This window comes from Streptomyces sp. NPDC017095 (assembly GCF_044332325.1).
Classification (GTDB): domain Bacteria; phylum Actinomycetota; class Actinomycetes; order Streptomycetales; family Streptomycetaceae; genus Streptomyces.
Map to the genome: position 1 here is coordinate 77556 of NZ_JBIROU010000021.1, position 42056 is coordinate 119611.

General features: G+C 72.6%; 41 protein-coding genes, 1 tRNA gene and 1 pseudogene (2 of these 43 cut by a window edge). 39 read left to right on the forward strand and 4 right to left on the reverse strand.

Translation table 11 applies throughout. The features are described 5' to 3' along the window. Window positions 1–8: the 3' portion of an iron-containing alcohol dehydrogenase family protein gene (locus ACH4OA_RS31185; protein WP_397935556.1), read on the forward strand. 1054 nt of this gene lie to the left of the window's left edge; 8 of the gene's 1062 nt are visible here — the last part of the coding sequence; the start codon falls outside the window, past its left edge; the stop codon is at window positions 6–8. Beyond that, window positions 1–765: the 3' portion of a CDP-alcohol phosphatidyltransferase family protein gene (locus tag ACH4OA_RS31190; protein ID WP_365882837.1), read on the forward strand. 15 nt of this gene lie to the left of the window's left edge; only the last 765 of its 780 coding nucleotides appear in the window; the start codon falls outside the window, past its left edge; its stop codon occupies window positions 763–765. Before ACH4OA_RS31185 ends, ACH4OA_RS31190 begins: the two co-directional genes overlap by 23 nt. A gap of 8 nt (window positions 766–773) precedes the next feature. Further along, on the forward strand, window positions 774–1646 hold the full coding sequence (locus ACH4OA_RS31195) for a glycosyltransferase family 2 protein (RefSeq protein ID WP_397935555.1): 873 nt from the start codon (window positions 774–776) through the stop codon (window positions 1644–1646). 87 nt (window positions 1647–1733) lie between these two features. Beyond that, window positions 1734–2663 carry an ABC transporter permease gene (locus tag ACH4OA_RS31200; protein ID WP_365882839.1) on the forward strand — a complete coding sequence of 310 codons (930 nt, stop codon included), beginning with the start codon at window positions 1734–1736 and terminating at the stop codon, window positions 2661–2663. Then, the gene (locus tag ACH4OA_RS31205; RefSeq protein ID WP_397935554.1) at window positions 2656–3441 is read left to right on the forward strand and encodes an ABC transporter ATP-binding protein; all 786 of its coding nucleotides are present in this window, start codon (window positions 2656–2658) and stop codon (window positions 3439–3441) included. Before ACH4OA_RS31200 ends, ACH4OA_RS31205 begins: the two co-directional genes overlap by 8 nt. Window positions 3442–3797: 356 nt before the next feature. Then, complete coding sequence (gene hpnC, locus ACH4OA_RS31210) at window positions 3798–4694, forward strand: squalene synthase HpnC (protein ID WP_397972664.1); 897 nt, start codon at window positions 3798–3800, stop codon at window positions 4692–4694. Next, window positions 4691–5641: a presqualene diphosphate synthase HpnD gene (hpnD, locus tag ACH4OA_RS31215; RefSeq protein WP_397935550.1), complete on the forward strand. Its 951-nt coding sequence runs from the start codon at window positions 4691–4693 to the stop codon at window positions 5639–5641. The genes hpnC and hpnD overlap by 4 nt, the downstream gene beginning before the upstream one ends. Window positions 5642–5664: 23 nt before the next feature. Next, a complete protein-coding gene (locus tag ACH4OA_RS31220) occupies window positions 5665–5769 on the forward strand; it encodes a DUF6380 family protein (protein WP_365884016.1) in 105 nt (34 codons plus the stop codon). Then, window positions 5766–7196, forward strand: a complete 1431-nt coding sequence (gene hpnE / locus ACH4OA_RS31225; RefSeq protein WP_397935548.1) for a hydroxysqualene dehydroxylase HpnE — start codon at window positions 5766–5768, stop codon at window positions 7194–7196. The genes ACH4OA_RS31220 and hpnE overlap by 4 nt, the downstream gene beginning before the upstream one ends. A gap of 68 nt (window positions 7197–7264) precedes the next feature. Further along, complete coding sequence (locus ACH4OA_RS31230) at window positions 7265–8329, forward strand: polyprenyl synthetase family protein (protein WP_397935661.1); 1065 nt, start codon at window positions 7265–7267, stop codon at window positions 8327–8329. Window positions 8330–8446: 117 nt separating this feature from the next. Then, window positions 8447–10477 (forward strand): squalene--hopene cyclase, encoded by a 2031-nt coding sequence (shc, locus tag ACH4OA_RS31235; RefSeq protein ID WP_397972667.1) that lies wholly within the window; start codon window positions 8447–8449, stop codon window positions 10475–10477. 1 nt (window position 10478) lies between these two features. Next, window positions 10479–11162, forward strand: a complete 684-nt coding sequence (locus ACH4OA_RS31240) for a 1-hydroxy-2-methyl-2-butenyl 4-diphosphate reductase (protein ID WP_397935546.1) — start codon at window positions 10479–10481, stop codon at window positions 11160–11162. A gap of 5 nt (window positions 11163–11167) precedes the next feature. Continuing rightward, window positions 11168–12190: an adenosyl-hopene transferase HpnH gene (gene hpnH, locus ACH4OA_RS31245; RefSeq protein ID WP_365882277.1), complete on the forward strand. Its 1023-nt coding sequence runs from the start codon at window positions 11168–11170 to the stop codon at window positions 12188–12190. A gap of 4 nt (window positions 12191–12194) precedes the next feature. After that, a pseudogene (ispG, locus tag ACH4OA_RS31250) lies at window positions 12195–13010 on the forward strand (flavodoxin-dependent (E)-4-hydroxy-3-methylbut-2-enyl-diphosphate synthase); the annotation flags it as partial. A gap of 112 nt (window positions 13011–13122) precedes the next feature. Beyond that, window positions 13123–15021, forward strand: a complete 1899-nt coding sequence (dxs, locus tag ACH4OA_RS31255) for a 1-deoxy-D-xylulose-5-phosphate synthase (RefSeq protein ID WP_397935544.1) — start codon at window positions 13123–13125, stop codon at window positions 15019–15021. Beyond that, window positions 15018–16403: an aspartate aminotransferase family protein gene (locus ACH4OA_RS31260; RefSeq protein WP_397935542.1), complete on the forward strand. Its 1386-nt coding sequence runs from the start codon at window positions 15018–15020 to the stop codon at window positions 16401–16403. Before dxs ends, ACH4OA_RS31260 begins: the two co-directional genes overlap by 4 nt. Before the next feature lie 106 nt (window positions 16404–16509). Next, window positions 16510–17133, forward strand: coding sequence for a helix-turn-helix domain-containing protein (locus ACH4OA_RS31265; protein ID WP_397935541.1), 624 nt, complete (start codon window positions 16510–16512; stop codon window positions 17131–17133). Beyond that, the gene (locus tag ACH4OA_RS31270) at window positions 17130–17252 is read left to right on the forward strand and encodes a DUF6126 family protein (protein WP_397935540.1); all 123 of its coding nucleotides are present in this window, start codon (window positions 17130–17132) and stop codon (window positions 17250–17252) included. Before ACH4OA_RS31265 ends, ACH4OA_RS31270 begins: the two co-directional genes overlap by 4 nt. Window positions 17253–17277: 25 nt before the next feature. Here ACH4OA_RS31270 and ACH4OA_RS31275 read toward each other — a convergent pair whose 3' ends face one another. Then, on the reverse strand, window positions 17278–18075 hold the full coding sequence (locus ACH4OA_RS31275) for a tyrosine-protein phosphatase (RefSeq protein WP_397972670.1): 798 nt from the start codon (window positions 18073–18075) through the stop codon (window positions 17278–17280). A gap of 171 nt (window positions 18076–18246) precedes the next feature. On the opposite strand from ACH4OA_RS31275, the gene ACH4OA_RS31280 reads away from it, so the two are divergent. After that, window positions 18247–20328, forward strand: coding sequence for an alpha-galactosidase (locus tag ACH4OA_RS31280; protein WP_397972673.1), 2082 nt, complete (start codon window positions 18247–18249; stop codon window positions 20326–20328). Window positions 20329–20483: 155 nt separating this feature from the next. Continuing rightward, window positions 20484–21269, forward strand: coding sequence for an SGNH/GDSL hydrolase family protein (locus ACH4OA_RS31285; protein ID WP_365881095.1), 786 nt, complete (start codon window positions 20484–20486; stop codon window positions 21267–21269). A 222-nt stretch (window positions 21270–21491) separates the two neighbouring features. Here ACH4OA_RS31285 and ACH4OA_RS31290 read toward each other — a convergent pair whose 3' ends face one another. Continuing rightward, on the reverse strand, window positions 21492–22112 hold the full coding sequence (locus tag ACH4OA_RS31290) for a TetR family transcriptional regulator C-terminal domain-containing protein (RefSeq protein WP_397935537.1): 621 nt from the start codon (window positions 22110–22112) through the stop codon (window positions 21492–21494). 145 nt (window positions 22113–22257) lie between these two features. Here ACH4OA_RS31290 and ACH4OA_RS31295 point away from each other — a divergent pair, with 145 nt between their 5' ends. The 13 genes from ACH4OA_RS31295 to ACH4OA_RS31355 all read left to right on the forward strand — a co-directional run bounded on the left by ACH4OA_RS31295 (window position 22258) and on the right by ACH4OA_RS31355 (window position 34796). Further along, window positions 22258–23436 carry an MBL fold metallo-hydrolase gene (locus ACH4OA_RS31295; RefSeq protein ID WP_397972676.1) on the forward strand — a complete coding sequence of 393 codons (1179 nt, stop codon included), beginning with the start codon at window positions 22258–22260 and terminating at the stop codon, window positions 23434–23436. A 567-nt stretch (window positions 23437–24003) separates the two neighbouring features. Further along, window positions 24004–26367: a sensor histidine kinase gene (locus tag ACH4OA_RS31300; RefSeq protein ID WP_397972679.1), complete on the forward strand. Its 2364-nt coding sequence runs from the start codon at window positions 24004–24006 to the stop codon at window positions 26365–26367. A gap of 89 nt (window positions 26368–26456) precedes the next feature. Next, on the forward strand, window positions 26457–26891 hold the full coding sequence (locus ACH4OA_RS31305) for a roadblock/LC7 domain-containing protein (RefSeq protein WP_397935532.1): 435 nt from the start codon (window positions 26457–26459) through the stop codon (window positions 26889–26891). A 2-nt stretch (window positions 26892–26893) separates the two neighbouring features. Continuing rightward, window positions 26894–27265, forward strand: a complete 372-nt coding sequence (locus tag ACH4OA_RS31310; RefSeq protein ID WP_397935530.1) for a DUF742 domain-containing protein — start codon at window positions 26894–26896, stop codon at window positions 27263–27265. Then, window positions 27243–27842 carry a GTP-binding protein gene (locus ACH4OA_RS31315; RefSeq protein ID WP_397935529.1) on the forward strand — a complete coding sequence of 200 codons (600 nt, stop codon included), beginning with the start codon at window positions 27243–27245 and terminating at the stop codon, window positions 27840–27842. The genes ACH4OA_RS31310 and ACH4OA_RS31315 overlap by 23 nt, the downstream gene beginning before the upstream one ends. Before the next feature lie 61 nt (window positions 27843–27903). Further along, on the forward strand, window positions 27904–28482 hold the full coding sequence (locus ACH4OA_RS31320; protein ID WP_397972682.1) for a GAF domain-containing protein: 579 nt from the start codon (window positions 27904–27906) through the stop codon (window positions 28480–28482). A 179-nt stretch (window positions 28483–28661) separates the two neighbouring features. Next, window positions 28662–29690: an L-threonine 3-dehydrogenase gene (tdh, locus tag ACH4OA_RS31325; RefSeq protein WP_397935526.1), complete on the forward strand. Its 1029-nt coding sequence runs from the start codon at window positions 28662–28664 to the stop codon at window positions 29688–29690. A 39-nt stretch (window positions 29691–29729) separates the two neighbouring features. Further along, a complete protein-coding gene (locus tag ACH4OA_RS31330) occupies window positions 29730–30923 on the forward strand; it encodes a glycine C-acetyltransferase (protein WP_365882377.1) in 1194 nt (397 codons plus the stop codon). A gap of 31 nt (window positions 30924–30954) precedes the next feature. After that, on the forward strand, window positions 30955–31857 hold the full coding sequence (locus tag ACH4OA_RS31335) for a LysR family transcriptional regulator (protein ID WP_397972685.1): 903 nt from the start codon (window positions 30955–30957) through the stop codon (window positions 31855–31857). Window positions 31858–31912: 55 nt separating this feature from the next. Further along, the gene (locus ACH4OA_RS31340) at window positions 31913–32479 is read left to right on the forward strand and encodes a helix-turn-helix domain-containing protein (protein ID WP_397972688.1); all 567 of its coding nucleotides are present in this window, start codon (window positions 31913–31915) and stop codon (window positions 32477–32479) included. Window positions 32480–32481: 2 nt separating this feature from the next. Further along, entirely contained in the window at window positions 32482–32997 is a 516-nt protein-coding gene (locus ACH4OA_RS31345) for a GNAT family N-acetyltransferase (protein ID WP_397972704.1), read from the forward strand. A 30-nt stretch (window positions 32998–33027) separates the two neighbouring features. Beyond that, window positions 33028–33387, forward strand: a complete 360-nt coding sequence (locus ACH4OA_RS31350) for an MmcQ/YjbR family DNA-binding protein (RefSeq protein WP_365941969.1) — start codon at window positions 33028–33030, stop codon at window positions 33385–33387. A 101-nt stretch (window positions 33388–33488) separates the two neighbouring features. Then, complete coding sequence (locus tag ACH4OA_RS31355) at window positions 33489–34796, forward strand: MFS transporter (RefSeq protein WP_397972690.1); 1308 nt, start codon at window positions 33489–33491, stop codon at window positions 34794–34796. Between the two features lie 79 nt (window positions 34797–34875). Here the strand turns inward: ACH4OA_RS31355 and ACH4OA_RS31360 are convergent, their stop codons facing one another. After that, entirely contained in the window at window positions 34876–35799 is a 924-nt protein-coding gene (locus ACH4OA_RS31360; protein WP_397948147.1) for a transketolase family protein, read from the reverse strand. A gap of 35 nt (window positions 35800–35834) precedes the next feature. Next, complete coding sequence (locus ACH4OA_RS31365) at window positions 35835–36542, reverse strand: transketolase (RefSeq protein WP_397972692.1); 708 nt, start codon at window positions 36540–36542, stop codon at window positions 35835–35837. Window positions 36543–36677: 135 nt separating this feature from the next. Here ACH4OA_RS31365 and ACH4OA_RS31370 point away from each other — a divergent pair. The 6 genes from ACH4OA_RS31370 to ACH4OA_RS31395 all read left to right on the forward strand — a co-directional run bounded on the left by ACH4OA_RS31370 (window position 36678) and on the right by ACH4OA_RS31395 (window position 41949). Continuing rightward, window positions 36678–36751 (forward strand) — tRNA-Pro (locus ACH4OA_RS31370). 706 nt (window positions 36752–37457) lie between these two features. Further along, window positions 37458–39188: an ATP-binding protein gene (locus tag ACH4OA_RS31375; RefSeq protein ID WP_397935518.1), complete on the forward strand. Its 1731-nt coding sequence runs from the start codon at window positions 37458–37460 to the stop codon at window positions 39186–39188. Between the two features lie 128 nt (window positions 39189–39316). Further along, window positions 39317–39736 (forward strand): roadblock/LC7 domain-containing protein, encoded by a 420-nt coding sequence (locus ACH4OA_RS31380; RefSeq protein ID WP_397935517.1) that lies wholly within the window; start codon window positions 39317–39319, stop codon window positions 39734–39736. Then, a complete protein-coding gene (locus tag ACH4OA_RS31385) occupies window positions 39733–40089 on the forward strand; it encodes a DUF742 domain-containing protein (RefSeq protein ID WP_037630467.1) in 357 nt (118 codons plus the stop codon). The genes ACH4OA_RS31380 and ACH4OA_RS31385 overlap by 4 nt, the downstream gene beginning before the upstream one ends. After that, a complete protein-coding gene (locus ACH4OA_RS31390; protein ID WP_397935516.1) occupies window positions 40070–40687 on the forward strand; it encodes a GTP-binding protein in 618 nt (205 codons plus the stop codon). The genes ACH4OA_RS31385 and ACH4OA_RS31390 overlap by 20 nt, the downstream gene beginning before the upstream one ends. Beyond that, window positions 40684–41949: a cytochrome P450 gene (locus tag ACH4OA_RS31395; protein WP_397972694.1), complete on the forward strand. Its 1266-nt coding sequence runs from the start codon at window positions 40684–40686 to the stop codon at window positions 41947–41949. The genes ACH4OA_RS31390 and ACH4OA_RS31395 overlap by 4 nt, the downstream gene beginning before the upstream one ends. Window positions 41950–42056 lie beyond the last annotated feature (107 nt).

Here is a 42056-nt window from a genome sequence, read left to right on the forward strand (position 1 = left end):
GTAGCTGAACTCCGTCCGGTCGTCCACCCCGCGGGGGTGAAGGACCGGCGCAGCGGTGAGCACTGGGCGGGACGCCTCTACATGCGCGAGGTGTCCCTGCGCGTCGACCGCTACCTGGTCAACACCAGGGTCACGCCCAACCAGCTCACGTACCTGATGACCGTCTGCGGTGTGCTCGCGGCCCCGGCCCTGCTGGTGCCGGGGATCACGGGCGCCGTGCTCGGCGTGGTCGCCACCCAGCTCTACCTGCTGCTGGACTGCGTCGACGGCGAGATCGCCCGCTGGAAGCAGCAGTACTCGCTCGGCGGGGTCTACCTGGACCGCGTCGGCGCCTACCTCACCGACGCGGCCGTGCTGGTCGGTCTCGGCCTGCGCGCCGCCGACCTGTTCGGCACCGGCCGCATCGACTGGCTGTGGGCGTTCCTCGGCACGCTCGCCGCGCTCGGCGCCATCCTGATCAAGGCCGAGACCGACCTGGTCGGCGTCGCCCGGCACCAGACCGGCAAGCCCCCGGTGCAGGAGTCCGCCGCGGAGCCGCGCTCCTCCGGCATGGCGCTGGCCCGGCGGGCCGCCGCCGCCCTGAAGTTCCACCGGCTGATCCTCGGCATCGAGGCCGCGCTGCTCATCGTCGTCCTCGCGATCGTGGACCAGGTCCGCGGTGACCTGTTCTTCACCCGCCTCGGCACGGCCGTGCTCGCCGGCATCGCCCTGCTCCAGACGCTGCTGCACCTGGTGTCCATCCTCGCCTCCAGCAGGCTGAAGTGAGCGCGGGCATGAAGGTCGGCGCCGTCGTCATCACCATGGGCAACCGGCCCGAGGAGCTGCGGGCCCTGCTCGACTCCGTCGCCCGGCAGGACGGCGACCCGGTCGAGGTGGTCGTCGTCGGCAACGGCTCGCCCGTCCCGGACGTGCCCGAGGGCGTGCGCACCATAGAGCTGCCCGAGAACCTGGGCATCCCGGGCGGGCGCAACGTCGGCATAGAGGCGTTCGGACCCGGCGGCCGCGATGTCGACATATTGCTCTTCCTGGACGACGACGGCCTGCTCGCCCGCCAGGACACCGCCGAACTGTGCCGCCAGGCGTTCGCCGCGGACCCCCGGCTCGGCATCATCAGCTTCCGCATCGCCGACCCCGTCACCGGCGAGACCCAGCGCCGGCACGTGCCCCGGCTGCGCGCCTCGGACCCGATGCGCTCCTCCCGGGTCACCACCTTCCTCGGCGGCGCCAACGCCGTCCGCACCCGGGTCTTCGCGGAGGTCGGCGGGCTCCCGGACGCGTTCTTCTACGCGCACGAGGAGACCGACCTGGCCTGGCGGGCCCTCGACGCGGGCTGGATGATCGACTACCGGTCCGACATGGTGCTGTACCACCCGACGACCGCGCCCTCGCGGCACGCGGTCTACCACCGCATGGTCGCCCGCAACCGGGTCTGGCTCGCCCGCCGCAACCTCCCCGCCCTCCTGGTCCCGGTCTACCTCGGGGTCTGGCTGCTGCTCACGCTGGCGCGCCGCCCCTCGCGGCCGGCCCTGCGGGCCTGGTTCGGCGGCTTCCGGGAGGGCTGGACCACGCCGTGCGGTCCCCGCCGCCCCATGCGCTGGCGTACGGTGTGGCGGCTCACCCGGCTGGGCCGTCCGCCGGTCATCTGACAAGCTCGTCCCTGACGGACGCCGCCGCGCGCGGAGGCTCCCGACGACGAACCCGCACGCGAACCCGAAGACGAAAGTTTCCCCCCTGTGAGTGAGACCACGCACGACGGCACGGTCACGGTGACCGCGGCCCCGTCGCCCGACGCGGGACTGACGGCGGCCGAGCTGGCCGCCAAGTACGGGCTCTCCGTGAGCGGCGCCCGGCCCTCGCTCGTGGAGTACATCCGGCAGCTGTGGGGCCGGCGCCACTTCATCCTGGCCTTCTCCCAGGCCAAGCTGACCGCCCAGTACAGCCAGGCCAAGCTGGGCCAGCTCTGGCAGGTGGCCACGCCGCTGCTGAACGCGGCCGTGTACTTCTTCATCTTCGGGCTGATCCTGCACGCCAGCCGCGGCATGTCGCGGGACGTGTACATCCCGTTCCTGGTCACGGGCGTGTTTGTGTTCACCTTCACGCAGAGTTCGGTGATGTCGGGCGTCCGGGCCATCTCCGGCAACCTCGGCCTGGTGCGCGCCCTGCACTTCCCGCGCGCCTCGCTGCCGGTCTCCTTCTCGCTCCAGCAGCTCCAGCAGCTGCTGTTCTCGATGCTGGTGCTGTTCGTCGTGGCGATCGGTTTCGGCAGCTACCCGGGCCCGTCCTGGCTGCTGATCGTGCCGGTGCTGGTGCTGCAGTTCCTGTTCAACACCGGGCTCGCGCTGATCGTGGCCCGGATGGGCGCCAAGACGCCGGACCTCGCGCAGCTCATGCCGTTCCTGCTGCGGACCTGGATGTACACCTCCGGTGTCATGTTCTCCATCCACCAGATGCTGCAGGGCCGCTCGGAGTGGATCGTCCGGCTGCTCCAGGTCAACCCGGCCGCGGTCTACATGGACCTGATGCGCTTCGCGCTGATCGACGGCTACGGCGCCGAGAACCTGCCGCCGCACGTGTGGGCCATCGCCCTGTTCTGGGCCGTGGCGGTCTTCGCCGGCGGCTTCGTGTACTTCTGGAAGGCGGAGGAGCGGTACGGCCGTGGCTGAACAGCACACCCAGGACCCGCGTCCGACGGTCATCGCGGACGACCTGCACATCGTCTACCGGGTCAACGGCGCCAAGACCGGCAAGGGCAGCGCGACGGCGGCCCTGAGCCGGATCCTTAGGCGCGGCGGCGGCGAGGAACGGGGCGTGCGCAAGGTGCACGCCGTGCGCGGCGTGTCCTTCGTCGCCTACCGCGGCGAGGCCGTCGGCCTGATCGGCTCCAACGGCTCCGGCAAGTCCACCCTGCTGCGCGCGATCGCCGGCCTGCTGCCCGCGGAGAAGGGCAGGGTCTACACCGACGGCCAGCCGTCCCTGCTGGGCGTCAACGCGGCCCTGATGAACGACCTGACGGGTGAGCGGAACATCATTCTCGGCGGTCTCGCCATGGGCATGTCCCGGGAGGAGATCAAGGAGCGCTACCAGGACATCGTGGACTTCTCGGGTATCAACGAGAAGGGCGACTTCATCACGCTGCCGATGCGCACCTACTCCTCCGGTATGGCGGCCCGGCTGCGTTTCTCCATCGCCGCCGCCAAGGACCACGACGTCCTGATGATCGACGAGGCGCTGGCCACCGGTGACCGCAAGTTCCAGAAGCGCTCCGAGGAGCGCATCCGGGAACTGCGCAAAGAGGCCGGAACGGTCTTTCTGGTCAGTCACAACAACAAGTCGATCCGCGACACCTGCAACCGCGTGCTCTGGCTGGAGCGCGGTGAACTGCGGATGGACGGACCCACCGACGAGGTCCTGAAGGAGTACGAGAAGTTCACGGGCAAGTAACCCGTTTCGGCCAGGGCCCCGCCGGAATTCTTCCGGCGGGGTCCTGGCATCTGCAAAGGAAACGTCAACTCCGCACCGTGTTAGGAATCTTGGAGCCAATCGGTGTGTTGTTGTGATGTGCGGGAGACCCCGGCGGTCGGCGCGACGTTGTACAACGTAAGCTGTACCGGCGCCGGAAACCGGCAAGTGGGGCGATAATGCGCGCCTTCCTTCACGGGCCCCGTGCATTGCGGGGCGGCGTGTCCGAAATAGTGTGTTTTGGGTCGGCAGTGTAGAACGGGAGATGTGACGGCAATGGCTACGGAAACTCCCCGGCTCGGCGGAGCGTGTGCCGTCCTCGCCCCGGGCAGCGCCCGATGACGGCCGCCCCCACGGCGCCCGCCCCGGAACGCGCCACGCTGGACAAGGCCGCGCGCGAGAACTTCCCCGTGGCCCCCTTCTTCCTGCCGCGCGCCTGGCGCGAGGACCTCATGGCGGTCTACGGCTTCGCCCGCCTCGTGGACGACATCGGCGACGGCGACCTCGCCCCCGGCGGAGCCGACGCCCGCCTGCTCGGCGTGGCCCCCGCCGAGGCCGCGGACCGGCTGCTCCTCCTCGACGCCTTCGAGGCCGACCTGCGCCGCGTCTTCGACGGCACCCCGCGCCACCCGCTGCTGCGCCGCCTGCAGCCCACGGTCCGCCGCCGCGCCCTCACCCCCGAGCCGTTCCTCGGACTGATCGCCGCCAACCGCCAGGACCAGCTCGTCACCCGGTACGAGACCTACGACGACCTGCTCGCCTACTGCGAGCTGTCCGCCAACCCCGTCGGCCGCCTCGTCCTGGCCGTCACCGGCACCGCCACCCCCGAACGGATCCGGCTGTCCGACGCGGTCTGCACCGCCCTGCAGATCGTCGAGCACCTCCAGGACGTCGCCGAGGACCTCGGCCGCGACCGGATCTACCTCCCCGCCGAGGACATGCGCCGCTTCCACGTCCAGGAAGCCGATCTTGGCGTGAAAAGCGCGGGCGCATCGGTGCGCGCCCTGGTTGCATACGAAGCACAACGCGCCCGCGGCCTGCTGAATGAAGGCGCCCCCCTGGTGGGTAGCGTCCACGGCAGGCTCAAGCTGCTGCTCGCGGGGTTCGTGGCGGGGGGAAGGGCGGCGGTCGCAGCGATCGCCGCCGCCGAATACGACGTACTTCCCGGCCCGCCCCGACCCGGCAAGGTCCAGTTGCTGCGCGAGGCGGGCGTGATCCTGCGAGGAGAGGGGTGATCCGGACCGTGGAGTCCGCGCCGCACGTGTCCGCACCGGTACTCGCCGCCTACAGCTACTGCGAGGCCGTCACCGGGCAGCAGGCCCGTAACTTCGCGTACGGCATCCGGCTGCTGCCGGCGGCCAAGCGCCGCGCCATGTCGGCGCTGTACGCGTTCTCCCGGCGCGTGGACGACATCGGTGACGGCCAGCTCGCCGACGAGGTCAAGCTGATCCGGCTGGAGGACACCCGGGCCCTGCTCGCCCGGATCCGCGAGGGCGGGGTCGAGGAGGACGACACCGACCCGGTGGCCGTCGCCCTCAGCCATGCCGCCCGGGCCTTCCCGATCCCGCTCGGCGGCCTGGACGAGCTGATCGACGGCGTCCAGATGGACGTACGCGGCGAGACCTACGAGACCTGGGACGACCTCAAGGTCTACTGCCGGTGTGTCGCCGGTGCCATCGGACGCCTCTCGCTCGGCGTGTTCGGCACCGAACCGGGCGCGCGCGGCACCGAGCGCGCCGCCGAGTACGCCGACACCCTCGGCCTCGCCCTCCAGCTCACCAACATCCTGCGCGACGTCCGCGAGGACGCGGTGGGCGGCCGCACCTATCTGCCCGCCGACGACCTCGCCAAGTTCGGCTGCGGCGCCGGGTTCCAGGCCCCCACCCCGCCCGAGGGCTCCGACTTCGCCGGCCTCGTCCACTTCGAAGTACGGCGCGCCCGGGCCCTGTTCGCCGAGGGCTACCGGCTGCTGCCGCTGCTCGACCGGCGCAGCGGCGCCTGTGTGGCCGCGATGGCCGGCATCTACCGCCGGCTGCTGGACCGCATCGAGCGCGACCCGCAGGCCGTACTGCGCGGCCGCGTCTCGCTGCCCGGACACGAGAAGGCCTACGTCGCCGTGCGCGGCCTGTCCGGCCTCGACACCCGTCACGTCTCCCGGCGCTCCGTCAGGAGGCGCGCTTGATGGACCGCACGGCACCAGACGGCATGCGGCAGGCAACCCTCCACTGCGGCGTGGCGTCCCTGACTGCGACAGCCGGGCGTGCACCGTTCAACCAGCACGCCCGGCACGCATGGAAGGACGCACGATGAGCGACGGCTCACCACACTCCGCACCCGCGCACCCCGGCACCCCGCCGGCGGCGGGCCGCAGCGCCGTCGTGGTCGGCGGCGGGCTCGCCGGGACCACCGCCGCGCTCGCCCTCGCCGACGCCGGCGTGCACGTCACCCTGCTCGAAGGCAGGCCCCGGCTGGGCGGCCTCGCCTTCTCCTTCCAGCGGGGCGAACTGACCGTCGACAACGGCCAGCACGTCTACCTGCGCTGCTGCACCGCCTACCGCTGGTTCCTCGACCGGATCGAGGGCGCGGCGCTGGCACCGCTGCAGGACCGCCTGGACGTGCCCGTCGTGGACGCCGCCAAGCCCGAGGGGCGACGGCTCGGCAGGCTGCGCCGCGACCCGCTGCCCGTCCCCCTCCACCTGGGACGCGGCCTGGCCGCCTATCCGCACCTCTCGCTCGCCGAGCGCGCCGCCGTCGGGCGTGCCGCGCTCGCGCTGAAGGGGCTCGACCTCGCCGATCCGCGCCTGGACGCCCAGGACTTCGGCGGCTGGCTGGCGGCGCACGGCCAGTCGGCGCGCGCCGTCGAGGCCCTGTGGGACCTGGTCGGGGTCGCCACCCTCAACGCGGTCGCGGGCGACGCCTCGCTGGGGCTCGCCGCGATGGTGTTCAAGACCGGTCTGCTCTCCGCCCCGGGCGCGGCCGACATCGGCTGGGCCCGCGTCCCGCTGGGCGAACTGCACGACCGGCTGGCCCGCAAGGCGCTCGACTCCGCGGGCGTGCGCACCGAGGTCCGAACACGCGTCACCTCCGTCTCCCGCAACGAGAACGGAGCGTGGAGCGTGGAAGTTCCCGGCGAGACGCTCTCGGCGGACGCCGTCGTCCTCGCCGTACCCCAGCGCGAGGCGCACGGCCTGCTGCCGCCCGGCGCCCTCGACGCCCCCGGCCGGCTGCTGGAGATCGGCACCGCGCCGATCCTCAACGTCCACGTCGTCTACGACCGCAAGGTGCTCGCGCGGCCCTTCTTCGCGGCCCTCGGCACCCCGGTGCAGTGGGTCTTCGACCGCACCGAGGCCTCCGGGCTGCGCACGGGCCAGTACCTCGCGCTGTCCCAGTCGGCCGCTTGGGACGACATCGACACACCGGTGGCCGACCTGCGCGAGCGTTATCTGCCGGAGCTGGAGCGCCTGATCCCGGGGACGCGCACGGCCGAGGTGACGGACTTCTTCGTGACCCGGGAGCGCACGGCCACCTTCGCGCCCGCTCCCGGCGTCGGGCGTCTCAGGCCCGGCGCCCGGACCAAGGCCCCCGGCCTGTACCTGGCCGGAGCGTGGACCGCCACCGGGTGGCCCGCGACCATGGAGAGTGCGGTCCGCAGCGGAGTGAGCGCGGCCGACGCCGCGCTCGGCGCCCTGGGCCGGCCCCGCCCCCGCCACCTCTTCGAGTTCGAGGAGGCGGCCTGATGCCCGATCGGCGGGCGGCAGGCCCCCGCACCCCCGGAACCGCAACAAGAGGAGAGACTGTGCCCACTGTGCCCCCGGCCGCGACGCCCGTTCGGAGGCCCGCGGTGGACGTGACCGCGCTGCTGGAGCGCGGCAGGACCCTGGCCACACCGGTGCTGCGCGCGGCCGTCGACCGGCTGGCACCGCCCATGGACACCGTCGCCGCCTACCACTTCGGCTGGATCGACGCCGCCGGCAACCCCGCCGACGGGGACGGCGGCAAGGCGGTCCGCCCGGCGCTCGCCGTCCTGTCCGCCGAGGTCACCGGCGCCGCGCCCGAGACGGGCGTCCCGGGCGCGGTCGCCGTCGAACTCGTGCACAACTTCTCGCTGCTGCACGACGACCTGATGGACGGCGACGAGCAGCGCCGGCACCGCGACACCGTCTGGAAGGTGCACGGCCCCGCCCAGGCCATCCTGGTCGGCGACGCCCTGTTCGCCCTGGCCGGCGAGGTCCTGCTGGAGCTGGGCACGGCCGAGGCCGGCCGCGCCACCCGCCGGCTGACCACGGCCACCCGCGCCCTGATCGACGGCCAGGCCCAGGACATCTCCTACGAGCACCGCGACCGCGTCAGCGTCGAGGAGTGCCTGGAGATGGAGGGCAACAAGACCGGCGCCCTGCTCGCCTGCGCCTCCTCCATCGGCGCGGTCCTCGGCGGCGCCGACGACACCACCGCCGACGCGCTGGAGCGCTACGGCTACCACCTCGGCCTCGCCTTCCAGGCCGTGGACGACCTGCTCGGCATCTGGGGCGACCCGGACGCCACCGGCAAGCAGACCTGGAGCGACCTGCGCCAGCGCAAGAAGTCCCTGCCGGTCGTCGCCGCCCTCGCGGCCGGCGGCCCCGCCTCCGAGCGGCTCGGCGAGATCCTCGCCGCCGACGCCAAGAGCAGTGACTTCGCGAACTTCTCCGAGGAGGAGTTCGCGGCCCGAGCCGCCCTCATCGAGGAGGCCGGCGGCCGCGAGTGGACGGCCGGGGAAGCGCGCCGTCAGCACACCATCGCCATCGAAGCCCTCGACGCCGTCGACATGCCCGACCGGGTGCGGGACGCGTTCACGGCGCTCGCCGACTTCGTCGTCGTACGAAAGAGATGATCACCATTGGCCGGATAAGCCTCGCGTAGTCGCCGGCCGGTGTCGCAAGGGTTCAGGACACCGGCCGACGGCGGACCCACAGCAGCACGACTCGCACGACTGCACGAAGGGGAAGCCATGACAGCGACGACCGACGGAAGCACCGGGGCCATCTTGCCGTCCCGGGCTGCCGCGGCCAGCGACGCCACCCTCACCACCCCGGAGACGACCGGGGCAGAAGAAGCCGCCGCGCGCGCCGCCCGGCGCGCCACCGATTTCCTGCTCGCCAGGCAGGACGCCGAGGGATGGTGGAAAGGCGACCTGGAGACCAACGTCACCATGGACGCCGAGGACCTGCTGCTCCGCCAGTTCCTGGGCATTCTGGACGAGCGCACCACGCAGGCCGCCGCGCAGTTCATCCGCGGCGAGCAGCGCGAGGACGGCACCTGGGCCACCTTCTACGGCGGCCCAGGCGAACTGTCCACCACCATCGAGGCGTACGTCGCCCTGCGCCTGGCCGGCGACGCGCCCGGCGACCCGCACATGGCGCGGGCCTCGGCCTGGATCCGCGAGCGCGGCGGCATCGCCGCCGCCCGGGTCTTCACCCGGATCTGGCTCGCCCTGTTCGGCTGGTGGAAGTGGGAGGACCTGCCCGAACTCCCGCCGGAGCTGATCTACTTCCCCACCTGGTTCCCGCTCAACATCTACAGCTTCGGGTGCTGGGCCCGGCAGACCATCGTGCCGCTCACCATCGTGTCCGCCAAACGCCCGGTGCGCCCGGCGCCGTTCGCGCTGGACGAGCTGCACACCGACCCGGCCAACCCCAACCCGCCCCAGCCGCTCGCTCCGGTGGCGAGCTGGGACGGGGTCTTCCAGCGGCTCGACAAGGTGGTGCGCGGCTACCGCAAGGTCGCCGTGCGCAGGCTGCGCAAGGCCGCGCTGAACTCGGCGGCCCGCTGGATCATCGAGCGGCAGGAGAACGACGGCTGCTGGGGCGGCATCCAGCCCCCGGCCGTGTACTCGGTGATCGCCCTGCACCTGCTCGGCTACGACCTCGAACACCCCGTGCTGCGCGAGGGTCTGGCCTCGCTGGACCGGTTCGCCGTCTGGCGCGAGGACGGCGCCCGGATGATCGAGGCGTGCCAGTCCCCGGTGTGGGACACCTGCCTGGCCACCATCGCCCTGGTGGACGCCGGTCTGCCGGTGGACCACCCGCAACTGGTCAAGGCGGCCGACTGGATGCTCGGCGAGGAGATCGTCCGGCCCGGCGACTGGGCCGTACGCCGGCCCGAACTCCCGCCGGGCGGCTGGGCGTTCGAGTTCCACAACGACAACTACCCGGACATGGACGACACCGCCGAGGTCGCCCTCGCGCTGCGCCGGGTCCGCCACCACGACCCCGAGCGCGTGGACCGGGCGATCGGCCGGGCCGTCCGCTGGAACCTCGGCATGCAGTCGAAGAACGGCGCCTGGGGCGCCTTCGACGCCGACAACACCAGCCCGTTCCCGAACCGGCTGCCGTTCTGCGACTTCGGCGAGGTCATCGACCCGCCGTCCGCGGACGTCACCGCGCACGTCGTGGAGATGCTCGCCGCCGAGGGCCTGGCCGACGACCCGCGCACCCGGCGCGGCATCGACTGGCTGCTTTCCGAACAGGAGCCGGACGGCGGGTGGTTCGGCCGCTGGGGCGTCAACTACATCTACGGCACCGGCTCGGTCGTCCCCGCGCTCACCGCGGCCGGGCTGCCCGGCTCCCACCCGGCGATCCGGCGGGCCGTGAGCTGGCTGGAGAGCGTCCAGAACGACGACGGCGGCTGGGGCGAGGACCTGCGCTCCTACCGGGACGCCAAGGAGTGGGGCGGCCGCGGCGCCTCCACCGCCTCGCAGACCGCGTGGGCGCTGATGGCGCTGCTCGCGGCCGGCGAGAAGAACTCCGCGGCCGTCGAGCGCGGCATCCGGTGGCTGGCCGAGACCCAGCGGGAGGACGGCACCTGGGACGAGCCGTACTTCACCGGCACCGGCTTCCCGTGGGACTTCTCCATCAACTACCACCTGTACCGGCAGGTGTTCCCGCTCACCGCGCTCGGCCGGTACCTGCACGGCGACCCCTTCGAGCGGAAGCTGCTCGCCCGGCCCCGCAAGGCCTCCGCGCAGGCCGAGAGGGACTGATGTGAGCCACCAGCCCGCTCCGGCCCCGCTGCTGATCGCCTGCGCGCTCGGCATCGAGCACCTCGCCCTGCGCACCGGCGACCGCGGCGCGCGGCCGAGGGGCGGGCCGGTGGCGCGCAGCGGCCGGACGGGCACCGGCGGGCCGGTCACCTTCCTCCGCACGGGCATGGGGCCCCGCGCGGCGGAACGCTCCGTCACCCGGCTGCTGGCCGGTACGGCACGGGCCGGCACGGCCGTGCTGGCCACCGGTTTCTGTGCCGGTCTCGCCCCCGGCATGCACCCCGGCGACCTGGTCGTCGCCGAGGAGACCCGGGACCCGGGCGGCACCGTCCCCTGCGTGGGCACCGAACTCCTGGTCAAGGAGCTGGGGCGCCTGCTGCCCGGACGGACCGTCCACACCGGCCCGCTCACCGGCTCCGACCATGTCGTCCGGGGCTCCGAGCGGTCCGGCCTGCTCGCCACCGGCGCGATCGCCGTCGACATGGAGTCGGCGGCCACGCTGCTGGCCGCCGTCCGCACGGGCGAACGGCCGGTCGCCGCCGTCCGGGTGGTCGTGGACGCTCCCGAACACGAACTCGTCCGGATCGGCACGGTGCGCGGAGGGATATCAGCCTTCCGCGTCCTTCGTTCCATCCTTCCCGCATTTTTCGAATGGCACCGTTCTTTGCCGCTCCCCCGGAGGTGAGCCAGATGGCCATGCCGTTGCGCCAGTCCATCAAAGTCGCTACATACCTGGCCGAACAGAAGCTCCGCAAGCGGGACAAGTTCCCGCTCATTGTCGAGCTGGAACCGCTTTTCGCCTGCAATCTGAAATGTGAGGGCTGCGGCAAGATCCAGCACCCGGCCGGCGTGCTCAAGCAGCGCATGCCGGTGGCCCAGGCCGTGGGCGCGGTGCTGGAGTCCGGTGCGCCGATGGTGTCCATCGCCGGCGGCGAGCCGCTGATGCACCCGCAGATCGACGAGATCGTGCGTCAGCTGGTGGCGAAACGGAAGTACGTCTTCCTCTGCACCAACGCCATGCTGATGCGCAAGAAGATGGACAAGTTCACCCCCTCGCCCTACTTCGCCTTCGCCGTGCACATCGACGGGCTGCGCGAGCGGCACGACGAGTCCGTCGCGAAGGAAGGCGTGTTCGACGAGGCGGTGGAGGCCATCAAGGAGGCCAAGCGGCGCGGCTTCCGGGTGACCACGAACTCCACCTTCTTCAACACCGACACCCCGCAGACCATCATCGAGGTGCTCAACTTCCTCAACGACGACCTCAAGGTCGACGAGATGATGATCTCGCCCGCCTACGCCTACGAGAAGGCCCCGGACCAGGAGCACTTCCTCGGGGTGGAACAGACCCGCGAGCTGTTCAAGAAGGCATTCTCGGGCGGCAACCGCCAGAAGTGGCGGCTCAACCACTCCCCGCTCTTCCTGGACTTCCTGGAGGGCAAGGTCGACTTCCCGTGCACCGCGTGGGCGATCCCGAACTACTCGCTCTTCGGCTGGCAGCGCCCCTGCTACCTGATGAGCGACGGGTACGTGCCGACGTACCGCGAACTGATCGAGGAGACCGACTGGGACAAGTACGGCCGCGGCAAGGACCCGCGGTGCGCCAACTGCATGGCGCACTGCGGTTACGAGCCCACCGCCGTCCTCGCCACCATGGGCTCCCTGAAGGAATCCCTGCGGGCGATGCGCGAGACCGTCTCCGGGAACCGGGAGTGACACGGTGATCGCCGTCCCCCCGGGCGTCCCCGGGGTGCCGGCCCGCCCGGTGGCGCCGCGACGGGTGTCGCGGGGGATCCGGGTGGGGCCGGTGGCGGTCGGCGGCGGGGCCCCGGTGTCGGTGCAGTCGATGACGACGACCCGTACGTCCGACATCGGCGCCACCTTGCGGCAGATCGCGGAACTCAGCGTCTCCGGCTGCCAGATCGTCCGCGTCGCCTGCCCCACGCAGGACGACGCGGACGCCCTGGCGGTCATCGCCGCCAAGTCGCGGATCCCGGTGATCGCGGACATCCACTTCCAGCCGAAGTACGTGTTCGCGGCCATCGAGGCCGGCTGCGCCGCGGTGCGGGTGAACCCGGGCAACATCAAGCAGTTCGACGACCAGGTGAAGCAGATCGCGCGCGCCGCCAAGGACCACGGCACGCCGGTCCGCATCGGCGTCAACGCCGGCTCTCTGGACCGGCGGCTGCTGCAGAAGTACGGCAAGGCCACGCCCGAGGCGCTGGTGGAGTCCGCGCTCTGGGAGGCGTCACTCTTCGAGGAGCACGACTTCCGGGACATCAAGATCTCCGTCAAGCACAACGACCCGGTCGTCATGATCGAGGCGTACCGGCAGCTCGCCGGGCAGTGCGACTACCCGCTGCACCTCGGCGTGACCGAGGCCGGCCCGGCGTTCCAGGGCACCATCAAGTCGGCGGTCGCCTTCGGCGCGCTGCTGAGCCAGGGCATCGGCGACACCATCCGCGTCTCCCTCTCCGCCCCGCCGGCCGAGGAGGTCGAGGTCGGCATCCGCATCCTGGAGTCGCTCGGGCTGCGCCCGTCCGAGATCGCGGAGACTCTCACCGAGGAGGCCGGGAAGCCGGCCGGGCGGACGGACCCGGCGGACCACGAGGGTTGAGACAAGGCACGGACCGAGAGGGGGCCCGAGAGTGACCATGCTGGAGAGCATCCGGGGACCACGCGACCTGAAGGCGCTGGCCGAGACGGAACTCGGAGAACTGTCCGGAGAAATACGCGAGTTCCTGGTGCACGCGGTGTCGCGGACCGGCGGTCACCTGGGGCCCAACCTGGGCGTGGTGGAACTCACCATCGCGCTCCACCGGGTCTTCGAGTCACCGGCGGACCGCATCCTGTGGGACACCGGACACCAGAGCTACGTGCACAAACTGCTGACCGGCCGCCAGGACTTCTCCAAGCTGCGCGGCAAGGGCGGACTGTCCGGCTATCCCTCGCGCGAGGAGTCCGAGCACGACGTCATCGAGAACAGCCACGCCTCCACGGTGCTCGGCTGGGCCGACGGCCTCGCCAAGGCCCGCGAGGTGCGGGGGGAGCAGAGCCATGTGGTCGCCGTCATCGGCGACGGCGCGCTGACCGGCGGGATGGCCTGGGAGGCGCTGAACAACATCGCGGCGGCCAGGGACCGGCCGCTCATCATCGTCGTCAACGACAACGAGCGCTCCTACGCCCCCACCATCGGCGGCCTCGCCAACCACCTGGCCACCCTGCGCACCACCGACGGCTACGAGAAGGTCCTCGCCTGGGGCAAGGAAGTCCTCCAGCGGACCCCGGTCGTCGGCGGCACGCTGTATGAGTCCCTGCACGGCGCGAAGAAGGGCTTCAAGGACGCCTTCGCACCGCAGGGCATGTTCGAGGACCTGGGCCTGAAGTACCTCGGCCCGATCGACGGCCACGACATCAAGGCCGTCGAGTCGGCGCTGCGCCGCGCGAAACGCTTCCACGGACCCGTCCTGGTCCACTGCCTCACCGAGAAGGGCCGCGGCTACGAACCCGCCCTCGCGCACGAGGAGGACCACTTCCACAGCGTCGGCGTGATGGACCCGCTCACCTGTGCCCCGCTCGCCCCGCCCGGCGGACCGTCCTGGACCTCGGTGTTCGGCGAGGAGATCGTGCGGATCGGCGAGGAGCGCGAGGACGTCGTCGCGATCACGGCGGCCATGCTGCACCCGGTCGGCCTCGGCGCGTTCGCCGCACGCTTCCCGGACCGGGTGTGGGACGTGGGCATCGCCGAGCAGCACGCCGCCGTCTCCGCGGCCGGCCTCGCCACCGGCGGGCTGCACCCGGTCGTCGCCGTGTACGCCACCTTCCTCAACCGCGCCTTCGACCAGGTGCTGATGGACGTCGCGCTGCACCGCTGCGGGGTCACCTTCGTGCTGGACCGGGCCGGTGTCACCGGCACCGACGGCGCCTCCCACAACGGCATGTGGGACATGTCCGTCCTCCAGGTCGTCCCCGGCCTGCGGATCGCCGCGCCGCGCGACGCAGACCAGTTGCGCGCCCAGTTGCGCGAGGCCGTCGCCGTGGACGACGCGCCGACCCTGATCCGGTTCCCGAAGGAGACCGCCGGCCCGTGCGTCCCGGCCGTCGGCCGGGCGGGCGGCATGGACGTCCTGCACCGCGCCGAGCGCCCCGAGGTGCTGCTGGTGGCCGTCGGGGTGATGGCCACGGTGTGCCTGAAGGCCGCCGAACTGCTGGAAGCCCGCGGGATCGGCTGCACGGTGGTGGACCCGCGCTGGGTCAAGCCCGTCGACCCCGCACTGCCCCCGCTCGCCTCCGGTCACCGGCTGGTGGCCGTGGTGGAGGACAACAGCCGGGCCGGCGGCGTCGGTTCAGCCGTGGCGCTGGCCCTCGGCGACGCCGACGTGGACGTACCGGTACGGCGCTTCGGCATCCCGGAGCAGTTCCTCCCGCACGCCAAGCGCGGCGAGGTGCTGGCCGACATCGGTCTCACGCCCGTCGAGATCGCCGGGCGGATCAGCGCGAGTCTGGCCGTCAAGGACGCCGACGGCACAGTCAAGGAGAGTGAATGACCACCGAGTTCGACCTCGGCGCCCTGCTCGCCGAGCGCGGAGCCGAACGCTACGAGCTGCACGCCAAGCACCTCAACCCGCAGCTCCCGCGCATGCTGCACACCATCGGCTTCGACAAGGTCTACGAGCGCGCCGAGGGAGCGCACTTCTTCGACGCGGACGGCAACGACTACCTGGACATGCTCGCCGGGTTCGGTGTGATGGGCCTCGGCCGCCACCACCCGGTCGTCCGCAAGGCGCTGCACGACGTCCTGGACCTGGACCTCGCCGACCTGACCCGCTTCGACTGCCAGCCGCTGCCCGGACTGCTCGCCGAACGGCTCCTCGCGCACAGCCCGCACCTGGACCGGGTGTTCTTCGGCAACAGCGGCACCGAAGCGGTCGAGACGGCCCTGAAGTTCGCCCGCTACGCCACCGGCAGGCCCCGCGTCCTCTACTGCGACCACGCCTTCCACGGTCTGACCACCGGCTCGCTGTCGGTCAACGGCGAGAACGGCTTCCGCGACGGCTTCGCGCCGCTGCTGCCCGACACCGCCGTCCCGCTCGGTGATCTGGACGCGCTGGAGCGCGAGCTGCGCAAGGGCGACGTGGCCGCCCTGATCGTGGAACCCATCCAGGGCAAGGGCGTGCACGAGGCACCGCCCGGCTATCTGCGCGCCGCGCAGGAACTGCTGCACCGGCACAAGGCGCTGCTCATCGCCGACGAGGTGCAGACCGGCCTCGGCCGCACCGGCGACTTCTACGCCTACCAGCACGAGGACGGCGTCGAGCCGGACCTGGTGTGCGTGGCGAAGGCGCTGTCCGGCGGCTATGTGCCGGTCGGCGCCACCCTCGGCAAGGAGTGGATCTTCAAGAAGGTCTACTCGTCCATGGACCGCGTGCTGGTGCACTCGGCCAGCTTCGGCGCCAACGCGCAGGCGATGGCGTGCGGCCTCGCCGTGCTGTCGGTCATGGAGAACGACCAGATCGTCGCCCAGGTGCGCGCCACGGGGGAGCTGCTGAAGTCCCGGCTCACCGCGTTGATCGACACATACGAACTGCTCGCCGACGTGCGCGGCCGCGGTCTCATGATCGGCATCGAGTTCGGCCGGCCGTCCTCGCTGAAACTGCGCACCCGCTGGACCATGCTCCAGACGGCCCGCAAGGGACTGTTCGCGCAGATGGTCGTCGTACCGCTGCTCCAGAAGCACCGCATCCTCACCCAGGTCTCCGGCGACCACCTGGAAGTGATCAAGCTCATTCCGCCGCTGGTCGTCGACGAGGCCGACGTCGACCGGTTCGTGGACGCCTTCACGGCGGTGATGGACGACGCGCACAGCGGCGGTGGCCTGATGTGGGACTTCGGCAAGACCCTGATCAAGCAGGCGGTGGCCAACCGCTGACCGGGGCGCCGGGCGCGCGGACCGGCGGCGGGCGGCCGAGACCCCGGGTGTTTGCCTCTAAGGCAAGAAAATTGCCCGAGAGGCAAGCGTGGGGCTCAATGGAGGCATGAACGCCTCAGACGCCGCGCCGCCGCCGGCCGCCGACGGCGGCCTGTCCGCCGTCGCGCCGCAGCTGCGGTCCCTGCGCCGGCGGGCCGGGCTGACCCTGGAGGCGGCGGCCCGCGCCGCCGGCCTCTCCCCGGCCCATCTGTCCCGGCTGGAGACCGGGCACCGGCAGCCCTCGCTGCCGATGCTCCTCGCGCTCGCCCGTATCTACGGTACGACCGTCTCCGACCTGCTCGGTGAGACGGCCGCCGACCGGGACGCGATCGTGCGCGCCGCCGACATGGAACCGACCCGGGCCGGCGGCTGGACGTACGTCCAGGCCGGGGCGTCCGGCCGCGGCATGCAGGCCCTGCGGGTGCGGGTGCCGTACGGCTCACAGGGCGACATCGTGCGCGTCCACCCCGGCGAGGAGTGGCTCTACGTCCTGGGCGGCCGCCTGCGGCTGCGGCTCGGCGACACCACCCATCTGCTCGGCCCCGGTGACAGCGCGCACTTCGACTCGCTCACCCCGCACCGCCTCGCCGCCGAGGACCACGACGGCGTCGAGCTGCTGTTCGTCCACACCCTGCTGCAGAGCCCCACGGCCACGCTGTGCCTGGGGCCGTCGAGCGGAGAGCTGCCATGAGCGACCTCGAAGAGAAGTTCCCCCGGTCCCTGTGGATCCGGCTGATCATCTACATCGCCCTCGGACACGTCCTGGCGGCCTTCCTCTACCTACTGTTCGCGGTGGGTGCCAAGAGCTGACCGGCGGGGCCGCGGGCCGGCCGGGTCAGTCCAGCAGACGGTCGCGCAGCCGCTCGCGGACCGCGGGCGTGACGCCGAGACCCCGGTCCAGATAGCCGTCCACGTCGCCCCAGGTCTCCTCGATGCTCGCGAACGCCGCCTGTAGATACTCCGCGCGGGCGTCGAAGAGCGGGCTGAGCAGGTCCATTACCTCGGGCGTGTACGCCGTGTCCGCGCTGCCGCTGCGACGCACCCGGTAGCGCCGGTGCTTGGCGTTGGACTCCAGGTAGTCGGCGACGATCGCCTCGCGCTCGACGCCCAGGGCGAGGAGGGTGACGGCGATGGAGACGCCCGCGCGGTCCTTGCCGGCCGCGCAGTGCATCAGCGCGGGGACGCTGTCCTCGGCCAGCGCGCGCAGCACCCGGGAGTGCTCGGCGGTGCGCTCCTTGACGATCTGCCGGTAGGAGGTGGTCATCCGGGCCGCCCCCTTGCCGTCGTCGAGCAGCGCGCGCAACTGGTCCAGATCGCCGTCGCGGACCATCTTCCAGAACTCGGCGCCGTCCGCCGGGTCGCTCAGCGGCAGGTTCACGTTCCGCACGCCGGGCAGCTCGACGTCCGGGCCCTCCAGCTTCTGGTCGGCCGCGTTGCGGAAGTCGAAGATCGTGTGCAGCCGCAGGGAGGCGAGGAAGGCCGCGTCCTCCTCGGTCGCGTGCGCGAGATGGCCGCTGCGGAACAGCACTCCGTGGCGCACCCGCCGTCCGTCCACGGTCGGCAGCCCGCCCACATCACGGAAATTGCGCACTCCGGCCAGCTCAGGCTCGGTCGACGGGACCTGTTGCGTCACGGGGGCTCCTCCCGGTCGGTTCCCGCCGTCATGGCTCGTCGGCGGGGGCTGCGTCGACCATACGGCATCCATTTCCCCGCGAAACGAGTTGTCCACAGGCATTGCCAGGCCGGTGCCCGGCCTCGATGATGTCGGGATCTGCGCGAATCTGTTGACACCTGTGAGGTCTCGATGGTGGACATCGCCGAAGACGGCCGCACCTGGCTCCTGTCGGGCCCCGGCAGCAGCTACGCCCTGCACCTCACGGACGCCGACGAACTGGTCCACCTGCACTGGGGGCCGCGGATCGCGCTCGCCGACGCCGTGGCGCTCGCGGCGCGCCCGCTGCCCGGCCACCGCCCCTTCGAGTCCCCGCTCGACGGCCGCGAGGAGTATCCCGTCGAAGGCGGGCCCCGCTTCGTCCGCCCCGCCCTGTCCGTCCGCACCGAGGAGCGGCGCGGCACCGAGTGGCGCTTCGTGTCGTACGCCGCGGACGGCGGCGCGGACGACGGGCTGCGGCTGCGCTTCGACGACGACGGCGTGACCGTCACGCTGCACTACCGGATGCGCGGCGACGTGGTCGAACGCCGGGTGACCGTCCTGAACGGCGGCCACGCGCGCGTGGAGCTGCTGCGCGCCGACGCGGCCACCTGGACCCTGCCCGAGCGCGAGGGCTGGCGGCTGTCCCAGCTGCACGGCCGCTGGGCCGCCGAGTCCCGGCTCACCACCACCCCGCTCACCTACGGCGAGAAGGTCATCGGCAGCCGCCGCGGCCACACCGGCCATCAGCACCTGCCCTGGGTCGCCCTCGACACCGACGCCACCGAGGAGCACGGCGAGGTCTACGCCTGCGCGCTCGGCTGGTCCGGTTCCTGGCGCATCGCCGTGGCCCAGCTCCCGGACGCGCGCGTACAGATCACCGGCGGCGCCGGCCACGACGACTCGGGGCTGCGCCTCCTGGCACCCGGCGAGTCGTACACCACCCCGGTCTTCGCGGGCCTGTGGAGCGACGGCGGCCACGGCGGTGCCAGCCGCACCTGGCACGCCTACCAGCGCGCCCACGTCGTCCCGGACGCCGGACGGGACCGGCCGGTGCTGTTCAACTCCTGGGAGGCGACGCACTTCGACATCTCCGAGGAGCAGCAGGCCGCCCTCGCCCGCCGCGCCGCCGAGATCGGCGTCGAGCTGTTCGTGGTGGACGACGGCTGGTTCGGCGCCCGCACCAGCGACCGCGCCGGCCTCGGCGACTGGACGCCCAGCCCCGACCGCTTCCCGCACGGCCTGGGACCCCTCGCCGGCCTGGTGCACGGCCTCGGCATGCGCTTCGGCATCTGGGTGGAGCCCGAGATGGTCAACCCGGACAGCGAGCTGTACCGCGCGCACCCGGACTGGGTGCAGTACCAGCCGGGACGCACGCGCACGCGACAGCGCCACCAACTCGTGCTCAACCTCGCGCGCCAGGACGTCCAGGACCATCTGTGGGAGCGGCTGGACACCCTGCTGTCCAGCACCCCGATCGACTATGTGAAGTGGGACTTCAACCGCTGCTTCACCGACGCCGGCTGGCCCGGGGAGCCGTATCCGCAGCGCCTGTGGACGGACCACGTCCACGCCCTGTACGCCCTGCTGGACCGGCTGCGCGCCGCGCACCCGCAGGTCGCCTTCGAGTCCTGCTCGGGCGGCGGCGGCCGGATCGACCTCGGAGTGCTCGGCCGCACCGACCAGGTGTGGACCTCCGACAACACCGACCCGCTGGACCGGCTCGCCATCCAGCACGGCTTCACCCAGCTCCATCCCGCGCGCGTGATGGCCGCCTGGGTCACCGACAGCCCCAACACCCAGCTGAACGGGCGGGTCAGCTCGCTGCGATTCCGGTTCGTCAGCGCCATGGCGGGCGTGCTCGGGATCGGCGGCGACCTGACGCGGTGGAGCGCGCGGGAACGGGACGAAGCCCGGCGGTGGGTGGAGCTGTACAAGGAGATCCGCCCCCTGGTGCAGCACGGCGAGCTGTACCGGCTGCGGCCTCCCACGGGCGGCCTGAGCGCCGTGCAGTACGTCCGGGGCGGGCGGAGCGTCGTCCTCGCCTGGCTCCAGACACAGCGCTACGGCGAGCCGGTACCGGCGCTGCGGCTGCGCGGACTCGACCCGTCGGCGTCGTACGCGTGCCGCGAAACAGGCGAAGTGCACCGGGGGGCGGTGCTGCTGCACCACGGCCTGCGCACGGACCTCAAGGGCGACTTGGACGCGACGGTCATCCGGCTGCACCGTATCTGACCCGATCGGGAGAAGAACCTTATTCCTGCATTGCAAACTCTTTACGAGTGGCTCATCTCACCGCTCGTCAACCCCCGCCTACGGTCGCGTAAGTCACATCGGAAGGTGAATCATGGTCCGACGTGGCAGACGATTCGAAGAATGACAGCAGATCAGTGATCGGGTCGTACGTGGCGGTGGGGGACAGCTTCACCGAGGGCGTCGGCGACCCCGGGCCCGACGGGGCGTTCGTAGGCTGGGCCGACCGGTTCGCGGTACTGCTCGCCGACCGGCGTCCCGAGGGCGACTTCCGGTACACCAACCTCGCCGTGCGCGGGAAGCTGCTGGACCAGATCGTGGCCGACCAGCTCCCGCAGGCCGTCGCCCTCGCCCCGGACCTCGTGTCCTTCTGCGCGGGCGGCAACGACATCATCCGCCCGGGCACCGACCCCGACGAGGTGGCCGAGCGCTTCGAACGCGCCGTGGCCCGGCTGACCGCGGTCGCCGGCACGGTCATGGTGACCACCGGCTTCGACACCCGCGGCGTGCCCGTGCTCAAGCATCTGCGCGGCAAGATCGCCACCTACAACGGGCACGTCCGCGCCATCGCCGACCGGTACGGATGCCCCGTACTCGACCTGTGGTCCCTGAAGTCCGTGCAGGACCGCAGGGCCTGGGACAGCGACCGGCTGCACCTCTCGCCCGAGGGGCACACGCGCGTGGCGCTGCGCGCCGGACAGGTCCTCGGCCTGGACGTCCCGGCCGACCCCGAGCAGCCCTGGCCGCCGCTGCCGCCCCGCGGCACCCTGGAGGTCCGCCGCGACGACGTCCAGTGGGCGCGTGAGTTCCTCGTCCCCTGGATCGGGCGCCGGCTGCGCGGGGAGTCCTCCGGCGACCACGTGACAGCCAAGGGCACGCTCTCGCCGGACGACATCAAGCTGCGGATCTCCGCCGTGGCCTGATCCCCGTCCGTACGGTCGCGGTCTGCCGGCCGTGTCCCGCGCGGGTGGCTCGGTGCGGTGGGGTGCCCGCTCACCGCTGTGGGTCCGGCTCAAGGCCGGGCGGTTCAAGGCCGGGCGGCGCGGGGGCGGTTCGGAGGCGCGGGAGCGGTTCGAAGGCGCGGGCGTGCCTTGTCGTGCCTGGGGGTGGGTTCCCGTGCCCCGGCTTACTGCCGGGGGCCCGGCTCACCGTCGGCGGTCGGTCAACGCCGCGCGGTCGACGCCGAGTTCGCGGGCGAGGGCGTCGTCCGCCCACTCCCGGGCCCGGGACCGAGGCACCGCGCCCGGGTACGACGTGAGCTGCACGGCGAGCCCGTCCAGCAGCGCGGTCAGCCGCAGCGCCGTACCGGCCGGGTCCGCGCACGTGAACTCCCCGTCAGCCACGCCCTCTTCGATGACCTCCGTGATCGCCGCCTTCCACTGCCGGTCCAGGTCCCGGGTGACCTCCCGCAGCGCCGGCTCCCGCAGGGCCACCGCCCAGCCCTCGATCCACAGGCGCCAGCCCTTGGCCTGCCCGGTCGGCGCGTACCAGCGCACCGCCGCCCGCAGCCGGCGCAGCGCCGTCGTCCGCCGCCCCAGCAGCCCGCGCAGCCGGGCCAGATCGTCCGCCGCCGCGTACGCGAACGCGGCGGCGACCAGCCGCTCCTTCGTGGAGAAGTGGTACAGCACCAGCGCGTTGCTCACCCCGAGCGTCGCGGCCACGTCGGCGATCCTGACCGCCGCCACGCCCCGTGCCTCGATCTGCCCGATGGCGGCGCGCAGCAACTCCTCACGCCGCTCCGCCACACTCAACCGCACTCTGGCCACGCCGTCACCCTAGGGCCTGTCCGGCTTTTCCCGTCCGCCGCGTGCCCGTGACCCCGGGCACGCCCCGCCGCGACCGGGCCGCCGGAGGGGTTGTCGGAGGAGCCGACCATAATAGGGGGCCTCACCCACTTCACCGGGAGGTACCGTGACCGGCTTGCGTTCTCCGGGCTCCGGGCTGCGCGCGCTGCGGCCCGCCGCGTTCGGCGCGGACCCGGGCGGTGCCCGCCTGGCACGCATCCGCCGCTCGCCGCACTTCAAGGACGGCGTCTTCCAGAACCCCGGCGGCCCCGCCCGGACCCGCCCCAGCGGCTCCACGCTCGACCTGGCGAAGGTGTTCCTGGACAAGGACGCCCGGCCGCTGCGCGCCCCCCAGGGCACCGTCCCGGTGCACCCCACCACCTTCGCCGACCTGGCCGAGCCGCCCGCCACCGGACTGCGGCTGACCTGGATGGGCCACTCCAGCGTGCTCGCCGAGATCGACGGCCACCGGGTCCTGTTCGACCCGGTCTGGGGCGAGCGCTGCTCCCCGTTCCCGTTCGCCGGGCCCAAGCGCCTGCACCCGGTGCCGCTGCCGCTGGCCGCGCTCGGACCGGTCGACGTGGTGGTCATCTCCCACGACCACTACGACCACCTGGACCTGCCCACCATCAAGGCGCTGGCCGGCACGGACACCCTGTTCGCCGTGCCGCTCGGCGTCGGCGCCCACCTGGAGCACTGGGGCGTGGCCCCGGACCGGCTGCGGGAACCGGACTGGCACGAGTCCACCCGGGTCGGCGGCCTCACCCTCACCGCCACCCCGGCCCGCCACTTCTGCGGCCGGGGCCTGCGCAACACCCAGCACACCCTCTGGGCGTCCTGGGTCGTCGCCGGCGAGGAACACCGGATCTACCACAGCGGCGACACCGGCTACTTCGACGGTTTCAAGGACATCGGTGCCGGCCACGGCCCGTTCGACGCCACGATGATCCAGATCGGGGCCTACAGCGAGTTCTGGCCCGACATCCACATGACCCCCGAGGAGGGCCTGCGCGCCCACCTCGACCTCCAGGGCGACGCACCGCACGGCGTGCTCCTGCCGATCCACTGGGGCACCTTCAACCTCGCGCCGCACCCCTGGGCCGAGCCGGGGGAGTGGACGAAGGACGCCGCCGAGGAGGTCGGCCAGGCGGTGGCCCTGCCGCGCCCGGGCGAGCCCTTCGAACCCGCCGGCAAGCTGCCGGCGGAGCCGTGGTGGCGGGGCGTCTCGGGAGAGGTCCGGCGCACCTGGCGCTCGGTCGGCGCCTTCGTGGCGGAACCGCCCGCGCGCGGAGCCGGCACCCGGTGAACTGAGACCCGGCGGCCCGGCCCGCCCTCGTACCTCCACGCGGCGCACGTACCCCTTCCGGGTACGTGCGCCGCGTCGTGTTGCCCCGGCGCCGCGCGTCCGCCGAGCCAGGGCCAAGGCAATCACACTCTGTGAGCTTCCTGCCGGAGAGAGACCGGAGACCGGAAGCCTCGCGGGCCGCCGCCGCGGTGCACCGGAAGCGGGAGGGCGGCGTCTGTCCGTCTGCCGGTGCCCCGGGCGGCGAACGACACCGGGTACGGCCCGCCGCTCCGTACTGACCGCTTACGACCAGGTCGGACCGGTCGCGTTCGGATCCGTTCGCGCGCTGCGCAGGCGTCATCGGACTGTCGTACGGCGCCTCATACCAGAGCGGGACGCTCCTCGGGGGACTTTGCCGACTGCCGACCGCACGGGAAGCGCGGACGACTACTGTGAGTGTCCGTCGGGCGACGCGGCCGGTTCACCGGTCCCGCCGTCCGGCGCATCGGTGACGCCTGCCCGCATCCACGCGTGCCCGCGGCACACCGCACGAGGACTCCAGGCCCGACGGACAGTACGAGGACGCAGATGTCTCACCTCCGAGCACCGGCCACCCGCGCCGACCGCCGCGAGGGCGGCCGGCACGGGCGGCCGGGCGCCCGACCCGCTCCCGCGCTGCCCGAGACGCACATACGGCCACAGCTGATGCGACTCGCCGTCCTGCCGCCACTCGCGGTGGCGCTCAGCGCCGGCGCCCCCGTGCTGTTCAGCATCCGTTCCGCCGGCGCACGCACCAGCCCCCTGCTGTGGGGCGTGATCGCGGCGGCGGCCGGCGTGGCCGCCGTCGGCATCCTGATCGCCGCCGTGGCCGCCGACCGCGCCGCCCGCTCGGTCACCACCCGCGTCGACGCGCTCCGGCGCACCGCCGCACACGGCGAGGCCGACCTGCGCGCCCTGGTCGACGCGCTCCGGCGGGGCGAGACCCCGCCCCAGCGTGGCCGCCGCCGCCCGCCCCCGGCGGACGCCGACGACTTCGACCTGCTCGCCGCCGACCTGGCCCGCGCGCACGACGGCGCCGTCACCGCCGTCGTACGGGCCGCCCAGCTCTCCAGCCGGACGGGCAGCGAACAGAAGCTGGAGGTGTTCGTCAACCTCGCGCGGCGCCTTCAGTCCCTCGTGCACCGGGAAATCTCGATCCTCGACGACCTGGAGAGCGACATCGAGGATCCCGACCTGCTCAAGGGCCTGTTCCACGTGGACCACCTGGCCACCCGCATCCGGCGGCACGCCGAGAACCTCGCCGTGCTCGGCGGCGCGGTCTCCCGCCGGCAGTGGAGCAACCCGGTCGGCATGACCGAGGTGCTGCGCTCCGCCATCGCCGAGGTCGAGCAGTACTCCCGGGTCAAGCTGGTGCCGCCCGTCGACGGCGAACTGCGCGGCCACGCCGTCGCCGACGTCATCCATCTGCTCGCCGAACTCGTCGAGAACGCCACGGTGTTCTCCGCCCCGCACACCCAGGTGCTGCTGCGCGCCAGCCTCGTCACCTCCGGGCTCGCCGTGGAGGTCGAGGACCGCGGGCTGGGCATGACCCTCACCGAGCAGGACCGGATGAACGCCGTGCTCGCCGACCCCGACCAGGTCAATGTCGCCAGCCTGCTGGCGGACGGCCGCATCGGTCTCTACGTCGTCTCCCAGCTCGCCCGCCGGCACGGTATCCAAGTGCGGCTCCAGACCAACATCTACGGCGGGGTGCAGGCCGTACTCGTCGTCCCCCAGCCGCTGTTGGGGCCCGCGCTCGCGGTACCGGGCGCGGTCGCCGGAACCGCAGCCGAGGCCGGCACCGAGCCCGCTGGCAGCACCGGGAACGGCTCCGCGTACGACGGCCGGACGGCGAACGGCTCCGCATACGACGGCCGGACCGGGAACGGCTCCGTGTACGACGGCCGGACCGGGAACGGCTCCGTGTACGACGGAGGGAATGGCGCCGGGCCTGTGGGCGGCACGGTGGCCGGCGGCGGGTCCGGGTCCGGGGCCGGGAGCGCGGCGGAGTCCGGGGCGGGGGCCGGTCAGGGTGCGGCCACCGGGCGGCGGCGGCACGCGCAGCGCGGGACCGGGCGGCACGGCATCGAGAGCGGTACCTACGGACAGCACGGCGCCGCCCCGGCCCCGCTGCCCGTACGCGGCCCCCAGGAGGCGCGGCCCACGCCCGTCGATGCGGTGCCCGGTGTCAGCGCCGAGGACTGGCAGGTGGTGGAGGCGCACACGGGCGTTCCGCCCACCCCGCGCGTCGACCCGGTGCGCGGCACCATGGACAAGCCCCAATTGCCCCGCCGGCGCGCACAGGAGCACATCGTGCCCCAACTCCGCGGCGGCCCGGCGCCCCGCCAGGACACCGACTCCGCCGTCGGCCACGATCCCGGTCTGATGGCCGCCTTCCGGCGCGGGATCGGACTCGCGGAGGCCCAGCAGAGCCTGGACACGGCCATCGACACAGCCATGGACACGGCCATCGGCACGGACAGGGAGGGGAGCACGGAGGCGGGTACGGAGACGGAGGCGCACGCCGTGTCCGCGTACGCCGAGTCCTCCGGGTACATGGGCGCAGACCATATGGACGTGGACCCCATGGACGCCGACCACATGGACCCAGACCATATGGCTCCGACCCACACGGCCGCCCCCGATCTGGGCCCGGGCCACATGGCTCCCCTCCACATGGCTCCAGCCCACACGGCCGCTCCCCACACGGGCCGGGACCACACGGCTCCCCTCCCTCCGCCCCGGGACCACACGGCCCCGCTCCCCATGGCTCCGGACCCCACACCCCCGGGCCACGCCCCCCTGGACCGACCGCCGCTCCCGGCCCCCCTGCCCCGCACCCGCGTCCACGCGCCCGCCCCGGACGACAGCCAGGGCGCCGGCCGCACCGAGGGGAGCACCCCCGCCGGATGACCACGCCGGCGCCCGCGCCCGCGCCCGCACGCCGTACCCCCGTCCCCAGCGCTCCCGCTGATCTTCGTACCCCAAGGAGTCGATCCACCATGGCGAGCGAAGCGCCGACCGTTCCCGCGTCCGACCTCGACTGGCTGCTGAGCGGCCTCGTGCAGCGCGTACCGCACACCTCCAGCGCGGTACTCCTCTCCTCCGACGGGCTGGTGAAGTCCGTGCACGGCCTGGACCTCGACAGCGCCGACCACATGGCGGCGCTGGCCTGCGGCCTGTACTCGCTCGGCCGCAGCGCGGGCGTCCGGTTCGGCGACGGCGGGGAGGTCCGCCAGGTCGTCGTCGAACTCGACGCGACCCTGCTCTTCGTCACCACCGCGGGTTCCGGCACCTGCCTGGCCGTGCTGGCCGGCCGCGACGCCGACGCCGCGGTGCTCGGCTACGAGATGGCGATGCTGGTCAAGAGCGTGCGCCCGTACCTGGTGACCGCGCCCCGGCAGCTGAGCGCGGACCCCGCGGCGACGAGGCCTTGAGCGTGGCCGCAGCCGGCGACGGGCCCTGGCTGGACGGCGCGGCCGGGCGGCTGGTACGTCCGTTCGCGGTCAGCGACGGCCGGACCAGACCCAGCATCGCCCTCGACCTGATGTCGCAGGTGCTGGCCACCGGCGTCACCCCGCTCGGCTACCCCGGCCCCGAGCACGCACAGGCACTCGGCCTGTGCCGCGCGCCCGTCCCGGTCGCCGAGGTGGCCGCCCAGCTCCAGCTGCCCGCGGTGGTCACCAAGGTGCTGCTCGCGGACCTGGTCGACTGCGGTGCGCTGACTACCAAGCCGCCCGCCTACCACCACACACCCACTGACCGGTCTCTGCTGGAGGCAGTGCTCGATGGACTACGACGACAGCTCTGACCCGTTCCCGACCGCGCTCAAGATTCTGGTCGCGGGCGGGTTCGGGGTCGGCAAGACGACCTTCGTCGGCGCGGTCAGCGAGATCGCGCCGCTCAGCACGGAGGAGCTGCTCACCTCGGTCAGCATCGGCACGGACAGCCTCGACGGCGTCGAGAACAAGATGGAGACCACGGTCGCCATGGACTTCGGCCGGATCACCCTCGACGCCGACCACGTGCTGTACCTGTTCGGCACGCCCGGACAGGAGCGGTTCTGGTTCATGTGGGACGAGCTGTCCGAAGGCGCGCTCGGCGCGGTCGTCCTCGCCGACACCCGGCGGCTCCAGGAGTGCTTCGCGGCCGTCGACTTCTTCGAGGAGCGCGGGCTCGCCTTCGTCATCGCCGTCAACGAGTTCGACGGCTCCCACCGCTACGACCCCGACGAGGTGCGGGCCGCCATCGGCCTCGACCCGGAGGTCCCGGTGGTGCGCTGCGACGCCCGGATCTCCAGCTCCGGTGTGCAGACCCTGCTTACCCTCGTACGCCACCTTCTGGCCCGCACCCCGGCGGCCGTGCCCAGCCAGCGCGCCCGCATGTGATCCCGCCCCACCGTTCACGGAGCCCTTGTATGAAGCACACCCACAGTGCCGGAGTCCGGCCATGAGCTACGAGCCGCCCCGGCCGGTCCGCGGTCTGCTGCTCACGCCCGAGGACAAGGAGGCACCCGCCCGCGTCCACCGGCTGCGCCGGCTCGGCCTGGTGGCGGACCGGCCCGACCCCGCGCTCGACGCCTTCGCCGGCCGTCTCGCCCAGCTCACCGGCGCCCGCTACGCCATGGTCAACTTCATCGGCGAGGACCACCAGTTCTTCGCGGGCCTGAGCGCGCCCGTCCTCGCGCCCGTCGTCCGCGAGGACGGCAGCCGGGCCGCGATCGGCCGGGTGCTGCCGCGCGACCATGGGTTCTGCCCCCATGTGGTGGTGCGCCACAAGGCACTGGTCCTGGAGGACGTCCGCGACTATCCACGGTTCGCGGGCAACCCGGTCGTCGACGCCTTCGGTATCCGCTCCTATCTCGGGGCGCCGCTCATCGACGGCTCCGGTATGGCGCTCGGCACCGTGTGTGCCGCCGACACAGCGCCCCGTGCCTGGGGCCGGACCGGCCTGGAGACCATCAAGGCGTTCGCCGCCGACCTCGTCGTACGCCTCGAACGCGGCGCGGAGGACGGCCTGCCCCTGTGAGGCGGGCGGCACGCTGCCCGGAGGGGCCTGTAGGAAAGCTGAGGCGCCGGTTAAGAAAAGCTCGATGGACCCCGGCTCGCGCATACGGCAGATTGCAGGGTGATTCCACCCCTCTGACCCGGTGCGGGCGCCGTCGGCATGCCCGCGTGCCCGGGTCTCATCCCTCAGGAGCCGTAGCGTTGAAGGCGCTGGTCAAGGACAAGGCGGAGCCGGGACTCTGGCTGACGGACGTCCCGGAGCCGGTCATCGGCCCCGGTGACGTCCTCATCAAGGTCATGCGGACCGGGATCTGCGGTACCGACCTGCACATCCGGGCCTGGGACGGGTGGGCGCGGCAGGCCATCCGCACGCCGCTCGTGGTCGGCCACGAGTTCGTCGGACAGGTCGTGGAGACCGGCCGGGACGTGACCGAGGTCCGCGTCGGCGACCGGGTCAGCGGCGAGGGCCACCTGGTGTGCGGCAAGTGCCGCAACTGCCTGGCCGGCCGCCGCCACCTGTGCCGGGCCACCGTCGGCCTCGGCGTCGGCCGCGACGGCGCGTTCGCCGAGTACGTCGCGCTGCCCGCGGCCAACGTCTGGGTGCACCGGATCCCCGTCGACCTCGACGTGGCCGCGATCTTCGACCCGTTCGGCAACGCCGTGCACACCGCGCTGTCCTTCCCGCTGGTCGGCGAGGACGTGCTGATCACCGGCGCCGGACCGATCGGTCTGATGGCCGCCGCCGTGGCCCGGCACGCGGGCGCCCGCAACGTCGTCATCACCGACGTCAGCAAGGAGCGCCTGGAACTGGCCCGCAAGACCGGGGTGAGCCTCGCGCTGAACGTCGCCGAGTCCACCATCGCCGACGGCCAGCGCCGGCTGGGTCTGCGCGAGGGCTTCGACGTCGGTCTGGAGATGTCCGGCCGCCCCGAGGCGATGCGGGACATGATCGCCAACATGACGCACGGCGGCCGGATCGCCATGCTCGGGCTGCCCGCCGAGGAGTTCCCGGTCGACTGGGCCCGGATCGTCACCTCGATGATCACCATCAAGGGCATCTACGGCCGCGAGATGTTCGAGACCTGGTACGCGATGTCGGTGCTGCTGGAGGGCGGCCTCGACCTCGCCCCCGTGATCACCGGCCGGTACGGCTACCGCGACTTCGAGGCCGCCTTCGCCGACGCCGCGAGCGGCACGGGCGGCAAGGTCATCCTCGACTGGACCGTGTAACTCCCCCTCATCCGCCGGCATCTTCAGGAGAACCCCCCTATGTTCGACACCGTACGCGACGACCTGCGCACCACCCTCGACGAGATCCGCGCCGCCGGTCTGCACAAGCCCGAGCGGGTCATCGGCAGCCCGCAGTCCGCGACCGTGAACGTCACCGCCGGCGGCCGCCCCGGCGAGGTCCTCAACTTCTGTGCCAACAACTACCTCGGCCTCGCCGACCACCCCGAGGTGATCGCCGCCGCGCACCAGGCCCTGGACCGCTGGGGCTACGGCATGGCCTCCGTCCGCTTCATCTGCGGCACCCAGGAGGTGCACAAGGAGCTGGAGGCCCGGCTGTCGGCGTTCCTCGGCCAGGAGGACACGATCCTGTACTCCTCCTGCTTCGACGCCAACGGCGGTGTCTTCGAGACCCTGCTCGGCGAGGAGGACGCGGTGATCTCCGACGCCCTCAACCACGCCTCCATCATCGACGGCATCCGGCTGTCCAAGGCCCGCCGCTTCCGTTACGCCAACCGCGACCTGGCCGACCTGGAGACCAAGCTGAAGGAGGCGTCCGGGGCGCGCCGCCGGCTGATCGTCACCGACGGCGTCTTCTCCATGGACGGCTACGTCGCCCCGCTGCGCGAGATCTGCGACCTCGCCGACCGCTACGACGCGATGGTCATGGTCGACGACTCGCACGCCGTCGGCTTCGTCGGCCCGACCGGCCGCGGCACCCCCGAACTGCACGGCGTCATGGACCGCGTCGACATCGTCACCGGTACCCTCGGCAAGGCCCTCGGCGGCGCGTCCGGCGGCTATGTCGCCGCCCGCGCCGAGATCGTCGCCCTGCTGCGCCAGCGCTCCCGCCCGTACCTGTTCTCCAACACCCTCGCCCCGGTGATCGCCGCCGCCTCCCTGAAGGTCCTCGACCTGCTGGAGTCCGCCGACGACCTGCGGGTGCGACTGGCGGAGAACACCGCGCTGTTCCGCCGCCGGATGACCGACGAGGGCTTCGACGTGCTGCCCGGCGACCACGCCATCGCGCCCGTCATGATCGGCGACGCGGCGCAGGCGGCCCGGATGGCCGAGCTGCTGCTGGAGCGCGGGGTCTACGTGATCGGCTTCTCCTACCCGGTGGTCCCGCAGGGCCAGGCCCGCATCCGCGTCCAGCTGTCCGCCGCGCACTCCACGGCCGACGTGCACCGCGCGGTCGACGCCTTCATCGCCGCGCGCGCCGCACTGGCGGCCTGACCGTCCCCGGTGACCTGGGATAATCGAGATCATGATCGAGGCACGGCGGCTCCACATCCTCCGTGCGGTGGCCGACCACCGCACGGTCACCGCGGCGGCCGCCGCGCTCTATCTCACGCCGTCCGCCGTGTCCCAGCAGCTGACGGCGCTGGAACAGGAGACCGGCCACCGCCTGGTCGAGCGCGGCGCCAAGGGCGTACGGCTCACCCCGGCCGGTGAGATCCTGCTCAGCCACACCAACGCGGTCCTCGCGCAGCTGGAGCGCGCCGAGGCCGAGCTGGCCGCCTACGGCTCGGGCGAGGCGGGCACGGTCACCGTGGCCGCGTTCGCGACCGGGATCGCCCAGGTCGTGGCACCGGCGGTGGCCCGCCTCGCCGCCGTGGCGCCCGGCATACGGATCCGGGTGCAGGACGCCGAGGGCGACGCCAGTCTGCCCATGGTCCTGGACCGGCTGGTGGACGTGGCGGTCGCCGTCGAATACCGGGGCGCCCCGCCCGCCGACGACCCCCGGCTGACCCATGTCCCGCTCTACGCCGAGCCGTTCGACGCGGTCGTCCCGCTCGGCCACCGGCTGGCGGACGCGCCCGAGGTGCCCCTCGCCGAACTGGCCAAGGATCCCTGGATCGGCCCGTACCCCGGCAATCCCTGCCACGACGTGGTGGTCCTGGCCTGTGAGAGCGCCGGCTTCCAGCCCCGGCTGGAGCACTCCTCCGACGACTTCCGGGCCGTCGTCGCGCTCGCCGCGGCCGACGCGGGCGTGGCCCTGGTCCCGCGCTCCGCGCTGTGCGGGATGGATCTCGCCGGCGTGGTCGTACGGCCCGTCGACGGGGTCGCCCCGACCCGCCGCGTCTTCGCCGCCGTCCGCCGCGGCGCCGAGGGACACCCGCTGATCCGCCCGGTGCTGAAGACGCTCGGCGAGGCGGCGCGGGCGTGAGGGGCGTGAGGTTCCCGTAACACCGGCGTCTCATATCCGGGCTAGCGTCCCGGATATGAGAGACGAGGATGCCGTCGACGCCCTGCTCGGCGTCCGGCTGGCCGAACTGCGCGCCCAGCACGGCTGGTCCCTGGACGAGCTGGCGGAGCGCAGCGGGGTCAGCCGGTCCACGCTGTCCCGCGCCGAACGCGCGCAGACCAGCCCCACCGCCGCCGTCCTGAACCGGCTCTGCCACGTCTACGGCCGCACCATGTCCCAGCTCCTCAGCGAGGTCGAGGCGGCCCCGGTGCCCGTGGTGCGGGCCGCCGAGCAGCGGGTGTGGGAGGACCGCGCCGCCGGCTTCGTCCGCCGGTCCGTGTCCCCGCCGCACACCGGGCTGCGCGGCGAACTGGTCGAGGGCCGGCTCGCCCCGGGCGCGGACCTCGGCTACGACCGGCCGCCCGTGCCCGGCCTCGAACAGCACCTCTGGCTCCTGGACGGCGCCCTGGAGGTGACCGTCGGCGAACAGGTCCACCGGCTCGGCGCCGGGGACTGCCTGCGGATGCGCGTGACCGGCCCGGCCCGCTTCCGCTGCACCGGCCCGGACCCGGCGCGTTACGTCCTGGCGGTGGTACGGCCGTGAGGATCGAGCGCTGGCACGCCGACCGGGTCCGCGACCGGGCCGGCGACCTGGCGGACCTGCTGACCGACGCCGTCGATTCGGGCGCCTCCATCGGCTTCCTGGCACCGCTCGGCCACGCCGACGCGGCCGGCTGGTGGCGGGAGCGGGCCGAGGCCGTGCGGGCGGGCCGAAGCGCGGTCTGGGCGGCCGTGGACCACACGGAGCGGGTGACCGGCACGGTCGGCCTGGACTTCCCGGCCAAGCCCAACAGCGGGCACCGCGCCGAACTGGTCAAACTGATGGTGCACCGCGGCGCGCGGGGGCAGGGACTCGGCCGCCGCCTGCTGACCGCCGCCGAACGGGCCGCCGCCGCTGCCGGCCGTACCCTGCTGCACCTCGACACCGAGACCGGCAGCCCCGCCGAGCGGCTGTACCGCTCGGCCGGCTGGACCGTGGCCGGCACCATCCCCGACTACGCGGCGAGCCCGGCGGGTGCCCTGCGACCGACGACGCTGTACTACAAGCGGCTCGGAGGGTGACTGTCAGTGGCAGGGGCTACCTTGCGTGGCATGCCGGACGCAGAAGACGTACGCCGAATCGCCCTGTCCCTGCCGGACACCACGGAGAAGGTCGCCTGGAGCATGCCCACGTTCCGGGTGGCCGGGAAGATGTTCGCCACCCTCCCCGAGGACGAGACGTCCCTCGCCGTGCGCTGTCCCAAGGACGAGCGCGACGAACTGGTGCTGGCCGAACCGGAGAAGTTCTGGATCGCCGCCCACGAGGCCCAGTTCGCCTGGGTGAGAGCGAGACTGGCCGCCCTGGAGGACGAGGAGGAGCTGCGGGACATCCTGGCCGACTCCTGGCGCCAGGCCGCCCCCACCCGACTCCTGGACAGCCACCCGGAGTTGGGGCTGCCGTCCAGGGGGTGAAAATCCCGGTGCGCGCGGCCGGGGACTGGCAGGATCCCGCGCGACGGAGCGAGCCGACGGCCCGGCCGGGAGCCGGGGACGGGCGAGGGGGAGTACACGGGATGACCGGTACGGACGCGCGGCGCCAGAGCGCCGGCCGGCAGACGCGGCAGGCCGCGGCCGGTGCCCCGGCCGCCGTGTGGTCGCGGGACTTCGCGCTGTTCTTCGCCGCCCGGGCCGTCGCCCGCCTGGGCGACACCATGCTGCCCGTCGCCCTGGCCGCGGGCCTGCTGCGCCACGGGTACGGCGCGGGCGCGGTCGGTCTCGCCATGGCCTCCACGGCCGCCGCGTTCGCCGGTCTGGTCGTCTTCGGCGGGGTCGTCGCCGACCGGTTCGGCACCCGCGGGCTGATGATCGGCGCCGACCTCGTCCGGCTCGCCACCCAGTCCCTCGCCGCGGGCCTCTTCTTCACCGGGCACGTGGTGCTGTGGCAGATCTGCGCCGTCGGCGCCGTCAACGGCGTGGCCGGCGCGGTCTTCCAGCCGGGCGTCGCCAGCACGGTGCCCCGTCTCGCCCGGGACGTCCAGGGCGCGAACGGCGCCATCCGGATCGCCGAGTCCGCCGCCCAGCTCGCCGGCCCGGCCGCCGCCGGCGTCCTGGTCGGCCTCGCCTCGCCCGGCGGGGTCTTCGCCGCGCACGCGGCCACCTACGCGCTCAGCGCCCTGTGCCTGCTGCTCCTGCGCCTGCCCCCGCTGCCCGCGGGCACCCGGACCGCCACCGGTTCCGCCCTGCGCGCCTTCCGGGCCGATCTCGTCGACGGCTGGCGGGAGTTCCGCTCCCGCGCCTGGCTGTGGGGCGTGATCGCCGTGTGGTGCCTGTACATGATCGCCGTCTGGGGCCCGACCGTCCCGCTGGTGGCGGCCGAGGTCGTCCGGCACCACGGCCCGGGCGCCTACGGCCTGCTCAACTCGGCCCTCGGCGCGGGCACGGTGATCGGCGGCCTGCTCGCCCTGCGGCTGCGCCCCCGCCGTATGCTCCGCGCGGGCGCGCTCGCCCTGTTCGCCTTCTTCGGCTTCCCGGCGGCCGTCGGGGCGGGCCTCGGCGTGCCGGCCATGGCGGCCGGGGCCGCGCTCGCCGGGGCGGGCATGTCGTTCTGGGGCGTGATGTGGGCGACCACCGTGCAGACGCAGGTGCCGGCCGACGTCCTCAACCGCATCCACGCCTACGACGTGGCCGGCTCGCTCGCCATGATGCCGGTCGGCCAGGCCCTCGCCGGCCCGGCGGCCGGAGCACTGGGCGCCGGTCACGTCCTGCTGACCGCCGCCGCCGTGAGCCTGGCCGTGGCGACACTGCTGCTGGCGGTACCGGCGATACGCGACCTGGTCCGCGCCGATGCGCCGACGCTTGCTGCTGACACCGGGGCTCGCTGATACCGGGCGCCCGCTGACACCGGGCCCCACTCACCCAGAGCCCTCTCACCCGGCGTCCGCTCGCCAGGGGAGCGGGAGTTCACCGGGCCGCCGCCGGCATTCGGCCGGTGCCCGCGAAGTGGCCGATCCGCTCCCGCAGGCCCGCCGCGTCCAGGCCGTGCGCGGCCACGTGCTCCTCCACCGTGCCGTAGCGGCGCAGCTCGCGGCGGCCGACGCCGAGCCCGAGTACCCGGTGCGGCACGTCCGACAGCGCCTCGCTCACCGCGGCCGTGGACGTGCCCGCGAGGTACGGCTCGACCAGCACGACGTCCGTGCCGGCGGCCTCCGTCGCCCGGCGCAGCCCGGCCGCGTCGAACGGCCGTACGGTCGTGGCGTAGAGCACGGTCAGGTCCAGGCCCTCCGTGGCGGCGAGGACCGCGTCCAGCACCGGTCCGACGGCGATCACGACACCCGAGCGGCCCTCGCGGACGGTGAGGAAGTGCCGCCCGTCGACCGCTCGCCCCTGCCCGTTGGCCTGCCCGGACAGCCGTACGTACACCTTGTCGTCGCCCGCAGCGACCGCGTGCCGCAGCAGTGTCTCGGCCTCGTCCGGGTGGCCGGGCACCTGTACGGTCCAGCCGTCCAGCGTGTCCAGGAGGGCCACGTCGCCCGGCGCCATGTGCGTGAAGCCGCCGGCCGGCCAGTCGAAGGAGGCGGCGGCGCTCACCAGTACCGCGCCGGTGTCCTGGTGCCCGAGGTCCAGCTTGACCTGCTCGAAGGGCCGCTCCACGAGGAAGCTGGCGAAGGTGTGCACGACGGGCCGCAGCCCGGTGAGCGCCAGCCCCGCCGCCGCCCCGATCAGCAGCTGTTCGCGGATGCCGACGTTGATCACCCGGTCGGGATGCCGGCGCGCGGCGTCCCGGAAGCCGTCGAGGCCGATCTCGGCGAGGACGACCGCGACCCGCGGGTCCTCGTCCAGCAGCCGGGAGACGACGGGTGCGAAGCGGTCACGCATGGTGTCCATGGAGGTGGTGCCCTTTCCGGGAGAGGCGGGGGAGGTCAGGCGTTCTTCGGCTCGACCCGGGCGACGACCACTTGGGGCCGGCCCGGGTGCGGCGCGGTGAAGGCGGCGTACAGGGCGTCGTGGTCGCGCCCGTCCACGGTGACCGCGGACCAGCCGGCGGCCTCGAACCGGGCGGCGATCCCGCCGGGCAGCGCATGGCTGGCGGAGGAGTTGTCGATCACGACGGTGTGCAGCCGGTCCAGGCCGGCGGGCCCGGCGTAGGCGATCGCCTCGTGGTTGCTGCCCTCGTCCAGTTCGGCGTCCCCGACCAGCACCCAGACCGCCGGACCGGGCCGGCCCTGCGCCCGCAGGCCCAGCGCGGTGCCGACGGCGATCGGCAGGCCGTGCCCGAGTGATCCGCTGCCGATCTCGGCTCCCGGTACCAGCACCCGGTCGGGGTGGTGCCCGAGCGGGGAGTCGTACGTCCCGAATCCCGGCAGCCACTCCACGGGCACGAAGCCCTTCGCGGCGAGCACGGCGTAGTACGCCATGGGTCCGTGTCCCTTGCTGAGCAGGAACCGGTCCCGGTCCGGATCGTCCCGCCGCTCGGGAGCGACCCGGAGCACCCGGTCGTAGAGCACCCACAGCACGTCGAGCGTGGAGGTGGCGGCCGGGCCGTGCTTCTCGTCGCCGGTCATCAGCTGCATCAGCCGGGGCAGGTCGTCGTAGCCGTACGCTCGGCGCTGTTCCGTTGCGATCGTCATACCGATCAGCGTGCAACCTCAACCAAACTTGAGGTCAACACCGGAAACGCCGGAAACGAGCGCGCGACCACCGATCCGGGTGCGGTATGGTTTTCCCTGCGCGTTCGACCGGCGAAAGCCCAGGTCACAGCGTATCGGGACGTGGCGCAGCTTGGTAGCGCACTTGACTGGGGGTCAAGGGGTCGCAGGTTCAAATCCTGTCGTCCCGACTCGTGAGAGTCGCGGGTCAGGGCCGGTTTCGGAGCAATCCGACACCGGCCCTCGACCGTTTCTGGGGACCAGTTGGGGACCAGTCGGGGACCGGCGCTCCCTTGGCCGGTGTCAGCGGGCCATGACGATCGGGCCCGGGAGCGAGCGGGGGGCGCGCGGACCGCGCCGAGGTGGGCGGAGCGTGCTGCGCCGGCGGCCTTGGTGAGTCCCTCGAAGGCCGTTCCGCTGGACTGCGAGAGCGCTGCCCGGCGTGGCGGCAGGTTCTGTCCACCGGCCACCCGGGCCCGAGGACCGTGGTGAGGGGGCGCTTCGCCGGGACTGAGGTGATCTTTCCTGGCCGAACACTCGCCGGTCGGCCCGTGATTGGCGTGATCTGTATGCTCCTGATCCTCACGACGCGGCGCACGGCGTGACGAACCGCAGAACATGTACGTGAATGCCCGCTTTCGCCTCCCATGCAGGACGGCCTCGCGAGCGTGATCCCCGGTACCATACAAGTGTGTTGTTGTGATTGTTTTCCGACGAAGCGAATTCTTGGAGGGGCGAACGCATCGCCCGGTCATCCGCGCTCCGCTCGGTGACTAGCATGAACGGCGATCCACAGCCGGAAGGGTCGCCGTCCTTCGGTCGGCCCCCCCTTCTGTGGCATCGGTGATGCTCAATCGTCCACACAGCCCCCGTATGCACGGACCGAGGGACCGCGGAATGTCTATGTCAGCTCGCTCCCGCCAGCGCCGAAGCGCGGAAGGGGCGGCGCCCGCCTCGCCGTTCGCGCCGCCCGCGATCCTGGCCGTCACCGCCGCGGGCGCCGCTACCGCGGCCGTCCTCGCTCCCGAGGACGGCCGGCGCTGGGTGTGGAGTGTGGTGGCCGTCGCCTGGATCTGCATCGCGGTGGTGGTCGGCCGGGCCTCCGTCCTGGTAGGCCGGGCTCACCGCCGCGCCGCCGCGCAGGGCAGCGAACTGGAACTGGCCAGAAGCGCGTGGCGGCACCAGGCTGCCGAAACGTCCCGGCTCGTCGACGTGATTCTGCCGGACGTCACCGAGCAGGTACGCAAGGGCATGGGCGTCGAACAGGCGCTGTCGACGATCACCCTCCCGTCCGACCCGCACCTGCAACGGTTGCTGCGCGTCTACGCCACCGAGCTGTCCGCATCGATCGGACGCGCCCTCGACGCGGAGTCCGGACTCGAAGGTGTGCGCGCCGGGCTGGAACGGGACACGGCCGAGCTGAGGCGCGTGACCGAGGAAACGCTCCCCGCCGCCATCGCCCTGCTGCGGGAGGGCAGCTCCGCCGACACGGTGCTCGCCAGGTTCGACTGGCCGCAGAACGTTCTGCTGCGGTCGTCGGCCGAACGCCTCGTACGCGAACTGGCGTACAGCGAGCGGCGTTCCGCCGCCGCGCAGGCCGCGTCCGCCAAGGCCCTCAGCCGGGTCCAGGCCAAGACGGTCAGCATGCTCGCCGATCTGCGCGAGATGCAGGAACGGCATGGCGAGGAGGTCTTCGGCGACCTGCTGCGTCTGGACCACAGCACCTCGCAGCTGGGACTGCTGACCGACCGGCTCGCCCTGTTGATGGGCGGCCGCTCCAGCCGCGTGTGGAACAAGCCCATCGTCATGGAGAGCATCCTGCGGGGTGCCGTCGGCAGGATCGCCGCCTATCGGCGTGTGCGCCTCCACTCCTCCAGCAGGGCCGCGATCAGCGGCTTCGCGGCAGAGGGCGTCATGCACCTGCTGGCCGAACTCTTGGACAACGCCGCCAACTTCTCCCCTCCTGTCGACGAGGTCCACGTCTACGTGGAGGAACGCAGCGCGGGCCTCGTGGTCACCATCGAGGACAGCGGCCTGAAGATGTCCGACGCGGCCATGCGGCGGGCGGTGGAGTCCGTGTCGGGCCGCGTCACCGACCTGGCCTCGCTGCAAGGCACCCGGCTGGGTCTGAGCGTGGTGGGGCGACTCGCCGTCAAGTACGACATCAGCGTCAGTTACCGCCCCTCCTCGCGCGGCGGCACGGGCGTCGTCGTCCTGATTCCGCCGCAACTGGTCGCCCAGCGGCACGAGCCAGTCCCGACCGAGCGGCCGAGGCAGGCCGTACCAGCACCGCACTCGCCCGCGCACCCCGCCGACGAGCCGCGGCCGGTACGCCCGGCACCGGCCGGACCGCCCGCGTCGCTGTCCCCGTCCCCGTCCCCGACGAACGTGTCCGCCGGGCGTGGTGGGGCCACCGCCAACGGACTGCCCGTCCGGGCCCCGGGCCGCGCCATGGCCGAGGCGGAGCGCACCCGGCGCAAGCCGGCCACTCAGACGCCCACCGACCCGCGTGAGTCCGGTCCCGCCCTCGACGCGGGGAGCCGGTTCGGGGCCTTCCACCGCGGTCGGCGGCGCGCCGGCGGCGCCTCGGCCGAGGGGGACGCGCACGGCGCCGCCCCCGACGCCTGAGGGCCGGGCCCCTTTCGTCAGCAGGCCGCAGCAGCCCATCACCCCGACACCGATTCGCCGCACTTCGCTGGATTGGAGGCACGGGAGCGGCTGGTGACCTCACCGGTCAACAGCCGAGCCCACCCATCATGGAGACCACCGACAACAGCCTCACCTGGCTCCTGAAGAACCTGCTGGAGCGCACGCCCGGCACGCGCCACGCTCTCGTGCTGTCGCGCGACGGTCTGAAACTGTGCTGGACGGAACACATGACCGTCGACCAGGCCGACCAGCTGGCGGCCATCTGTTCCGGCATGCAGGCGCTGTCCCAGGGCGCCTCCGTGGAGTTCGGCGACGGATCGGGCGGCGTCCGGCACTCGATGACCGCGTTCCACGGTGGCCTTCTGTTCATCGTGGAGGCGGGCGAGGGCGCGCACCTGGCGGTCGTCGCGCAGGAGAGCGCCGATCCCGGTGTCGTCGGCCACCAGATGACCGAACTGGTCGAACAGATCGGGGACCATCTGCGGGCCGAGCCCCGCAAGCCCGCTGACCGGGGCGCCCCGGCGTGATGCGTAAACCCGTGGACCTCGGCGACCCGGACCGGCTGTACATGGTCACGGGTGGCCGGAGCGAAGCCGATGCGTCCCTCGACCTGGTAACACTGATCGTCAGCGAGTGCGAGCCCTCCACCGGCATGCAGTCGGAGCACGTCCGCATCCTCGAGCTGTGCCGGCATCCCACCGCGGTGGTGGAGATCGCGGCCGAGCTGAAACTCCCCATCACCGTGGTGCGCATCCTGCTCGGCGACCTGTGCGCCCTGGGCAAGGTCAGCGCCCGCCACCCCCGCGCGGCCGCGTCCGTCGCGGGCCTTCCAGAAACCGCCCTGCTCCAGGAGGTGCTCCATGGGCTCCACAACCTCTGAGCTGCCCTCCCAGCGCACACCGCTGACCGCCGCGGCAGAGACCGGTCTGAAGATCGTCGTCGTGGGCGGCTTCGGGGTCGGCAAGACCACCCTCGTGCGCTCGGTCAGCGAGATCCGGCCCCTGAACACCGAAGAGGTCATGACCCAGGCGGGACAAGGCATCGACGAGACGGCCGGGGTGGAACGCAAGACCACCACGACCGTCGCCTTCGACTTCGGCCGCATCAGCCTCAACGACCGCATGGTGCTCTACCTGTTCGGTGCGCCCGGCCAGGAGCGCTTCTGGTTCCTCTGGGACCGCCTGTTCGCCGGCACCCTCGGTGCGGTCGTCCTGGTCGACACCCGTCGCATGGAGGACTGCTGGTACGCCATAGACCGGCTCGAGCACCACGGCACACCCTTCGTGGTGGCGGTCAACCGCTTCGACGGCGAGGAGAAGCGGTTCCCCCTCACCGAGATCCGTCAGGCACTCGCCCTGGGCGAGCACGTGCCCATGATCGAGTGCGACGCCCGCGTCAGGGCGTCGGGCAAGGAGGTCCTCATCGCTCTGGTGGACCACCTGTACACACGTGCACTGGCCAAGGAGAGCACACCGTGAGCGACACCACCGGCTTCCTGTCCACGGACGCCCCTCCCCCGGGCTGCCCCGCGCACGGCTCCGCCGTGCACCTGGCCGGGCTGGAGTACCAGCAGACGCCTTCGGAGCTCTACCGCGCCCTGCGCAGGGAGCACGGAGCGGTCGCGCCGGTGCTGCTCGACGGCGGCATCCCGGCCTGGCTGGTCCTCGGTTACCCCGAGGTCTGCTATGTGACGGCCCATGACGAGCTGTTCGCGCGGGACTCCCGCCGCTGGAACCAGTGGGAGCACATCCCGCCCGACTGGCCGTTGCTGCCGTACGTCGGCTACCAGCCGTCGGTGCTCTTCACCGAGGGCGCCGAGCACCAGCGCCGGGCGGGCGTGATCACCCAGGCGCTGGAGGGGGTGGACCAGTTCGAGCTGGCCCGCGAGTGTCAGCTGATCGCGGCGCGGCTGATCTCCTCCTTCTCCGGCAGTGGGCAGGCGGAACTGATGAGCATGTACGCGCACGCGCTGCCCGCCCGCGGCGTGCTGTGGATGTGCGGGATGCCGGCGGGGGACACGGACACCGAACGCCTCGTCGACGACCTGCGCATCTCCCTGGACGCCGGCGAGGGCGACGACCCGGTGGCCGCGTACACGCGCGTCGGTGAGCGCATCATGCGGCTGGTGAAGGAGAAGCGGGAGCGTCCCGGCTCCGACGTCACCTCGCGCATGCTGCTCCACCCCGCCGGGCTCAGCGACGAGGAGATCGTGCAGGATCTGATCTCCGTCATCGCCGCCGCGCAGCAGCCGACCGCGAACTGGATCTGCAACACGCTGCGTCTGCTGCTGACCGACGAGCGTTTCGCGGTCAACGTCGCCGGCGGGCGGGTCAGCGTCGGAGAGGCGTTGAACGAGGTCCTGTGGCTGGACACACCCACGCAGAACTTCATCGGCCGCTGGGCCGTGCGCGACACGCAGCTGGGTGGGCGTCACATCCGGGAAGGGGACTGCCTCGTGCTGGGCCTGGCGGCGGCCAACACCGACCCGCAGATCTGGCCCGAGCCACACGCCGGTTCCGGCAACTCCGCGCACCTCTCCTTCAGCAACGGAGAGCACCGCTGTCCGTACCCGGCGCCGCTCCTGGCGGACGTCATGGCCCGCACGGCGGTGGAGACCCTGCTCGAACACCTCCCTGACCTCGTGCTGGCGGTGGAGCCCGGGGAACTGACCTGGCGCCCCTCGATCTGGATGCGTGGCCTGACGTCGCTGCCGGTGGAGTTCGCCCCGTTCGTGAACTAGGCACCGCGAACCAGCCCCGTTATCTTCTTCGCGGTCCTGCAAGAGGGCCGCTGGCCTCCGGGCCCGGCATGACTGTTGCCCCCTGTCGATCGGATGACCTGGGGGGT

Bases quoted from the DNA above. Each gene is read 5' to 3' on its own strand.
- ACH4OA_RS31195 (WP_397935555.1), top strand. From the start codon at position 774: ATGAAGGTCGGCGCCGTCGTCATCACCATGGGCAACCGGCCCGAGGAG.
- hpnC (WP_397972664.1), top strand. From the start codon at position 3,798: ATGACGGCCGCCCCCACGGCGCCCGCCCCGGAACGCGCCACGCTGGAC.
- ACH4OA_RS31220 (WP_365884016.1), top strand. From the start codon at position 5,665: ATGCGGCAGGCAACCCTCCACTGCGGCGTGGCGTCCCTGACTGCGACA.
- hpnE (WP_397935548.1), top strand. From the start codon at position 5,766: ATGAGCGACGGCTCACCACACTCCGCACCCGCGCACCCCGGCACCCCG.
- shc (WP_397972667.1), top strand. From the start codon at position 8,447: ATGACAGCGACGACCGACGGAAGCACCGGGGCCATCTTGCCGTCCCGG.
- hpnH (WP_365882277.1), top strand. From the start codon at position 11,168: ATGGCCATGCCGTTGCGCCAGTCCATCAAAGTCGCTACATACCTGGCC.
- ACH4OA_RS31260 (WP_397935542.1), top strand. From the start codon at position 15,018: ATGACCACCGAGTTCGACCTCGGCGCCCTGCTCGCCGAGCGCGGAGCC.
- ACH4OA_RS31265 (WP_397935541.1), top strand. From the start codon at position 16,510: ATGAACGCCTCAGACGCCGCGCCGCCGCCGGCCGCCGACGGCGGCCTG.
- ACH4OA_RS31270 (WP_397935540.1), top strand. From the start codon at position 17,130: ATGAGCGACCTCGAAGAGAAGTTCCCCCGGTCCCTGTGGATCCGGCTG.
- ACH4OA_RS31280 (WP_397972673.1), top strand. From the start codon at position 18,247: ATGGTGGACATCGCCGAAGACGGCCGCACCTGGCTCCTGTCGGGCCCC.
- ACH4OA_RS31300 (WP_397972679.1), top strand. From the start codon at position 24,004: ATGTCTCACCTCCGAGCACCGGCCACCCGCGCCGACCGCCGCGAGGGC.
- ACH4OA_RS31305 (WP_397935532.1), top strand. From the start codon at position 26,457: ATGGCGAGCGAAGCGCCGACCGTTCCCGCGTCCGACCTCGACTGGCTG.
- ACH4OA_RS31315 (WP_397935529.1), top strand. From the start codon at position 27,243: ATGGACTACGACGACAGCTCTGACCCGTTCCCGACCGCGCTCAAGATT.
- ACH4OA_RS31320 (WP_397972682.1), top strand. From the start codon at position 27,904: ATGAGCTACGAGCCGCCCCGGCCGGTCCGCGGTCTGCTGCTCACGCCC.
- ACH4OA_RS31330 (WP_365882377.1), top strand. From the start codon at position 29,730: ATGTTCGACACCGTACGCGACGACCTGCGCACCACCCTCGACGAGATC.
- ACH4OA_RS31335 (WP_397972685.1), top strand. From the start codon at position 30,955: ATGATCGAGGCACGGCGGCTCCACATCCTCCGTGCGGTGGCCGACCAC.
- ACH4OA_RS31340 (WP_397972688.1), top strand. From the start codon at position 31,913: ATGAGAGACGAGGATGCCGTCGACGCCCTGCTCGGCGTCCGGCTGGCC.
- ACH4OA_RS31350 (WP_365941969.1), top strand. From the start codon at position 33,028: ATGCCGGACGCAGAAGACGTACGCCGAATCGCCCTGTCCCTGCCGGAC.
- ACH4OA_RS31355 (WP_397972690.1), top strand. From the start codon at position 33,489: ATGACCGGTACGGACGCGCGGCGCCAGAGCGCCGGCCGGCAGACGCGG.
- ACH4OA_RS31360 (WP_397948147.1), bottom strand. From the start codon at position 35,799: ATGGACACCATGCGTGACCGCTTCGCACCCGTCGTCTCCCGGCTGCTG.
- ACH4OA_RS31365 (WP_397972692.1), bottom strand. From the start codon at position 36,542: ATGACGATCGCAACGGAACAGCGCCGAGCGTACGGCTACGACGACCTG.
- ACH4OA_RS31375 (WP_397935518.1), top strand. From the start codon at position 37,458: ATGTCTATGTCAGCTCGCTCCCGCCAGCGCCGAAGCGCGGAAGGGGCG.
- ACH4OA_RS31380 (WP_397935517.1), top strand. From the start codon at position 39,317: ATGGAGACCACCGACAACAGCCTCACCTGGCTCCTGAAGAACCTGCTG.
- ACH4OA_RS31390 (WP_397935516.1), top strand. From the start codon at position 40,070: ATGGGCTCCACAACCTCTGAGCTGCCCTCCCAGCGCACACCGCTGACC.